The 56,174-nt window shown below is 66.9% G+C and carries 51 protein-coding genes and 1 pseudogene (1 of these 52 running past the window's edge); 31 read left to right on the forward strand and 21 right to left on the reverse strand.

Annotated features, from left to right (window positions below; genetic code table 11):
* Together P2PM1_RS18580 and fliP are read left to right on the forward strand one after the other, a co-directional pair.
* Window positions 1-694, forward strand: a pseudogene (locus tag P2PM1_RS18580) (hypothetical protein); the annotation flags it as partial.
* Window positions 695-707: 13 nt separating this feature from the next.
* Window positions 708-1,475, forward strand: a complete 768-nt coding sequence (gene fliP / locus P2PM1_RS18585) for a flagellar type III secretion system pore protein FliP (protein WP_186396858.1) — start codon at window positions 708-710, stop codon at window positions 1,473-1,475.
* Window positions 1,476-1,525: 50 nt separating this feature from the next.
* Here fliP and P2PM1_RS18590 read toward each other — a convergent pair whose 3' ends face one another.
* From P2PM1_RS18590 to P2PM1_RS18610, 5 genes are all read right to left on the reverse strand, one after another.
* On the reverse strand, window positions 1,526-5,413 hold the full coding sequence (locus P2PM1_RS18590) for a hypothetical protein (RefSeq protein WP_186400087.1): 3,888 nt from the start codon (window positions 5,411-5,413) through the stop codon (window positions 1,526-1,528).
* A 150-nt stretch (window positions 5,414-5,563) separates the two neighbouring features.
* Window positions 5,564-6,268: a MotE family protein gene (locus tag P2PM1_RS18595; RefSeq protein ID WP_186400088.1), complete on the reverse strand. Its 705-nt coding sequence runs from the start codon at window positions 6,266-6,268 to the stop codon at window positions 5,564-5,566.
* Entirely contained in the window at window positions 6,265-6,771 is a 507-nt protein-coding gene (locus tag P2PM1_RS18600; RefSeq protein ID WP_186388511.1) for a DUF6468 domain-containing protein, read from the reverse strand. Before P2PM1_RS18600 ends, P2PM1_RS18595 begins: the two co-directional genes overlap by 4 nt.
* Window positions 6,768-7,991, reverse strand: coding sequence for a flagellar motor switch protein FliM (gene fliM / locus P2PM1_RS18605; protein WP_186388512.1), 1,224 nt, complete (start codon window positions 7,989-7,991; stop codon window positions 6,768-6,770). The genes P2PM1_RS18600 and fliM overlap by 4 nt, the downstream gene beginning before the upstream one ends.
* 9 nt (window positions 7,992-8,000) lie before the next feature.
* Entirely contained in the window at window positions 8,001-8,507 is a 507-nt protein-coding gene (locus tag P2PM1_RS18610) for a flagellar basal body-associated FliL family protein (protein WP_186400089.1), read from the reverse strand.
* A 285-nt stretch (window positions 8,508-8,792) separates the two neighbouring features.
* On the opposite strand from P2PM1_RS18610, the gene flgF reads away from it, so the two are divergent.
* The 4 genes from flgF to flgH are packed head-to-tail and all read left to right on the forward strand — an operon-like array spanning window position 8,793 to window position 12,083.
* Window positions 8,793-9,530 (forward strand): flagellar basal-body rod protein FlgF, encoded by a 738-nt coding sequence (gene flgF, locus P2PM1_RS18615; RefSeq protein WP_186388514.1) that lies wholly within the window; start codon window positions 8,793-8,795, stop codon window positions 9,528-9,530.
* A 26-nt stretch (window positions 9,531-9,556) separates the two neighbouring features.
* Window positions 9,557-10,339 (forward strand): flagellar basal-body rod protein FlgG, encoded by a 783-nt coding sequence (gene flgG, locus P2PM1_RS18620; protein ID WP_186396863.1) that lies wholly within the window; start codon window positions 9,557-9,559, stop codon window positions 10,337-10,339.
* A 29-nt stretch (window positions 10,340-10,368) separates the two neighbouring features.
* The gene (flgA, locus tag P2PM1_RS18625; RefSeq protein WP_186400090.1) at window positions 10,369-11,331 is read left to right on the forward strand and encodes a flagellar basal body P-ring formation chaperone FlgA; all 963 of its coding nucleotides are present in this window, start codon (window positions 10,369-10,371) and stop codon (window positions 11,329-11,331) included.
* On the forward strand, window positions 11,331-12,083 hold the full coding sequence (flgH, locus tag P2PM1_RS18630) for a flagellar basal body L-ring protein FlgH (RefSeq protein WP_186388517.1): 753 nt from the start codon (window positions 11,331-11,333) through the stop codon (window positions 12,081-12,083). The genes flgA and flgH overlap by 1 nt, the downstream gene beginning before the upstream one ends.
* 199 nt (window positions 12,084-12,282) lie before the next feature.
* Here the strand turns inward: flgH and P2PM1_RS18635 are convergent, their stop codons facing one another.
* The 3 genes from P2PM1_RS18635 to P2PM1_RS18645 form a co-directional block, all read right to left on the reverse strand.
* Window positions 12,283-13,452 (reverse strand): HD-GYP domain-containing protein, encoded by a 1,170-nt coding sequence (locus tag P2PM1_RS18635; protein ID WP_186400091.1) that lies wholly within the window; start codon window positions 13,450-13,452, stop codon window positions 12,283-12,285.
* Window positions 13,453-13,662: 210 nt separating this feature from the next.
* The gene (gene dksA / locus P2PM1_RS18640) at window positions 13,663-14,079 is read right to left on the reverse strand and encodes an RNA polymerase-binding protein DksA (protein WP_186388519.1); all 417 of its coding nucleotides are present in this window, start codon (window positions 14,077-14,079) and stop codon (window positions 13,663-13,665) included.
* Window positions 14,080-14,252: 173 nt separating this feature from the next.
* Window positions 14,253-14,675: a flagellar assembly protein FliX gene (locus tag P2PM1_RS18645; protein WP_208985336.1), complete on the reverse strand. Its 423-nt coding sequence runs from the start codon at window positions 14,673-14,675 to the stop codon at window positions 14,253-14,255.
* A gap of 324 nt (window positions 14,676-14,999) precedes the next feature.
* Here P2PM1_RS18645 and P2PM1_RS18650 point away from each other — a divergent pair, with 324 nt between their 5' ends.
* The 5 genes from P2PM1_RS18650 to P2PM1_RS18670 all read left to right on the forward strand — a co-directional run bounded on the left by P2PM1_RS18650 (window position 15,000) and on the right by P2PM1_RS18670 (window position 19,616).
* Window positions 15,000-16,091, forward strand: a complete 1,092-nt coding sequence (locus P2PM1_RS18650; RefSeq protein WP_244293119.1) for a flagellar basal body P-ring protein FlgI — start codon at window positions 15,000-15,002, stop codon at window positions 16,089-16,091.
* Complete coding sequence (locus P2PM1_RS18655; RefSeq protein ID WP_186388521.1) at window positions 16,091-16,417, forward strand: rod-binding protein; 327 nt, start codon at window positions 16,091-16,093, stop codon at window positions 16,415-16,417. The genes P2PM1_RS18650 and P2PM1_RS18655 overlap by 1 nt, the downstream gene beginning before the upstream one ends.
* Window positions 16,414-16,911, forward strand: a complete 498-nt coding sequence (locus P2PM1_RS18660; protein WP_208985337.1) for a hypothetical protein — start codon at window positions 16,414-16,416, stop codon at window positions 16,909-16,911. Before P2PM1_RS18655 ends, P2PM1_RS18660 begins: the two co-directional genes overlap by 4 nt.
* Window positions 16,912-17,274: 363 nt before the next feature.
* Entirely contained in the window at window positions 17,275-17,640 is a 366-nt protein-coding gene (locus P2PM1_RS18665) for a hypothetical protein (RefSeq protein WP_186396868.1), read from the forward strand.
* Window positions 17,641-17,792: 152 nt separating this feature from the next.
* Window positions 17,793-19,616, forward strand: coding sequence for a tetratricopeptide repeat protein (locus tag P2PM1_RS18670; RefSeq protein WP_186400092.1), 1,824 nt, complete (start codon window positions 17,793-17,795; stop codon window positions 19,614-19,616).
* 19 nt (window positions 19,617-19,635) lie between these two features.
* Here the strand turns inward: P2PM1_RS18670 and P2PM1_RS18675 are convergent, their stop codons facing one another.
* Genes P2PM1_RS18675 through P2PM1_RS18690 form a run of 4 tightly spaced genes read right to left on the reverse strand, consistent with a single transcriptional unit; the run spans window position 19,636 to window position 23,167 of the window.
* Complete coding sequence (locus P2PM1_RS18675; RefSeq protein ID WP_186388524.1) at window positions 19,636-20,346, reverse strand: cytidylyltransferase domain-containing protein; 711 nt, start codon at window positions 20,344-20,346, stop codon at window positions 19,636-19,638.
* Window positions 20,343-21,092, reverse strand: a complete 750-nt coding sequence (locus tag P2PM1_RS18680) for a bifunctional 2-polyprenyl-6-hydroxyphenol methylase/3-demethylubiquinol 3-O-methyltransferase UbiG (protein WP_186400093.1) — start codon at window positions 21,090-21,092, stop codon at window positions 20,343-20,345. The genes P2PM1_RS18675 and P2PM1_RS18680 overlap by 4 nt, the downstream gene beginning before the upstream one ends.
* Window positions 21,089-22,258 carry a polysaccharide pyruvyl transferase family protein gene (locus P2PM1_RS18685; RefSeq protein WP_186400094.1) on the reverse strand — a complete coding sequence of 390 codons (1,170 nt, stop codon included), beginning with the start codon at window positions 22,256-22,258 and terminating at the stop codon, window positions 21,089-21,091. The genes P2PM1_RS18680 and P2PM1_RS18685 overlap by 4 nt, the downstream gene beginning before the upstream one ends.
* A gap of 39 nt (window positions 22,259-22,297) precedes the next feature.
* Window positions 22,298-23,167 (reverse strand): N-acetylneuraminate synthase family protein, encoded by an 870-nt coding sequence (locus tag P2PM1_RS18690; protein ID WP_186400095.1) that lies wholly within the window; start codon window positions 23,165-23,167, stop codon window positions 22,298-22,300.
* A gap of 363 nt (window positions 23,168-23,530) precedes the next feature.
* On the opposite strand from P2PM1_RS18690, the gene P2PM1_RS18695 reads away from it, so the two are divergent.
* The 5 genes from P2PM1_RS18695 to flaF all read left to right on the forward strand — a co-directional run bounded on the left by P2PM1_RS18695 (window position 23,531) and on the right by flaF (window position 28,989).
* A complete protein-coding gene (locus P2PM1_RS18695) occupies window positions 23,531-24,916 on the forward strand; it encodes a flagellin (RefSeq protein WP_186400096.1) in 1,386 nt (461 codons plus the stop codon).
* 229 nt (window positions 24,917-25,145) lie between these two features.
* Window positions 25,146-26,534, forward strand: a complete 1,389-nt coding sequence (locus P2PM1_RS18700) for a flagellin (RefSeq protein ID WP_186400097.1) — start codon at window positions 25,146-25,148, stop codon at window positions 26,532-26,534.
* A 210-nt stretch (window positions 26,535-26,744) separates the two neighbouring features.
* Window positions 26,745-28,133 carry a flagellin gene (locus P2PM1_RS18705; protein ID WP_186400098.1) on the forward strand — a complete coding sequence of 463 codons (1,389 nt, stop codon included), beginning with the start codon at window positions 26,745-26,747 and terminating at the stop codon, window positions 28,131-28,133.
* A 108-nt stretch (window positions 28,134-28,241) separates the two neighbouring features.
* Window positions 28,242-28,736, forward strand: coding sequence for a flagellar biosynthesis repressor FlbT (gene flbT / locus P2PM1_RS18710; protein ID WP_186400099.1), 495 nt, complete (start codon window positions 28,242-28,244; stop codon window positions 28,734-28,736).
* Window positions 28,666-28,989, forward strand: coding sequence for a flagellar biosynthesis regulator FlaF (gene flaF / locus P2PM1_RS18715; RefSeq protein ID WP_244292915.1), 324 nt, complete (start codon window positions 28,666-28,668; stop codon window positions 28,987-28,989). Before flbT ends, flaF begins: the two co-directional genes overlap by 71 nt.
* Before the next feature lie 299 nt (window positions 28,990-29,288).
* On the opposite strand, the gene P2PM1_RS18720 is transcribed toward flaF, so the two are convergent.
* The 3 genes from P2PM1_RS18720 to P2PM1_RS18730 all read right to left on the reverse strand — a co-directional run bounded on the left by P2PM1_RS18720 (window position 29,289) and on the right by P2PM1_RS18730 (window position 34,194).
* On the reverse strand, window positions 29,289-30,818 hold the full coding sequence (locus tag P2PM1_RS18720; RefSeq protein ID WP_186400100.1) for a flagellar protein: 1,530 nt from the start codon (window positions 30,816-30,818) through the stop codon (window positions 29,289-29,291).
* Between the two features lie 8 nt (window positions 30,819-30,826).
* Window positions 30,827-32,710 (reverse strand): flagellar hook-associated protein FlgK, encoded by a 1,884-nt coding sequence (gene flgK / locus P2PM1_RS18725; protein ID WP_186386140.1) that lies wholly within the window; start codon window positions 32,708-32,710, stop codon window positions 30,827-30,829.
* An 80-nt stretch (window positions 32,711-32,790) separates the two neighbouring features.
* Complete coding sequence (locus P2PM1_RS18730) at window positions 32,791-34,194, reverse strand: flagellar hook protein FlgE (protein WP_186386141.1); 1,404 nt, start codon at window positions 34,192-34,194, stop codon at window positions 32,791-32,793.
* 286 nt (window positions 34,195-34,480) lie between these two features.
* Here P2PM1_RS18730 and P2PM1_RS18735 point away from each other — a divergent pair, with 286 nt between their 5' ends.
* A complete protein-coding gene (locus P2PM1_RS18735) occupies window positions 34,481-35,326 on the forward strand; it encodes a MoxR family ATPase (protein ID WP_186400101.1) in 846 nt (281 codons plus the stop codon).
* 4 nt (window positions 35,327-35,330) lie between these two features.
* The gene (locus P2PM1_RS18740; RefSeq protein WP_186400102.1) at window positions 35,331-35,870 is read left to right on the forward strand and encodes a hypothetical protein; all 540 of its coding nucleotides are present in this window, start codon (window positions 35,331-35,333) and stop codon (window positions 35,868-35,870) included.
* Between the two features lie 87 nt (window positions 35,871-35,957).
* Here the strand turns inward: P2PM1_RS18740 and P2PM1_RS18745 are convergent, their stop codons facing one another.
* Window positions 35,958-36,611: a hypothetical protein gene (locus P2PM1_RS18745; protein WP_186400103.1), complete on the reverse strand. Its 654-nt coding sequence runs from the start codon at window positions 36,609-36,611 to the stop codon at window positions 35,958-35,960.
* Window positions 36,612-36,705: 94 nt separating this feature from the next.
* On the opposite strand from P2PM1_RS18745, the gene P2PM1_RS18750 reads away from it, so the two are divergent.
* The 7 genes from P2PM1_RS18750 (at window position 36,706) to P2PM1_RS18780 (ending at window position 42,588) form a co-directional block, all read left to right on the forward strand.
* Entirely contained in the window at window positions 36,706-37,275 is a 570-nt protein-coding gene (locus P2PM1_RS18750) for a DUF2975 domain-containing protein (RefSeq protein ID WP_186400104.1), read from the forward strand.
* 12 nt (window positions 37,276-37,287) lie between these two features.
* A complete protein-coding gene (locus P2PM1_RS18755) occupies window positions 37,288-37,506 on the forward strand; it encodes a helix-turn-helix transcriptional regulator (protein WP_186400105.1) in 219 nt (72 codons plus the stop codon).
* A gap of 76 nt (window positions 37,507-37,582) precedes the next feature.
* A complete protein-coding gene (locus P2PM1_RS18760) occupies window positions 37,583-38,182 on the forward strand; it encodes a histidine phosphatase family protein (RefSeq protein ID WP_244301566.1) in 600 nt (199 codons plus the stop codon).
* Between the two features lie 60 nt (window positions 38,183-38,242).
* On the forward strand, window positions 38,243-39,709 hold the full coding sequence (locus tag P2PM1_RS18765) for a YcjX family protein (RefSeq protein ID WP_244301567.1): 1,467 nt from the start codon (window positions 38,243-38,245) through the stop codon (window positions 39,707-39,709).
* Window positions 39,706-40,782: a YcjF family protein gene (locus tag P2PM1_RS18770; RefSeq protein WP_186400107.1), complete on the forward strand. Its 1,077-nt coding sequence runs from the start codon at window positions 39,706-39,708 to the stop codon at window positions 40,780-40,782. The genes P2PM1_RS18765 and P2PM1_RS18770 overlap by 4 nt, the downstream gene beginning before the upstream one ends.
* A 272-nt stretch (window positions 40,783-41,054) precedes the next feature.
* Complete coding sequence (locus P2PM1_RS18775; RefSeq protein ID WP_186396883.1) at window positions 41,055-41,261, forward strand: hypothetical protein; 207 nt, start codon at window positions 41,055-41,057, stop codon at window positions 41,259-41,261.
* A gap of 142 nt (window positions 41,262-41,403) precedes the next feature.
* Window positions 41,404-42,588: a VWA domain-containing protein gene (locus tag P2PM1_RS18780; RefSeq protein ID WP_186400108.1), complete on the forward strand. Its 1,185-nt coding sequence runs from the start codon at window positions 41,404-41,406 to the stop codon at window positions 42,586-42,588.
* A gap of 389 nt (window positions 42,589-42,977) precedes the next feature.
* Here P2PM1_RS18780 and P2PM1_RS18785 read toward each other — a convergent pair whose 3' ends face one another.
* Complete coding sequence (locus tag P2PM1_RS18785) at window positions 42,978-43,751, reverse strand: helix-turn-helix domain-containing protein (RefSeq protein WP_186400109.1); 774 nt, start codon at window positions 43,749-43,751, stop codon at window positions 42,978-42,980.
* A gap of 731 nt (window positions 43,752-44,482) precedes the next feature.
* Between P2PM1_RS18785 and P2PM1_RS18790 the strand changes: the two genes are divergently transcribed.
* Both P2PM1_RS18790 and P2PM1_RS18795 read left to right on the forward strand, forming a co-directional pair.
* On the forward strand, window positions 44,483-44,779 hold the full coding sequence (locus P2PM1_RS18790; RefSeq protein ID WP_186400110.1) for a hypothetical protein: 297 nt from the start codon (window positions 44,483-44,485) through the stop codon (window positions 44,777-44,779).
* Window positions 44,779-44,922: a hypothetical protein gene (locus P2PM1_RS18795; protein ID WP_186400111.1), complete on the forward strand. Its 144-nt coding sequence runs from the start codon at window positions 44,779-44,781 to the stop codon at window positions 44,920-44,922. The genes P2PM1_RS18790 and P2PM1_RS18795 overlap by 1 nt, the downstream gene beginning before the upstream one ends.
* Before the next feature lie 1,121 nt (window positions 44,923-46,043).
* On the opposite strand, the gene P2PM1_RS18800 is transcribed toward P2PM1_RS18795, so the two are convergent.
* Window positions 46,044-47,009: an AraC family transcriptional regulator gene (locus P2PM1_RS18800; RefSeq protein ID WP_186400112.1), complete on the reverse strand. Its 966-nt coding sequence runs from the start codon at window positions 47,007-47,009 to the stop codon at window positions 46,044-46,046.
* Window positions 47,010-47,088: 79 nt separating this feature from the next.
* On the opposite strand from P2PM1_RS18800, the gene P2PM1_RS18805 reads away from it, so the two are divergent.
* The 3 genes from P2PM1_RS18805 to P2PM1_RS18815 all read left to right on the forward strand — a co-directional run bounded on the left by P2PM1_RS18805 (window position 47,089) and on the right by P2PM1_RS18815 (window position 50,890).
* Window positions 47,089-48,291, forward strand: coding sequence for an MFS transporter (locus P2PM1_RS18805; protein ID WP_186400113.1), 1,203 nt, complete (start codon window positions 47,089-47,091; stop codon window positions 48,289-48,291).
* Window positions 48,292-48,521: 230 nt separating this feature from the next.
* Entirely contained in the window at window positions 48,522-49,820 is a 1,299-nt protein-coding gene (locus tag P2PM1_RS18810; RefSeq protein WP_208985338.1) for an MFS transporter, read from the forward strand.
* A 200-nt stretch (window positions 49,821-50,020) separates the two neighbouring features.
* Window positions 50,021-50,890, forward strand: a complete 870-nt coding sequence (locus P2PM1_RS18815; RefSeq protein ID WP_186400114.1) for a GyrI-like domain-containing protein — start codon at window positions 50,021-50,023, stop codon at window positions 50,888-50,890.
* Window positions 50,891-50,945: 55 nt separating this feature from the next.
* Here the strand turns inward: P2PM1_RS18815 and P2PM1_RS18820 are convergent, their stop codons facing one another.
* From P2PM1_RS18820 to P2PM1_RS18830, 3 genes are all read right to left on the reverse strand, one after another.
* Window positions 50,946-51,266, reverse strand: a complete 321-nt coding sequence (locus P2PM1_RS18820) for a 2Fe-2S iron-sulfur cluster-binding protein (protein ID WP_186386154.1) — start codon at window positions 51,264-51,266, stop codon at window positions 50,946-50,948.
* A gap of 107 nt (window positions 51,267-51,373) precedes the next feature.
* Window positions 51,374-51,817, reverse strand: a complete 444-nt coding sequence (locus P2PM1_RS18825; RefSeq protein ID WP_186400115.1) for an Hpt domain-containing protein — start codon at window positions 51,815-51,817, stop codon at window positions 51,374-51,376.
* 285 nt (window positions 51,818-52,102) lie between these two features.
* Window positions 52,103-52,417 carry a hypothetical protein gene (locus P2PM1_RS18830; RefSeq protein WP_208985339.1) on the reverse strand — a complete coding sequence of 105 codons (315 nt, stop codon included), beginning with the start codon at window positions 52,415-52,417 and terminating at the stop codon, window positions 52,103-52,105.
* A 257-nt stretch (window positions 52,418-52,674) separates the two neighbouring features.
* On the opposite strand from P2PM1_RS18830, the gene P2PM1_RS18835 reads away from it, so the two are divergent.
* On the forward strand, window positions 52,675-56,174 hold the 5' portion of the coding sequence (locus P2PM1_RS18835; protein ID WP_186400116.1) for an apolipoprotein A1/A4/E family protein. The gene runs 1,960 nt beyond the window's last position; the window shows 3,500 of its 5,460 coding nt (coding positions 1-3,500); it begins with the start codon at window positions 52,675-52,677; its stop codon lies beyond the right edge, outside the window.

Genomic DNA, 56,174 nt, shown 5'->3' on the forward strand with positions numbered 1-56,174 from the left:
GGCGCAGCCGCGCCGCGAGCCGCCGCCCCCGCCGATCCGCCGCAACGTGACGCCGCCGTCGTCCGGCCCGGCCGCCAATGCGCGCACGGCTTTCCCACAGTTCACCGAGACCGCCGAGAAGCCGGCCGCCGACAAGCCGGCGCCGCGCGGCGACCTGTCCGGCGTTGTCGCCGGGGCGGTCGCCGATGCCGCCACCGCGGCCTCGTCCGCGAGCGCGCCCGCGGCGCCGAAGGTCGAGGTCAAGCAGCCCGAGCCGGAAGCGAAGGCCGAGATCAAGCCCGAAGCGCCGGCACCCGCCGCAAGCCGTGTCCAGCCGGATCTTGCCTCGCTGGAAGACGCGCTGCTCGCCGAACTCGGCCAGTCGCGCGGCAGCCCCGCCAGCGAACGCAGCGAGCCGCGCAGCGATGTCGGACCGCGCGCCGCCGCCCCCGCCGCCACCGCCCCCGTCGCAGCCGCTCCCAAGGCCGAACCGGCCGCACCGCCGGCCGTTGACGAGGCGCCGAAGCCGGCGACGGCCGCTCCCGAGATCAAGGTGGCTGCGCCGGCCGCAGCGGACGAGCCCGAGGCGGGGAGCGGCGACGACAGCCCGAAGGCGGAAAAGAAGGCCGACAAGGATGCCGGCTCGGTGACGATGGATGCCATCGAGGAAGAGATGGCGCGGCTCCTGAGCGAGATCGGCGGACCGCGCAAATGATGGTGCCGCGCACATGACGAAGGCCCGGCACGCCGTCCTGCCCCTCCGCAAGACGTCGGTCGCGGTCCTCGCCTGTCTCGCCATGCTCGCGCTGGTCACCGGCGCGAGCGCCCAGGACATCACCATCGGCTTTGGCGAAGGCGCCGGGCTGACCGAGCGTGCGGTCCAGTTGGTCGCGCTGCTGACGGTGCTGAGCCTGGCGCCGTCGATCCTCGTCATGGTGACGAGCTTTACCCGCATCGTCGTGGTGCTGTCGCTGCTGCGCTCGGCGATCGGCCTGCAGACGGCGCCGCCCAATGCGGTGATGACCTCGCTTGCCCTGTTCCTGACCCTGTTCATCATGGCGCCGACCTTCGAGGCCGCCTACAACGAGGGCGTCCAGCCGCTGGTCGAGGGCAATATCGAGCTCACGGAAGCCTATGAGCGCGGCGCCCGGCCGTTCCACGCCTTCATGCGTGCCAATGTGCGGGAGAAGGACCTGGCGCTGTTCACCGAACTGTCGGGACAGGAGGCGCCGGAGACGCCCGAGGACATCAGCATGCGGGTGCTGGTTCCGGCCTTCATGATCAGCGAGTTGCGCCGCGCCTTCGAGATCGGCTTCCTGCTCTACCTGCCGTTCCTGATCATCGACCTCGTCATCGCCTCGGTGCTGATGTCGATGGGCATGATGATGCTGCCGCCCGTGGTGATCTCGCTTCCCTTCAAGCTGATCTTTTTCGTCCTGGTCGACGGATGGAACCTGATCGCCGGCAGCCTGGTGCAGAGTTTCTCCAGCGGCTGACCCCATCCCGCCACCACACCGGGCCGGGCCGGGAAGGGAAGGCGCTGCCGCTAACCGGCGTCGCCGACCGCGCTCTCGGCCATTTCCGCCGCCGGCTCCGCGTCATCGCCGCGCGCGGCCGTGCGCTGTCTGTCCGGCGCGTCGTCAAGCTCCGACATCGGGAGCTCCGGCTCTTCGGTATCGGATGCCCCGTCCAGCGCCGGCTGCAGGTATTTGCGGCGATACTCGGCCAGGAAGATGTCGAGCGAGTCGACGCTCTGCAGGCTGTCGAGCACCGACATGAACTCGACCCCGCGGCTCCCCACCGGCCGGGTCACGATGTCGAAGGCGGCGGCGCTGGGGCTGTCGCTCATCTTGCCGGAGAACTTGGCCTTCAGCCGCGACAGGCTGAAATCGTCGTCGGCGAGCGAATAGCCCATCGCCGCGCGCAGAATGTCGGTGCGCTCCTGGTCGGCGAGCGGCACCGGGTCCGACCAGCGACCGCCCACCAGCGCCTCGAGCTGCTCGCCCGCCTCGCGCCAGCTCTGCGCCGCCCACAACGTGTCGGCCTTCAGCCGCTCGACATCCTCGCCGCGCATGTTGCGGACGATCTCCAGCGCCAGATCCGGGCGGCCGCTTTCGGTCAGCGCGCGCGCCTCGACCATGTTGCGCTGGCGCTCCAGCTCGCGCGGCAGCTTCGCCTGACGGGTGCGGGTGAGCACCCTGAGCGCCTGTTCCGGCTTGCGATCCATCAGGTAGACGACGCCGAGGTCGGCGGCGATCTGGGCGCGGGCGGCGCCCTTCAGGCGATGGTCCACCTGGTGGCGCAGCAGTTCCGATGCCTGGTCGAGCAGGTCCATATCGACGAGCCGGCCCGCCAGCCGGCGCACCATCTCGTCGCCGCGTCGGCCGACCGGCGTCATCTCGCGGAAATCGTAGAACAGCGCCAGCGCCCTCACCGGATCCATCCGGTCCGCCTCGCCATTGAGGAACAGGTTGGCGAAAACCGCCCCCATCTCGTCCTGCAACAGGCGCGTGGTCTCCGCGTCCGCATTGGCCTGGATCGCCGATTGCATCGCCTCGAAGGCGCCGCGATACTCGCCCGCCTGGGCCTGAAGCTGAGCCAGGAAGCGCAGGGTCTTCAACTCGGTCTCGTCGCCGCGCCAGGACGCGGCAAGCCCCGCCAACTGGTCGATCGCCTCCTCCGTGGTGACCTCGCCGTCGCGATGGCGAACCCGCAAGGCGCGATAGGCGGCTTCTGCCGCCAGCGGGCGTTCCATCGAGCGCTGAACCAGATCGAAGGCGGTCAGCGCCTCGCGGGAGCGCCCGGAAGCGTCGGCGATCTGGCCGCGGATGATGTCATAGCGCGCCGCCTGCCGGGCCGAGGCAAGGCTCGGGTCGATCTCGGAGAGGATCGCCGCCGCCTGCCCGTAATCGCTGACCTCGACCAGGGTCTCGGCCGCAGCCAGATGAAAGGCGATCTGCACCGCCGCCGGATAGCCGCCGACAACCGCCTGGCCGCGCGGCTGGTTGTCGCGCGCCTCGCTCCAGTTGCGCCGTTCGGCAAAGGCAATGGTGCGCCAGACGGCCGCATGCGGATTGTTGAGAAGCTCCGTCCGTCCGAGATAGTCGAGCGCCTCCCGCGGCCGGGCCGCAAGGGTCTGGGCCGCTCCCATCATCAGGTTGAAGGCCGGATCGCGGGCCAGGGCTGGATCGTCGAGCGAGGCAAGCCGCATCAAGCCCAGCGCCTCATGGGCGAAACCATGGGCGAGATAGAAGCGCGACAGCTCCATCCGCGGTCCCCGCCGCTCCTCCTCCGGCGTGTTGGCGATGGTGTATTCCATGCCCTTGATCTTCTGGAGAAAGTCCCTCGTTCCGCTGCTCATCAGATTGCCGAGGTCGACCTGCCCCGGCGTCGAGGGATCGATCACCGGCGGCAGGATCGTCGATCCCCTCGTCAGGTTGCCGTTGGACACCGCCAGGCCCCGCGGCCGCTGCAGCAGGATCGCATCGCCAAGCAGCTTGATCTCAAGGTCGTCCGCCTTGCCGAGCACGGCAACGCCATGGGCCGACATCAACGCGTCGAATTCGGCGAAGCTCTGCGGCTTCAACAGACCGCGCGCCGGCGCGAAGCCGGTGACCACCGTCATCTTGTCGCCGGCGAAGGGATCGACCACTTCGCGAACATTGGCCGGCCCCTGGAAGGGGATGGTGATGACCGTGCCGCCATCGCTGCTCTGGCTGCGTTGCAGCGTCAGGGGCCGGGACGGTTCGAGGATCATCTCGCCGATGGTCATGACCCAGGCGCTGCCGTCGATGCCGATACTGGCCAGCGCGTCGCGCATCAGATCGATGCGGATCACCTGCCAGTCGGCATGGGCGATCACCTCCACCGCTTCCACCCGGTCCGCAAGCACCGAGCGCATGCCGCGAATGTCCACCGGATCGGCGGTGTCGAAGACGAGATAAAGGCTGCGGTAGCGGCGGAACACGGACGAGGCGACCGGGGTGGAGAAGGGAAACACCACGCGCACCGCCTCGCCGATACGGCGCGCCTCGGCGACGACGAAGCGGCGGGTCTCATCGCCATAGCCGGCCGGCGGCATTTCCGGAGAGGCGACCTCGTCGGCCGAACCGGACGGCCGGTCGACGGCAAGACCGCTGAGATCGATCTCCGCCGGCAGTCCGTCCTGCGTCGCCGGTCCCCCGGCGGCCTCGGGCCGAGGCGCCACGGCAGCCGTCGATGCGGCTGCGGCCGGCGGCTCCGGCGAAGCGGGCACGGCCTCGGCGGGCCGGGTCGGGGCGGATGCCGGCGCGTCGGTCGGCGCCTCATCGCTCGCCTGAACGGCCGGTGTCGTTTGGGGCAATGCCTGCGGAGCCGCCTCATCCGATCCCGGCTTGGCACGCGGAAGCGGTGTGCCCGGCTCATCCGGCTCCGCCGGCGACGCCGACGCCTGCTCTACCGGCACTTGCGCCGGCGCGGCGCTTTCCGGAGAGATGGCTTCGGGGCTCGGCTGCGCCGCACCGGAAACGCCGGACGCCATCACCAATTCCCTGGCGGTGGCCGGAATGTCGTCCCCCGCCGTCAGAGCCTCGCCGATGGCGGCATTGACGGGGTCCTGTGCCATGCTGCGCGGCGTGACGTCGACGATGTAGAAATTGTCCTCGCGAAAGGCCCGGATATCCACGTCCGGCTGTATCCGCAGCAGGAATTTCAGCCGCCCCTCGTCGCTGAAGGCCGTTGCATCCACCACGCCGGGGGGCAGATCGGCGCGCAGCATCGACAGGTCGAGCGGCACATCGTAGCTGAACGTCACCTTGATCATGTCGCCTTCGCGCACGAAGGCCGAATCGAAGTTCAGGTTCCACTCGAAGGCGAGCCGGGTGAAGGTCGGATGGGTGCCGACGAAGAGCTCGACCTTGGGTTCTTCCTGTCCCTTCAGGCGTGCCTGTTCCAGGGCCCGGGCGCGGCGGATCGCCTCCTCGGCACGACGGGCCAGGTCCTGCACCACCTCGTCGGGCAGGCCCGGCGGCATGCCTTGCCAGTTCTGCGGCAGAAGATCGATGAAGAGCTTCTCTCCCGCCTCCATCGTGTTGATCCGGAAGTCGCCCATCAGCGCGAAGCGCAGCGCCGAACCGTCCGGATCCCGGCGGGCGATGGAGATGAAGTTCGGCATGTCGATCGGGACGCTGTCGACACTGGTCATCACCTCCTCGCGGAAGCGGATGCGCAGAACGCCGTTGGAGGCGATCGCATCATATTCGGGCAGCAGCGTGAGATCGCGGAAGGTCAGGACGATCCGGCCATAGCCATCCTGCTGAGAGGCCCGCAGATCCGCCTGCAGCGGCTCGGCATGGGCGGACGGGGCGACGACGGCAAGAGCGGCGAAAACGCCAGAAAACAGCAGGGCAAACGCAAGAAACGCCGCCGTGATCCGCGCGGCGGCGACCTGAAGCATGCGTCTTTTCGAGCCGTCCTGCCTCACCGGGCTCCCCTGAACCTTTCGACCAAGCATCCAGTCTAGCGGCCGCCGCTTAACGCTGCGTTTAACCGACCTCCCGGATTCCCTGGCATTCCCGCCGGGGAACGACGGGACGCCCGCTCCGCATCAATTGCCCATGATCTTCGGCAGGTCCGGCGCGACGACGGCGGCGGCCTCTTCCGGTTTCCGTCCGGTCACGAGGGCCACCGTCAGCCGCTCGCTCGCCTCCGGCGACATGCGCCCCATGATGTCGGCCATCTTGCGCGGGTTCATCTGGCGGGCGACACGCACGAGGATGTCGAGGTCGAGTCGATCGAAGATGCGCGCCGCATCCTTCGCCTTCATCGACTCGTACATGACCACTAGGTCCTTCATTTCCTCCTCGCGCTTCTTCTCCTCCTTCTCCTGCAAGCCGCGGATCCGCTCCTCGATCGCCGAGATCTCCTCGACCTTTTGCTGCAGGCGATCCTCGGTCGCCTTCATGAGCTGCTGGCGCAACTCGAACTGCTTCTCGCGGTTGTCCAACTCGCGGCGGCGATCGCTGAGCGACTCCAGCACCTTGCGTTCGGCAATGGAGCCGCCGAGCTCGAGGCCGCCGACACCGGGCGGCGGCGGTGCCTCCTCATTGCCCTCGGTGGAGGGCCGGTCGGAAGCGCCTGCATCCCCTGTCCCGGCGGTGCCAGTTGCAGGATCGGTGGGCTGCTGCGCCATCGCCACGCTCACGCCGGCGGTGACGGACGTGCCGCCCTCGATGGCGAGCCCCAGCAGCTTCAGCGCGAGAAGCGCGCTGGCCGCCAGGACGAGAACGGGGATCAGGCGCAGGTTTGTCACGCAGCCTGCTCCGCGGCACGCTTGCGGAACAGTTCAAGCCGGGCGGTCGCCTCCATCGCGGCGGACCGGATGTCGCTGGCACGCATGGCCGACGGACGGGCCGCGGCCGCCGGCGCCGGTTCGGCGACCGGAGCAGCCATGGCGGCGGCCGGAGCCGGCGCCTGCGGAACCGCACGGGCGGCCTCGGTGATCTGGGTGATGCGCTCCAGCACGGTGTTCCCGCGCGAGACATGCGCGGCGAGTTCCTGCGACAGGCGCTCGGCGTCGACAAGGCGCTGGCCGAGGGTGCGGTCGGCCTCGCCCGCCGTCGCCTTCAGCCCGAGAATGGCACGCTCGGCGATCTCCGAGGCGGTGATCAGCTCGGAAATGGTCGCGCGCAGCGCCTCCTCGTCGGCCCGCAGCCGCTTCAGCCGCTTGTTGAGCACCACGCAATATCCGATCGTCACCACCAGCAGCAGGGCAACGAGGCTCTCGATCATCAGTCCGACAGGGAGCGTGCTCATGTTGGGTCCATTTCCTTCTGCATGGCCCGCTCGAAAGCGGCCAAGGTCATCTTGGGCTTCTGCAGCCCGCGCTCGACGCGGATCGCGATGGAATCCTCGTCCTTGCCCATCGTTCCTTGCGTCAGCGGAATGCCGCCGCACTTGATCGAGACCGGGTCGTTCGGAGAAATGTCGAACAGCAGCGTCTCGCCGACCTTGAGATCCAGCACCCGTCCGAGCGGGATGTGGGTCTCGTAGAGGACCGCGTCGACATCCACCTCCGCCGCGTAGATCTCGGTGGCCAGGTGGCCTTCCCAGATCTGGTCCCGGCCGAACTTCTCGCCCATGAACATCTGCAGGAGCAGATCGCGGATCGGCTCCAGAGTGGCATAGGGCATCATGATTTCGATCTTGCCGCCCCGGTCCTCCATGTCGATCCGCAGTTCGACGAGGATGGCCGCATTGGCCGGGCGCGAGATCGCGGCGAAGCGCGGATTGGTCTCCAGGCGCTCCAGGTTGAAATGGACCGGCGAGAGCGGCGAGAAGGCCTGCTCCATGTCGTGCATGATGATCTCGATCATCCGCCGCACCAGATTGCTCTCGATCGTCGTGTAGGGCCGCCCCTCGACGCGCACCGCCGACATGCCGCGGCCGCCGCCGAGCAGCACGTCGATGATCGAGTAGATCAGGCTCGATTCGACCGTGCACAGGCCGAAGCCGTCCCATTCCTCGGCCTTGAACACACCCAGAATCGCCGGCAGCGGGATCGAGTTCAGATAGTCGCCGAAGCGCACCGAGGAAATGCTGTCGAGCGACACCTCGACATTGTCGGAGGTGAAGTTGCGCAAGGAGGTGGTCGTCAGCCGGACCAGCCGGTCGAAGACGATCTCCAGCATCGGCAGACGCTCGTAGGAGACCATCGCCGAGTTGATGAGCGCGCGAATGCCACTCTGGTCGGCGGCGATCGTGTCCTCGATGTTGAAGCCGAGGAGGTTGTCGATCTCTTCCTGGTTGAGAATGCGGTCGGCGCCGCGGGTGGCGCTTTCCAGCTCCGGCTCGCTGTCGTCGATCATCGCCGCCCATTGGGCGGCCATGTCGTCGCCGCCGGCGACGCCCTGCTCCTCGAGCGCAGCGCCCCAGGCAGCGGCCAGATCCTCTTCCTCGCCGTCACCTTCCATCTGCTCGGCCAGGGCTTCGCCCCATGCCTCGTCGAGATTGCCGAGATCGTCGTCGTCAGCCATCGGATGACCTTACTGGACCAGGATTTCCTTGAAGAGAACGCCTTCGACGCGCGCCGGATAGACCGCCGTGTTGATGCGTCGCAACAACTCTTCCTTGAGTCGGAACAAACCGGAAGACCCTTCGAGATCCGCCGGCCGCAGCTCGCGCAGATAGACCTGGAAGGCATCCAGGATGCGCGGCAGATAGGGCTCGATCCGCTGCACCATTTCGCGGTTCGTCACCTCCAGCGAGATGCGCACGCGCAGATAGGTGGCCCGGCCCTCGCTCGACAGGTTGACGGTCATCTCCGGCAGATCGAAGAACACCGCGGGCCGCTGCTCGGACACCGGCCGCTGCGCGCCTCCCGAGACCGCAGCCTCCTCCCCGCCGCCAGAGAGCAGAAAGTAGTAGACCCCGCCGCCGATGGCCGCCAGCAGGACGAGACCCGCGAGACCGAAGATCAGCAGTTTCTTCCTGGACCGGCCGGCCCCGTCTTCCGGGGTGCCGGTTTCGGCTGCATCCGCATCCGCCGTCATTGTGACTCAACCTCGCTGCGCTGCCCTCCCGCGCGTGGAGTTAATTTCTAAAGTCACAATGGTTAACGAGTGGTTACCGAACCGTTAACGCCTCGCAAAATGCGGCAATTTTTGCCGGGCGGTAACCATTGGCCGGAACGAAGCTGCCTCCCACCCTGCCGCCCCGAACCAAAAAGCCCAATGAAATCAGAGGTACGAAAACTGGCACGATGTCTGCAACAAGGTTAACGGGTATCCACTCTGGGGAGGGTGGATGCTCGCTGGGGAGCATAGGAACGGTACGCCATGGAGAATTCTCTGCTGATCGGGCTGTCACGCCAGACAGCCCTTCGCAACCAGTTGAACGTGGTGGCCAACAATCTGGCCAACATGAACACGACGGGCTTCAAGTCCCAGCGGCTGCACTTCGAGGAATATCTGATGCCCGTCGCGGAGGCCACGGCTTTCCAGCGCGGCGACCGGACGTATTCCTATGTCCTCGACTATGCAGCCTCCTCCGATTTCGGAGCCGGCGCCATCTCGCTGACGCAGAACGCCTTCGACGTGGCGATCGAGGGCGAAGGCTTCTTCGTCATCGGCGGCCCCGAAGGCGAGCGCTTCACCCGCAGCGGCGCCTTCCACCTCGATGCGACCGGGCAGATGGTGACGGCCGACGGCCGGCCTGTCCTGGGCGAGGGCGGCCCCTTCGTCTTCACGGCCGAAGACGGCGACGTGACCATCGCCGAGGACGGCACGGTTTCCACCGAACTCGGCGTCAAGGGCCGGCTGCGCGTCGTCACCTTCGAGGATCCGCAGGCCCTGGAACGCATCGGCGACAACCTGTTCGCCGGCGAGGCGCCGCAGGCCGCCGAGCGCATCCGCGTCCTGCAGGGCGCCGTCGAGAAATCCAACGTCTCCGGCGTCGTCGAAATGACCCGGATGATCGAGATCACCCGCAACTACACGACCGTGTCGAAGATGCTGTCTGACGGCGACGACTTGCTGCGCAAGGCAATCGAGCGCCTCGGCTCCGTCCAGGCCTGAGCGAAGCGGAAGAAGGAACAGTCACCATGAAGGCACTTCACATCGCCGCGACCGGCATGCGCGCCCAGGAACTGAACGTCGAGGTCATCTCGAACAACGTCGCCAACATGCGCACCACCGGCTACAAGCGCCAGCGCGCCGACTTCCAGGACCTGCTCTACCAGAACCTGCGCCGCATGGGCACCAACTCCTCGGCCACCGGCACGATCGTGCCGACCGGCGTGCAGATCGGCTCGGGCGTCAAGACCGCCTCGACCGCCCGCATCATGAGCCAGGGCAACCTGAGCCAGACCAACAAGGAACTGGATGTCGCCGTGCGCGGCGAAGGCTTCTTCCAGATCCAGATGCCGGACGGCGGCACCGCCTATACCCGCGACGGCTCCTTCGAGCGCGACCCGAACGGCCAGATCGTCACCATCGACGGCTATGCGGTGCTGCCGGGCATCGTCATTCCCGAAGACGCCCGCGACATCACCATCTCCACCGACGGCCAGGTGCAGGTGCTCGACGCCAACAACGCCGTGCAGGTGCTCGGCCAGATCCAGATCGCCCGCTTCATCAACAAGTCGGGCCTGGAAGCGATCGGCGACAACCTGTTCCTGGAGACCGAGTCGAGCGGCGCCGCCATCGTCGCCAACCCGGGCGATCCCGGCTTCGGCGACGTGCTGCAGAAGCATCTCGAAATGGCCAATGTGGAAGCCGTCAGCGAGATCTCCGATCTCATCGCCGCCCAGCGCGCCTACGAGATGAACTCGCGCATCATCAAGGCGGCCGACGAAATGTCCGCCACCACCTCGAACCTGCGCTGATGCGCCGGCTGACCGGAAGGCCCCTCGCGATGTTCGCCAAGCTCCTCCTCGCCGCCGCTCTTGCCCTGGCCTCGGCCCTGCCGGCCGCTGCCGGTGCTCTGCGCTCGGAAGTCGCCGTCACCGGCCCGATCGTCACCATCGGCGACTTCTATCCCCATGCCGGCGCCCTCGCCGCGACGCCGCTGTTCCGGGCGCCCGATCCGGGCACCCGTGGCACGGTGCGGGCGAGCCTGGTGGCCGAGCGTGCCCGCACGGCGGGCTTTGCCCTCGCCGGCACCGACGGCCTGTTCGAGGTCGTCGTCGAGCGCCTCGCCCTGACCATCGGCGAGGCCGAGGTCGCCGAGGCCGTGCGGAACGAACTGCTCGCCCGCGAGCCCGAACTCGATGCCGACACGCTGGAAGTGGCCGTGTCGGGGCTGCGTGCCCCGCTCCTGGCCGACGCCGGCCGGATCGAGCCGATCACCGTCTCGGAACTGGCCTGGGACCGCCACTCCGGCCGCCTCGCCGCGACCTTGCGCGTGCGCGCCGTCGATGGTCCCGTCACCCTCCGCCTGACCGGCCTTGCCCGGGAAATGGTCGAAGTCTATGTCGCCGCCCGGCCGATCGATCGCGGCACGGTCATCACCGCCGCCGATATCGAGCCGCAGCGCGTCGCCCGCAACCGCCTCACCGCCCGCCAGATCACCGACCCGTCGCAGGTGATCGGCCAGGCGGCACGCCAGGCGCTCCAGGTCGGCCGGCCGCTGCGCGCCGCCGATGTCGAGCCGCCCCTCCTGGTGCGGCGCGGCGCCAAGGTGACGCTGGTCTACCACACCGGCGGCATGACGCTGACCACCATCGGCCAGGCCATGGCGAACGGCGCCGCCGGCGACTTGATCGACGTCCTCAACCTGCAGTCCCGCCGCACCGTGACCGGGATCGTCCGCTCCCGCGACCAGATCGAGGTCAGTGTCGCGCGGCAGCACCTTGCACAGCTCCAGGAGACGAACTGATGGCTCCGCGCATGTCCCTCTTGAAGCCGGCCCTGACCCTGTCGCTGGCTCTTGCCACCGCCGCCTGCGGCACTGCCGACAAGCTCTCGCAGGTCGGCCAGACCCCGGCGCTCTCCGCCATCCAGGATCCGACGACCACCGCCGGCTACCGGCCGGTGCAGATGCCGATGCCGGCTCCCCAGTCGGTCCACTACAATTCCAATTCGCTCTGGCGGTCCGGCGCCCGCGCCTTCTTCAAGGACCAGCGCGCCGCCCGGATCGGCGACATTCTCACCGTGCTGGTGACGATTTCCGACAAGGCGGAGTTCGACAACAAGACCCAGCGCAGCCGCACCGGCTCCTCCTCCTCCGGCACCGGCGGTGCCGTGGGCGCGGCGATCAACACCTTCCTGCTGCCCGGCGGCTCGAGCTCGGACAACCTGGCCTCGGCCCAGGGCGCCTCGACCTTCCAGGGCAGCGGCAAGGTCGACCGCGAGGAGAAGCTGCGCACGCGGGTCGCCGCCGTCGTCACCCAGATCCTGCCCAACGGCAACATGGTGATCGAAGGCCGCCAGGAAGTGCGGGTAAATTTCGAGGTGCGCGAGTTGATCGTCGCCGGCGTGGTGCGGCCCGAGGACATCGCGGCCAACAATACGATCGAAAGCGAGAAGATCGCCGAGGCCCGCATCGGCTATGGCGGCCGCGGTCAGATCACCGACGTCCAGCAGCCGCGCTACGGCGCCCAGGTGCTCGATATCGTCCTGCCGTTCTGATCCTGCCTCTTCGGTTCGCGGCGCGGCTCCCCAAAGAGCGCCGCGAACCCCTCCCCTCCCCAAGCCGCTCCACGCTCCCCAGGCACCGGACGGCAGGCGGGCACGGGATCCCCCCGCTCCCCAGCGGACCCGTGCCCGCCGCACCTTGTCCCTTCCCGCCAACACAGGAGGATGCCGCAAGAAAGAGCCGGCCGACCGATCAGGCCGCGTGTTCGCGTCCGCCCGGGTCGAGCGGATGCCGTCCCGCCCGCAGGCACGGCATCATCACGCCGCCCTCCTCGCCCTCTCCGCCGCGCTTGGTCGTGAACACCGGCGCCAGCACCATGGAGCGGAACGCGGTGAACAGGCGGGCATCCAGCTTGCCTTTCATCTCGCCCATGATCGCCAGGGCCTGACGCGGCGACATCGCCGCCTTGTAGGCCCGCTCCTCGGTCAGCGCACTGTAGATATCCGCAAGGGTGACGATGCGCGTCAGCGGGCGGATGCAACTTGCGCCGAGCCCGTTGGGATAGCCGGTGCCGTCGAGAAACTCGTGGTGATCTCGCACTGCGTGGATCACCTCCATATCGTCGCGCCCGCTCCGCTGCAGCGCGAAGGCGCCGCGTGCCGGATGGGTGTTGATCACCCGTCGCTCGGCATCGCTCAGCGGCCCGTCCTTCTCCAGCACCGAGATCGGGATGAACAGCTTGCCGACGTCATGCAGCAGACACGCTTCTGCGATCAGCACGATATCGCTCTCATGCAGTCCGAGATGCTGGCCGAAGGCGCTGCCATTGCCGGCGACGCTGAGCATGTGGCGACAGGTGCGGCTGTGGTGGAACTGGACGGCATCCAGCCAGCCGCCGAGCCCGTCGCGCCGCGTCGCCTCGCAGATCGCCCGCGCCGTGGCGCCGATCACTTCCGGCGGCAGCGGCCGGTCGGCCCGCATGGCCCTGCCGAGTTCGCGATGCAGCCTCTCGCCGCACTCGATCGCCTTGGCGATATAGGGCGAGCGTCCGGCAAGATGGGTCGACAGATTGCGCCAGAGGATGGCCTTGACCACTGCCCGGATGTCGTCGGGCGTGCGGAAGCTCGGCAGCACCCGCTCGATGCCCAGCGCCTCGGCCTGGACCTGACAGGCCCGGTCGCTGCCCGTCGCAACGAAAATCGTGTCGTTCTTGCGCCGGTCTTCGCCGATCAGCCCGGCAAGGCGTGCAATGTCGGCGGACCGGCGCAAGCTGCAGTGAAGAACGATCACCCGCGCCGACGCAACGTTCTCGACAGTAAGCGATTCACGCGAGACGCGCTCGACCTTGAGAGCCATGGCGAGCGCATTTCCGAAAGCGGGAAAGGGCTTTTCCTGATCCATAACCAGAAGGACGTCGAGCATGGGACACCGAGGATCTGTAGCGCGAGGATGAATTTCCTCTACGTCATCGATACTCGACGCCGCTTGTCGAAGTCTTAATCAAGACGGATAGAAACTATTAACAGGGCATGAAACCGGACCATGCCGGGCGGATAACCGGGCCGCCGCCCATACGAAAAAGGCCCGGACGGATCCGGGCCTGAAAGGTTGTCTGTGCCGGCCGAGAACCGGTCAGTCGTCGCGATACACCTTCTCGCGGCGCTCGTGCGCTTCCTGCGCCTCCAGCGACAGGGTGGCGATCGGGCGGGCCTCCAACCGCTTGATGGAGATCGGCTCCCCCGTCTCGACACAATAGCCGTAGGACCCGTCGGCGATCCGCTCCAGGGCCGCGTCGATCTTGGCGATCAGCTTGCGCTGACGGTCACGGGCCCTCAGTTCGATCGATCGGTCGGTCTCGGAAGACGCCCGGTCGGCGATGTCAGGATGGTTCTGGCTTTCCTCCTGGAGGTTTGCGAGCGTTTCGCGGCTTTCCTTGAGGAGCTCTTCCTTCCACCGCAAAAGCTTGTTCCGGAAATACTCGCGCTGACGCTCGTTCATGAAAGTCTCGTCCTCGCTGGGACGATACTCGGCATCCAGCTCAACCGTCATGTCCTACTCCGGCTCCCGTTAGGCCGCGCGGAATATAGCGATCCTGCGACCGATGGACAATGTCGCCGACGTCGAAAATAGCGCCAAATTTCCGTGAAGCATTTCATGGACTTAAGCCGGCTGCCCGCGGTTTTGGCAGAACTCCGGCCTGTTCCGGCGGCACCGCCCGCGGTTTACGTGCCGTAGAGTCCGAGCTTCGCCAGCTCCACTTTCGCGCGAAGCTCGATCTCGTCGACCACCTTCTCCAGCGCCGGATTGCCGCTGTCGATCCGCCGTTCCAGCAACATGGCCAGCCGGGTGAGTCGCTCCGGGGAGATGCGCCCGGCGAGCAGGTCGACCTTGATCTCCTCCAGCATGTCCAGCATGTCGTGGCCGCGCGCCATCGCCCGGCGCCGGCCGGTCAACGGATCGTCCACCTCCTGGAGCGCGAGCAGCGCATCGATGCCGGCAATGCCGCCGGCCGAACCGGCGGAGGCGGCACTTTCCGACCGCCCCGAACTGCCGAGGTCGAACTGGCTGCCGGACCCGTCGGTGCGCTTCTTCTGGTTGCGTCCGGCGATGCCCGTCAGGGGCGTGTAGCCTGAGATTCTCATCATCGAAAACCGGATCCCGCTGGAGGCAACTTCGACACTACACAATTTTCCGAGTTGGTAAACGAAGCGTTAACGACCCGGCAATTCCTGCCGAGCGACAGGTCGCATCCGTGGACGGAGTTTGGCCGAGCCCCCTGCCGTTTTCAACATTTAGCTTTTAAAACAATTGATTAGAGAATTTCAGTCGCCACACCGAATTCTGGCACGCTGCTCGCATAACGGAACGCGGACACACCATCGTCGTCGCCCGTTGCGCAATCGAGTCAAACCAGAATGACCCTGATCGGCCTCTTCTCCCGCCTCACTGCCATTCTGCAGGTTCTCTGCATGGCGTGGACGCTCGCCCTCGTGGTGATGCTGGCGGGGCCCGCCAGCGCCGCCTCGCGGATCAAGGACATCGCCGACTTCGAAGGCATCCGCGACAACCAGTTGATCGGCTACGGTCTCGTGGTCGGCCTGCGCGGCACCGGCGACAGCCTGCGCAATGCCCCGTTCACCCGCCAGAGCCTGGAAGCCATGCTGGAGCGCCTCGGCGTCAACACCCGCGGCTTCAACCTCAACACCCAGAACGTGGCCGCGGTGATGGTCACCGCCAACCTGCCGGCCTTCGCCACCCAGGGCACCCGCATCGACGTCTCGGTCAGCGCCCTCGGCGACGCCGACAGCCTGCAGGGCGGCACGTTGCTGGTGACGCCGCTGCTGGGCGCCGACGGCGAGGTCTACGCCATCGCGCAAGGGCCGCTGGCCATCGGCGGCTTCGCTGCCCAGGGCGACGCCGCCTCCATCGTTCGCGGCGTGCCGACCTCCGGCCGCATCGCCAACGGCGCGCTGGTGGAGCGCGAGATCGACTTCAAGCTGGCCTCCCTCACCAGCCTGCGGCTCGCCCTGCGCAATCCGGACCTGACCACCGCCCGGCGCATGGCGCTCGCCGTCAACGAGTTGATCGGCCTGCCGACCGCCGAGCCGCTCGACCCGGCGACCGTCCGCATCGACCTGCCGCGCCAGTTCAACGGCAATATCGTCGACCTGCTGACCGATATCGAGCAACTGGTCATCCAGCCCGACCTGCCGGCCCGCATCGTCATCGACGAGAATTCCGGCATCATCGTCATGGGGCAGAACGTCAAGGTCTCGACGGTGGCCATCGCCCAGGGCAACCTGACCATCACCGTCGCCGAAAGCCCGACAGTGGTGCAGCCCCTGCCCTTCGCCAACGGCGAGACTGCGGTCGAACCGCGGACGGACATCCTCGTCGACGATGCCAGCGACAACAAGCTCGCCGTCGTCCGCGAATCCGTGACGCTGCAGCAGCTCGTCGACGGTCTCAACGCCCTTGGCATCGGCCCCCGCGACATGATCTCCATCCTCCAGGCGATCAAGGCGGCAGGGGCACTGCAGGCCGAAATCGAGGTGATGTGATGAGCCTGCCCGGCATCGACACCGTCCTCGCCTCGGCCCAGGGCCGCTTCGCGTCGCGCACCTCCACGCCCGACCCGGCAAATTCTGCCGCCGTGATGCGCGAGAATGCCGAGCAGTTCGAGGCGGTCTTTCTCAACACGATGTTCCAGACGATGTTCGCCGGCCTGGAGGAAGGTGGCGCCTGGGGCAACGAGACCGGCTCCGAGGCCTGGAGCGGGATGCTGGTCGAACAATACGCCAACACCATCGCAAAGGCCGGCGGCATCGGCATCGCCGACGCGGTCCAGCGTGAACTTCTTGCCCTTCAGGAGATGGCCGGACAATGAGCCTCGACACCAAGCAACTCGCCGAGATTGCCCCCGAATTCTTTTCCGGCGCCATTGCCGATCCCCAGGCCGCCGAGGCAACCTGCATCCGCCTGGAGGCCGCCATGGGCGACCTGCTGGCCGTGATCGAGCGGGAGACGGAACTGGTCCGCCTCGGCAAGCTGGACGCGGCCGGCGACCTGCAGCCGGAAAAGGCCAAGCTGGTCAGCATCTACATGCGCGGCATGACCTTCGTGCGCGACCAGACCGTCGCGCTCGGCAATCTCGCGCCCGAAGCCGTCGACCGGCTGAAGCGCCGCCATGCCGAGTTCCAGCCGGTGCTGCGCATCAACCTGGCGGTGCTGGCGACCGCTCGCGAGGTTGCCGACACCCTGCTGCGCAAGGTGGCGGAGAGCGCCGCCAGCACCCGCGGACCGTCAACCTACGGCCCGGGAGGCAGCGCCCCGCGCGCCCCCGCTCTCGCCGACGGCATCGCCGTCAACCGCGCGCTGTAGGGCCGTTTCCGGGCCGGGCCAAGCGACTCACCGCAAAAGAGACAGGTCTCGACGCCGCCCGCCTCCCAAGGCCGGGCGGCATTGCCGTTGCGTCCTCTGCGCTTCCCCGGTTAACCACACTGGAACGAATCGGGATCAGATCGGTTCAGCCGCAAATCCTAACGATTTCATTAAGAGTGGATTCACAGTTTTCCGATAAGCTTCTTGCCATATTCTGCAAGTCGTTCTCCCTGAGCACGACGAGCGAAGTTGCATATCGGAAGACCCGCGAAGGGTTAACGAGCGAAAGACGTGATGGTCGAAAAGCAACAGTGATCCCGGGCGCGTGGCCTTCACGGGTCTGTCCGGTGAAGGAGTAAGGCAATGGAAGCAACACCGATCAGGACCGCGGCCTATACGCCGCAGCCGGCAACTCCCAGACCGACCGAGGCCGGATCGCCTCCGGCTGCGACCACGGACCTGCCTCCCGAGAAGTCCGTCCAGCCGACCAGCGAGACGACAGCCCCGCGCCCTGCTGCCGAGAACGATTTCGCCAAGGCCGAGAGCAACATCAAGCGCGAGGAATATCGCGACAAGATCACCGCCTCCATCGTCTTCCGCGCCGTCGACATGGACACCGGCGAGGTGGTGCAGCAGATCCCGGAGGAATCCCTCCTGCGGTTGCGCCGCGCCTTTGCCGAGACCACCCAGAAGGACATGACCGGCCTCGCGTTCAGCCGCAGCCTCTGATCGCGGACGGGGTGCCGTTGGCGCGTCCCGTCCACATTGCGATCATCGGGGCCCTTGCCGGGGACATGGGCCATGGTCGGGCCGCTCCGCCCCACCCGATTCCGAATCGGCTATAGTCCGGGCTCCGTTCACCCTCGACCCGGACCCTGCGGATGCCGCCCTCTCCCCAGAGCCACCTGGACCAGATGCGCAAGGCGCTGCTGCTGCAGCGCGACGGCAAGCCCGCGCGCGCCCGCCCGATCTACGAGAAGATTCTCAAACAGGACCCGACCAACGTCGAGGCGACCAACCTCCTCGGCCTGTGCTTCCTGGAACAGGGCTATCCGAAGCGGGCCGCGGCGCTTCTGGAACGCGCGGTGGCTCTCGCCCCTGCGGAGCCGCGCTACCGGGTCAACCTGCTCGACTGCCTGGAACGGCTTGGCGACACCGCGCGCCTGCTGGCCCTGGCCGAACAGACGCAGGCCGGCGGGGCGACCGATCCCGACCTGCTCCATCGCCGGGCCCAGGTGTTGCGCAATGCCGGCCGCCTGCCGGAAGCGCTGGCCGCCTATGATGCGGCCCTGCGGGCAGCGCCCGAGCGCATCGATATGCTGGTGGAGTTCGGCCAGACGCTGATCCTCGCCGCCCGGCATGAAGACGCCGTGCGTGTCTTCCAGTTTGTCCTGTCCTCGGATCCCGCCCACCGCATCGCGCTGCTCAGCCTTGCGGACGCGCTGAACCAGGTGCATCGCGCCGGCGAGGCCCTCGCCCTGCTCCAGGAGCGCGCCGAAGCCTTCGATGCCGAGACGGATGCCACCTACAGGCTGAGCCTTGCCAATGCCTTCTGGGGCATCGGCGCCTATGCCCAGGCACTGGTGGAAACGGACCTTGCGCTCGCCCTCGGCGGCGTCGCCGGCAGCGATGCCCGTCTGTTGCGCGGCAAGACGCTCTACCATCTCGGCCGCTTTGGCGAGGCCGTCGAGGAGTTGGAGCGGGCGCTGGCCATCGACCCCGCCCGCCACGAGACGGCGATGACGCTCGGCCTCGCCTGCCTCGCCAGCGGCGATCTCGCGCGCGGCTGGAAGCTTGCCGAGCGCCGCGTCGAAGCCAACCTCAAGGGGCTGATCCAGCGCCGCTTCTCGCGCCCGACCTGGCAGGGCGAGCCGCTTGCCGGCAAGACCCTGATGATCTGGGACGACCAGGGCATCGGCGACGTGCTGCGCTCCGCCTCGATGTTCGAGGAGTTGGCCGCGCAGGCCGGGAGGCTGATCGTCGAGTGCCACCCCAAACTAGTGCCGCTGCTGGCCCGCAATTTCCCGCAAGTGGAGATACGCCCGCGCAGCAACGAGGGGCTGAACGCCTTTGCGCGGCCGCGTGAGGATTTCGACGTTCAATGCGCCTTTGGCGGGCTGCCCGCCCTGCTGCGGCCGGACATCGCCGCCTTTCCCGGCACGCGCGCGGCGCTCGCCGCCGATCCGGACCGCGTCGCCGCCCTGCGCGAGCGGCCACCGCTCGGCGGGCCGCGGCCGAAAGTCGGCCTGTCCTGGACCAGCGCCAACCGCGTCGGCCAGCGCGGGCGCTCCTACCTGGAGCTTGCCGACCTGCTGCCGCTGCTCGGCGCCGACGGCGTCGACTTCGTGCTGCTCGACTATACCGACCGCAGCGCCGAGATCGCGGCACTGTCGGAGCGCGCCTCGTTCACCCTGCATCGCTGGGACGATCTCGACCTCTTCGACGATCTGGAAACCGTGGCGGCGCTGACCTCCTGCATGGACCTCGTCATCTCGGCCAATACGTCGGTCGCCGACATGTCGGGCGCGCTCGGCGTGCCGACCTGGCGCTTCGGCCCGGTGACCGGCACGATCCTGCTCGGTCAGGACAACCCGCCCTGGGCCCCGGCGACGCGCTACCTGCGGCTCGACCCGGAACGGCCGGCGGCCGACATCGTGCCCCGGCTGGCGGCGGATCTGCAGGCCTGGCTGGCGGAGCGCAAGTAGCGCGACGCCCCGACGGGCGTCACATCTGGATCGGATGGATCTCGAGATTGCGCTCAAGCCGCTCGAGCATCAGTTCCGCAACGGCGATGTCGTCGCGCTCGTCGATTTCCACGACTTCCTCGTCGCTGGTCTCCCAGAAGCCGATACGTCCCGTCAGCCGGCATCCGGTCCGCTCGAAACTGTCCGTGCGGAACAGGTAGAAGTTGCCGGTCTCGCGATAATAGCGGTCCTCGGCCGGGATCTGCTGGCGCATCAGCCGGTTGTGCGGATCGTAAAGCGGCTGCGGCTCGGGCAGGTTGCGCCAGATGTAGTTGCGGATGAGCCTGGCGGAGAAGAGCGAGTCGTAGCCCCCGTCCGTGAAATGCCGGAAGGCATCGGCCAGCGTGTCCCTGCGCCGCACCGGCGAAGTGACCTGCGGGAACAGGATCGCATCCGGCTTGTCCGCCCGGCACATATGCTGGATCGCATGGCGCAGCGAGGCCTCCGCCGGCGAGGTGTCGGTCGCGAATTCGTCCGGCCGCAGCACCGGCACGCGCGCCCCGTAAGCCCTTGCCGTCTCCGCGATTTCCTCGCTGTCGGTCGAGACGACGACGTCGCGCACGAAGCCTGCGGCCTGCGCCGCCTCGATGGTCCAGGCAATCAACGGCTTGCCGAAGACCGGCACGACATTCTTGCGCGGGATCCCTTTCGAACCGCCACGCGCCAGCACGATCGCATCACAGATCATCATGTCTTTTCCGCAAAAACCGTCACGAAGGAGCCCCAGAAGGCGGGCGACACGCCCGTTCCCGGGTCCTGCATCCGCTCGAAGGCCTCAAGGGTGGCAAAGCGCGTGCCGAAGAACGGATACTCCACCGAGGCGATGCGGAAGCCGCTGTCCCGCAGCAGTCGCATCAGCGAGTCGTCGGTGAAGAGGCTGACATGCGTCGGATCGTGGAGCAAGCGGTAGCGCTCGCCGAAAAGGCGCGCCGCGGCGCTGGCGAAATTGGGCGTGCCGACCACGAAAAGCCCGCCCGTGCGCAGCGCCTCGGCCACCAGCCGGACGAAGGCAACCGGCTCGTCGACATGCTCGATGACATGATGGGCGACGATCACATCGCAGGACGCAGGCTGGAAACGGCCGGGCTCCAGCACGCCGCGAAGGGTAGCGGCGCCGCTGCGCTGCGCCGCCATCTCCACCGCCTTTGCGGACGGATCGAGGCCGATCCGCTCGTGGCGTGGGTCGATCTGCTCGAGCAACTCGCCGAGACCGCAGCCGATATCGACCACCCGGCCGGGGGTCCGCGCATTCACCGCCTCGGCGATATAGGCAAGGTCGGCCTTGCGCATCTCCCGCTCGGCGGCGATGTCGCGCAGACGGCCGTCCGGATCGCGCTTGTCGTCCCAGTACTCGTCCGCCGACACCCGCGCCGGGTAGCGCACGAAGTAGTCGTCCGATCCGTAGAGTGCCAGGCAGCGGTCGATGATCGAACTCACGCAAACCCCTCCACCCGCGCCGCCAGCCAGCCGGCGAGATCATCATGGTGGGTCCTGAGCACCTGCCGCTCGCGGGCACGCACCTCCGCAAGGCGCCGGACGCTTGCGGCGGGATCGGCAAGATCGCGCGCCACATCGGCGAAAAGAGGCGCGAGATCGCTGTCCGCGGTCCAGGCATGACAGCGGTCTGCAAGCCCGAGCGCGCCGAACTGGCCGGCGATCTTGTGGTGTGTGGAGAGGCCGAAGACCGGCGTGCCGAAACCGATGGAGGCAAGGTTCGCATGATAGCGCATGGCGATGACGGCGGCGGCGCGACGATAGAGGTCGAAACTGGCCGACCAGCCGCCCTCCCCTTGCGCCAGTGCGGCAACGACGATGCGCTCGCGCCGCAACCTGTCGTCCAGCGCGGCGAGCACCGCGCCGATCGGCCCGAAATCGCTGTAGATATGGGGCACGAAGACACAGGTGAGCGTCTCGTCGGCGCCGAGCAACGTCTCTATCCCGGCGGCAATTCCGGCCGCGAAGCGGTCGGTCAGATCTTCGCCGCGGTCTCCGGCATAGCGCTTGTCCGGCATGTCGCCGGCAAGGTTGACGGCGACAAAGCGCTGCCCCTCCGGCAGGCCGGGATGGGCCCAGGGCGACGGCTCGGCGAACAGGCCGCCATCCGGGATCACCGGCATGGCATCGGCATAAGCGCTGCCCAGATGATCGCGGATCAGGTCGCTCGACCCGTCATTGCGCAGCGAGAACCGGCAATGATCGAAGCCGAGCATATCGTCGAGAAACGCCCGCGTCCGTGCCATCGCCACCGGACTGACGCCGCGCGTCGCGTCGACGCCGAGGCCATGGAACACGATCGGCCGCCGGATCGCGGCAAAGAGCTCGGGGCCCGCATCCAGATAGGTGCCGGAGGAGGTGGTCTCGCGCCAGAGCTGAAACAGGCTGAACCCGCCGATGACAACCAGATCCGCGCTGTTTGCCTCGTCCACGAACGCCCCGTCAAACGCGCGCCGGCGCCAGTGGATGAAGTCCCGCACCTCGATGGGGCGATGGTTCAGAGGAACCGGAAGATCGGCGGCGCGCGTCCGGTATTCGCCGTCATGCATGGCATTGTCGCCGAGATTGCCGACGAAGGAGGCCAGGTGCAGGACGGAGAGCGGGCGCATGCGGGCGGGGATCACGGAGCGGGGGTCACGATGGGACGGTCACAGCGCGGCCAGCGTATCCTTGCGCCGCAGCTTCTCCATCACGGGGCGCTCGCGGGCGTAGATATCGATGACGCCGTCGCCGCGAACCTTCTCGGCCAAGCGAATGCCGGCAATCATCTCCTTCATCTGCGCCACGTCGATGGAGGCCGACTGGTCGGAGCCCCACATGGTGCGGTCGAGAGTGAAGTGGCGCTCCACCGACACCGCGCCGAAGGCGATCGACAGGATGCTCGGCAGGATGCCCTCCTCATGTCCGGAATAGCCGATCTTGAGATGGGGAAAGCGCTCGCGCAGGGTGGAGATGCCGGCGAGATTGATCTCCTCGGGAAGCGCCGGATAGGTCGAGGTGCAGTGATAGAGGCAGGAGATCTGGCCGCCGGCCTCCTCGATGACTTCGACCGCCGCCTCGACCATCTTCAGATTGCACATGCCGGTGGAGATCAGCAGCGGCACCCCGCTGCGGGCGGCATGGACAAGCAGTTCCCGGTCGGTCACCGACGCCGACGCGATCTTCAGATAGGGAACGTCCAGCGCCACGAGAAAGTCGACCGCCGCCTCGTCCCAGGGCGAGGCATACCAGACGATCCCCAGGTCGGCGCAGAGCGCGGCAATCCGCTCATACTCAGCCCGGCCGAATTCGAGCCCCCGCTTCAGGTCGCCATTGGTCTCGCCCAAGGGCGACTTGCGCGGCCGCGACAGTTCCTCGGCGGAGTAGACGACATCGACGGTGCGCTTCTGAAACTTGACCGCATCGCAGCCGACACGGTGCGCGGCGCGGATCATCTCCAGCGCCAGGTCGATACTGCCATTGTGATTGATGCCGATCTCGGCGACCACCGTGCACTTGTCAAATGTGAAGAGGCTCATCTCGCGATCTTTTCGGGCTCGCGGCAAACGCGGGTTCCGATCAGGCCGGTCCGGCGCGTTCGCGGGTTTCACTGTCCTTACCCCCGCCAGGCGGCAGTTTCTTAACCGCTGCGAGGCAGCGGACGGCACCGGATCCTCGGCGGTGGCTGTTCGAGCACCTTCGCAGTATCTCCGTTTCGGGATGATTCGGCGAGCAGTTTTAAGCTCCTGCCGCAGGATGCGAGCCTCCGGCGGACCTGGTAACCGGCTGTTTACCCTAAGATACGTTAACCAATTGTTTTTACACTTGATTCCGGAACGACGGGGTACTTTCGCCTGGCAACGAGGATGCGTTGCTCGACCTGTTACCAGAAAGGTACACCAATGAGCGTTACTCTCTCCGCTGGCGTGCGCCAGAACCTTCTGTCGCTGCAGAAGACGGCCGACATGATGGCCCAGACCCAGAACCGTCTTGCCACCGGCAAGAAGGTCAACTCGGCCCTCGACAACCCGACCAACTTCTTCACCTCGCAGAATCTGAATTCGCGCGCCAACGAGCTGTCCAGCCTGCTCGACGGCATCTCCAACGCGACGAAGACCCTTGAAGCCGCCGACAACGGTATCAAGGCCATCACCAAGCTGGTGGAAAGCGCCCAGTCGACCGCCCGTCAGGCGCTGCAGGCTGGTTCCGCCGGCTCCGGCACCGTGGTGGAAAGCTCGTCCTCGATCTCGACCAACGGCCTGACGCCGGTTGCGGGCGAATCGATCCAGGACCAGGCCAAGCGCCAGACCCTGTCCAACCTCGGCTTCTCCAACGGCGACACGATCACCCTGCAGTCGACCGATACCAGGACCGGTGCGGTCTCCCAGATCGAAGTCACCGTCGGCACGACGCAGAAGGCGGACGGTTCGGGCGCGGTCTCGACCGTTCAGGACGTCCTCGACGTGATCAACGCCTCCGGCGTTGCCACCGCAGAGGTCACCGATGCCGGCAAGCTCAAGATTTCCGGTTCGGACACCGACACCCTGAGCCTGTCGATCGTCGACGTCGGCGGCGACGGCTCGACCGCGACCACCCAGCAGACCTCGCTGGCCGCCTCGCTCGGCTTCGGCACCAACACCTCGATCGATCTGTCCAGCCCGGCCGACGGCGACTACACGGATCCGGGCGAGACCCAGGTGACCTTCACCAATGGCGCCAGCGCCGGTGATGCCGACAGCTTCTCGATCACCACCCAGGCCAACCCGGCTGCGAACTCGACCACCCGCCAGAAGCTGGTGTCGCAGTTCAACGGCATCCTCGGTGAGATCGACAAGCTCGCGCAGGACACCTCCTTCAACGGCACCAACCTGATCAACTCGTCGACCTCGAAGCTCACCGTCTCCTTCAACGAGAAGCGCGACGCGGCCGGCAAGTCGGAGTTGACCATCCAGGGCAAGGACCTGACCTCCTCGGGTCTCAACCTGTCCAAGGTGTCGAGCCTCAGCGACACGGAAGCCAACCAGGCTCTCGACAAGCTGAGCAACGCCCTGACGACGCTGCGCGAGACGGCCTCGACCTTCGGCTCGAACCTCAACACGGTCACGATCCGCAAGGACTTCACCAAGGACCTGATCAACACCCTGCAGACGGGTGCCGACAACCTGGTGCTGGCCGACACCAACGAGGAAGGTGCCAACCTCCTCGCCCTGCAGACCCGCCAGTCGCTGTCCACCACGGCGCTGTCGCTGTCCTCGCAGGCCGACCAGGCCGTGCTGCGTCTCCTCTAAGACGCAGCTCGCCGAAAGGCGCAAAACGCTCTCGAAGGGCGGCGGGTCTCGACTCGCCGCCCTTTTTCGCGCCCCTTTCGATATGGTTAACAAACCATCTGTAATTGCATGCGAATTCGGATTTCGAGCCAGGTCTCGTTAACCTTAATTTAGCGTTTCCGGGTCAATTTGGCTGCGAGCCTCAGGACGAGGCCATGCGTAAATTTGGGCAGCCAGAAAGGATTTCCGAATGTCCGACATCACTCTCTCCGCCGGTGTGCGCCAGAACCTGCTGACGCTGCAGAGCACCGCCGACATGATGGCCACCACCCAGAACCGCCTTGCCACCGGCAAGAAGGTCAACTCGGCCCTCGACAACCCGACCAATTTCTTCACCTCGCAGTCGCTGTCGGCCCGCGCCAAGGACCTGACCAACCTGCTCGACGGTATCGGCAACGCGATCAAGACGATCGAGGCCGCCGACAACGGTATCACCGCCATCACCAAGCTGGTGCAGAGCGCCCAGTCGACCGCCCGCCAGGCGCTGCAGGATGGCTCCGCCGGCTCCGGCACCGTGGTGGAAAGCTCCTCCTCGATCTCGACCAACGGCCTGACCCCGATCTCGGGCGAATCGATCCAGGACCAGGCGCGCCGCCAGACCCTGTCCAACCTCGGCTTCTCCAACGGCGACACGATCACCCTGCAGACCACCAACACCACGAACGGTGCGGTGGCCCAGATCCAGATCGAGGTCGGCACGACGCAGAAGGTGGACGGTTCGGGCGTGGTGTCGACCGTTCAGGACGTCCTCGACGTGATCAACGCCTCCGGCGTTGCCACCGCAGAGGTCACCGATGCCGGCAAGTTCAAGATCACCGGTTCGGACGCCGAGACGATCAACCTGTCGATCGTCGACGTCGGCGGCGACGGCTCGACCGCGACCACCCAGCAGACCTCGCTGGCCGCCTCGCTCGGCTTCGGCACCAACACCTCGATCGATCTGTCCAGCCCGGCCGACGGTGACTATACGGATCCGGGCGAGACCCAGGTGACCTTCACCAATGGCGCCACCGCCGGTGATGCCGACAGCTTCTCGATCACCACCCAGGCCAATCCGGCGTCGAACTCGACCACCCGCCAGAAGCTGGTGTCGCAGTTCAACGGCATCCTCGGTGAGATCGACAAGCTCGCGCAGGACACCTCGTTCAACGGCATCAACCTGATCAACTCCTCGTCCGCGAAGCTCACCGTCGCCTTCAACGAGAAGCGCGATGCCGCCAGCAAGTCGGAGCTGATCATCCAGGGCGAGGATCTGACCTCCTCGGGCCTCAACCTCACCAAGACGACCAGCCTCAACGACACCGAGGCCAACAACGCCCTCGACGAGCTCTCCAAGGCGCTGATCACCCTGCGTGAGGCCGGATCCAAGTTCGGCTCCAGCCTGTCCACGGTGCAGATCCGCAAGGACTACACCAAGGCCTCGATCAACACCCTGCAGACCGGTGCCGACAACCTGGTGCTGGCCGACACCAACGAGGAAGGCGCCAACCTCCTCGCCCTGCAGACCCGCCAGCAGTTGTCCACCACGGCGCTGTCGCTGTCCTCGCAGGCCGACCAGGCCGTGCTGCGTCTCTTCTAAGAACGCAGCTCGCCGAAAGGCGCAAAACGCTCTCGAAGGGCGGCGGGTTTCGACCCGCCGCCCTTTCCTTTTGGGTTTCTTTCAAATTTCTAAAGCGCCGGTCGCGATTTGCGACATGGTTAACCTGTCGTTAGGAATTTCAGCTCAATTATTAACGCGTTCTCAGAATGAGATGCGCCCGGGACAAGGGCGGCGCGAAAGGATTTCCGAATGTCCGACATCACTCTCTCCGCCGGTGTACGCCAGAACCTGCTGACGCTGCAGAGCACCGCCGACATGATGGCCACCACCCAGAACCGCCTTGCCACCGGCAAGAAGGTCAACTCGGCCCTCGACAACCCGACCAATTTCTTCACCTCGCAGTCGCTGTCGGCCCGCGCCAAGGACCTGACCAACCTGCTCGACGGTATCGGCAACGCGATCAAGACGATCGAGGCCGCCGACAACGGTATCACCGCCATCACCAAGCTGGTGCAGAGCGCCCAGTCGACCGCCCGCCAGGCGCTGCAGGATGGCTCCGCCGGCTCCGGCACCGTGGTGGAAAGCTCCTCCTCGATCTCGACCAACGGCCTGACCCCGATCTCGGGCGAATCGATCCAGGACCAGGCGCGCCGCCAGACCCTGTCCAACCTCGGCTTCTCCAACGGCGACACGATCACCCTGCAGACCACCAACACCACGAATGGTGTGGTCTCCCAGATCCAGGTCACCGTCGGCACGACGCAGAAGGTGGACGGTTCGGGCGTGGTGTCGACCGTTCAGGACGTCCTCGACGTGATCAACGCCTCCGGCGTTGCCACCGCAGAGGTCACCGATGCCGGCAAGTTCAAGATCACCGGTTCGGACGCCGAGACGATCAACCTGTCGATCGTCGACGTCGGTGGCGACGGCTCGACCGCGACCACCCAGCAGACCTCGCTGGCCGCCTCGCTCGGCTTCGGCACCAACACCTCGATCGATCTGTCCAGCCCGGCCGACGGTGACTACACGGATCCGGGCGAGACCCAGGTGACCTTCACCAATGGCGCCACCGCCGGTGATGCCGACAGCTTCTCGATCACCACCCAGGCCAATCCGGCGTCGAACTCGACCACCCGCCAGAAGCTGGTGTCGCAGTTCAACGGCATCCTCAGCGAGATCGACAAGCTCGCGCAGGACACCTCGTTCAACGGCATCAACCTGATCAACTCCTCGTCTTCGAAGCTCACCGTCGCCTTCAACGAGAAGCGCGATGCCGCCAGCAAGTCGGAGCTGATCATCCAGGGTGAGAACCTCACCTCCTCGGGCCTCAACATCACCAAGACCGTCAGCCTCAACGACACTGAGGCGAACCAGGCTCTCGACGAGCTCTCCAAGGCGCTGATCACCCTGCGCGAGGCCGGATCCAAGTTCGGCTCCAGCCTGTCCACGGTGCAGATCCGCAAGGACTTCACCAAGGCCTCGATCAACACCCTGCAGACCGGCGCCGACAATCTGGTGCTGGCCGACACCAACGAGGAAGGTGCCAACCTCCTCGCCCTGCAGACCCGCCAGCAGTTGTCTACCACGGCGCTGTCGCTGTCCTCGCAGGCCGACCAGGCCGTGCTGCGTCTCTTCTAAGGTAAATACTAGGCAAACATTTCCTGGCGGCGGGATTCCCGCCGCCTTTTTTGCTTCAGGACACCTTAAAATCTTGCCTGAATCACTTCGTTGTGCGAGTATTCGAACATGGCACTGAAGATCGAACTGCGGCCAAGGGAAAGGTTTATCGTCGGGTCCACCGTGATCACGAACGGGGATCACCGGACGCATATCTTCATCGAGGGCAGCGAACCGATCCTTCGCGAGAAAGACATCTATACGGCGGAAACGGCAAACACCCCCGCCAAACGGATCTATCTTGCTGTGCAGCTCATGTATCTCAACCAGGATATCGAGCGACACAGGAAGGTCTATTTCGACCTGGTGAACGACTTCATTCAGGCGGCACCGAGCACCATCGGCCTGATCGACGCCGTCAACAATGAGATCTTAACCGGTTCTCTCTACGCTGCCTTGCGACGGGCGAAGGAACTGGTCGAGTACGAACGGGAACTGATCGCACATGCACAATCTGGCCACCGCAGCATATCAGCAGACGACGCAATCGACCGTGAGCCCGCGCGAACTGGAAGCCACGCTGCTTCTCAAGGCGGCAGCCAGGCTTCAGGCGGTCAAGGATGACTGGGGCACCGAGGGCGGCCCCGTCTCTCTGGACGAGGCGCTGTCCTACAACCGCCGTCTCTGGACGATCCTGGCGACCTCGGTGACGAGCAACGACAACCCGATGCCGCTGGAGATCAAACAGAATCTCGGTTCGCTCGGCGCCTTCATCCTCAAGCACACGCTCGATGTGATGACAAATCCGAGCCCGGAGCGGCTGACGACGCTGATCCAGATCAACCGGAACATCGCCCAGGGCCTGCGCGGCACCTGACCGGCGCCGCCTTTGCAAGATCCCTTCGAACGCCGGCCTTGGGCCGGCGTTTTTCGTACTGGGCAGGCGGGTGGCCGTATGGCCCGCATCGGACCAAGGCGCCGAGATGCTGACCCATCGCGCCTTGAAATTGCTCAGGCGCCGCACGGGCTTGACTAGAGCCAAGCACACCGACAGTTGGTATCAGACGTCAGGCCACGAGCAGAAACCCCGGCGAACCGTGTTCGCCGGGGTTTCTGCAGGTAGGTTGAAGCGACGCCCCAGAAAAGCGCCGCCGACCCGATCAGCCGGCGGTCCCGTTACAGGTACTTCGACAGCGACAGTTGCAGCATGATGCTGGTTGCCTGGTAGCTCACTTCCAGATTGGTCCGCAAGGTCAGGAGCTTGGCTGCCACCTCCTCCCGATTGACCCCTTCGATCCCGTCGACGATCAACTGGAGCGCGCCCTCTTCGACCCGGTGCCGCTCCTTGGCATCCGCCACCGTCCGCTGGACCGCCGCGAATTCCATATGGTTCTTGCGGATGCCCGACGCATCCGCGCCACTCGGCGTCAGCACCGCGTTGGAGCGATCGGCCATCGCCTGATAGAAGCGCTGGTTCTCGGGCTGGGACGGCGAGAAGTCGGAGGCGACAAAGGCCGCGAGAGCTTGCACCACCTGGCGATAGCCGTCTTCGTTGGCGCGGGCGCCGTACCCGACCGTCAGATTCTCGTCGATCGTCGCCTTCATGTCCGCCCGCGGACTGCCGGGGGAATTGTCGCCGACATACCAGGCGACCGTATCGGGCGTGCCGTCGCGCAGGGACGTTGCCGTCGCGAAGTCGCCCGCATTCGGAACCACCCGCGCCTGCGGCAGGTAGCCGGGCGGCACCGGAGACTTCGGCGCGGTGTCGAAGAACGCATCGGAGGCACGCATGGTCGAAGCCGCCTTGAGTTCCGTGCCGGCCAGCGTCTGCAACGCAGTGTCCAGCGCGGCCTTGAAGTTCTCCGCCGTGTCGGCGGGGGTCGCCCCGCGCTGGAAGGTGAACTCCGGGTCCTGGGATGCGCCCTGGACGCCGATCGTGATTTCCGTCTGTGTCCCATCGGGCAGATTGACGAAAACCCGGATACCCTCGCCGGGTTCCGGCTGTCCGGTGAAGTCGACCTCCAGCGACGCCGGCGGTCCCGCCGTCTGTGTGACGGAGGCATTGCTGAGGCCGGACGAGACGTTGTCGATCTTGAAACCGAACGGGTGGTCACCGTCCTCGGCAAAGGTCACCTGGCTGCCGACCACCGCAGTCGTGGTCCGCCCGTTGCCGAGCGCACCGAGATCCGCCTGATTGTACTCGCTGATCACCGTCTGCAAGCCGGCATAGTTGCCGTTGCCCGCGAGAATGAAGTCGAGACTCTGTACCGGCAGCGTGTCGGCCGTCTTGCCGGAGAACAGGTAGCGGCCGCCCACATCGGTGTTGAGATGCGCCATGAACTCGCGCAACGCGATCTCCGCCGACGTCTGGCTGGAGGTGCGGCCGTTGGAGAACAGCTCGAAATTGTTGCGATCTGTCGTGGCCTTGGCTTCGATGCGGATCGCCTCCAGGCGCCCGCTGGTCTTGTCGAGAGCATCCAGCCGCAAGCCGGCGATCTGGATGGTCTGCCGATAGACCCCGACGGACGAGAGCTGCTGGCGGATCGACAGGTTGAGCACCCGCTCGGATCCCAGCCCGCCATAGGTTTCCGCCTTGAGGCCGGTGCCGAGCTGGCGCTGCAGGTCATCCATCTGCGAGCGCAGGGCCGTCAGGTAACTGACCTGCCGAGGCAGCGTGAAGCTGTTGCTGTACGGATTGATCGCCATGGCTCTCGCTAGCTCCGCATCAGGATATCGAAGAGTTCTCTCACCACCTGCATCACCCGCGCATTGGCCGCATAGGCATTCTGCAGGGTGACGAGATGCGCCAGTTCCTGGTCGACATCGACCTTGGAACTGTCGTCAAGACGTGTCTTCAGGTTCTGGGTTACCACCTGCTGGCCGGCCAGAGCCGCTTTCGCCTGGGCGGAACGCCCGCTTTGATGCGAGACGCTGGCGGTGACGAAGTCGGCGATGGAGCCCTTGAAGACGGAGCTGCTGCCGCCGATCCGGGTGCCCGGCGAGAAGGCCGTCGACGTCCCCTTCAGCTTGTCGAGGATCGCCTGCGGCCGTGTCGCATCGCCGGTGGCGACCCCGGGCGCATACTCGACGAGCAGCGCCGGGTCGTTCAGGATCTCCTGCGACACACGGATGCGCGAGGCGAAGCCGGTGGTGTTGGGTCGCCCGTCCGCAATCCCCGTGAACGCGCTGCCATTGTCGTCGACGAAGAGCGAGAACGCATCGCCAAAGGCCGAGGAACTCCCGGCGGTTTCCAGGGCGCTGAGCCGCTCGATACGAACGCTTCCCGGTGCCGTGCTTTCCAGCCGAAGGGTCGAGCCGCCCGGAGCGGAGGCTGCGAAGGTGCCCGCACCGATCCGCGGATCGGCGTCGAGGGCCGCCTGGATATTGGCGGCGATGGTGGTGTAGTCGCCGCTGGAGAAATCGACAGCCAGGAAGATGTCGTTGGAATCGTTGGTTGCCGTCAGGGCCGGCGGGGTCGGACCATCGCTGCGATAGATGGTGACCGACTTGGTTCGCCCGGTGGCGAGATCCTTGTACTCGAAGCTGAGACTGTCGCCCGGCTGCAGGTTGGCAAGATCGACCTCGTAGCCGGTCTGAACGCCGGCATCGATATGAGGCGTTCCCTGCTGCTCGTGCGTGGAGAAGGCGCGGGCGACGGCTGCGGCGATCTCGTCGAGCTGGGTCTGGGCATGCACCAGCGCCTCGTCGCGCATGTTGATGAGGCCGGCAATCGACCCGCTGCGCAACGTCCGTGTCGAAAGCAGGTCGATCTGACTGCCCTCGGAATTCTCCAGGACCAGCGTTCCAACGCCCCGCAGGTCGCCATCCATCGAATAGAGCGCGTTGGAATTGACGCTGCCGCGGGCATCGAACTTCAGCTTCATCACGTCGACATCGTAGAGCAGCGTGCCGCCACCCATGTGGATGCGGACGCCGCCCTGTTCCGTCGGCTTGACCGTGATGTCGATATATCCCGCAAGTTCCTCCAGCATCGTGTCGCGCTTGTCCATCAAGCCGACGGGGGCAGACCCGTCCTGCGAGGAGGCGACGATCTGGCGGTCGAGCTGCTGAATGTCCGCTAGAAGCGCATTGACCCGGTCGACCTGGTCGGCGATCTGATACTCGACCTCCTGCCGCATCGACTGGATGTCGTTGGACATCGAGTTCAGCTTGCCCGCCAGTTGCTCCGCCATGCGCAGGACTTCGAGCCGGTTGGAATAGTCCTCCGGCCCCGAGACAAGGTTCGACATCGATGCCAGGAAGGCATTGTAGGAGTTCGACAGCGAGCCGGCATCGCCGATCGTCCCGAACAGGGTGTCGATCCGCGCCAGATATTGCTGCGAGACCGAGGCGTAGTTGTATTCCGCCAGCGAGGTGCGGTACTGGCTCTGGACCGCCACATCCAGGTATCGGCGCATGCTGTCGACATTGAGGCCGGTGATCCGGCCGTTGCCGTCATAGGCCGCCGAGGCGCTGATCGACTTGCGCGTGTAGCCGACAGTGTCGGCATTGGCGATGTTGCTCGCTGTCACATCGAGCTGGCGCTGGTTGTAGCCAAGCCCGATCAAAGCGGTATTGAGAGCGCTGCTCAGTCCCATGGCCTCACCCGGCGTTGGCCTCTCGGCGTCGCAAGGACCGGCTGGCGCAAAGACGCCAGCCGGCCGAATTCAGGCCCGCGTCAGCGGATCATGTTGATCGCTTCCTTCAGCATCTGGTCGCTGGAGCTGACGATGCGGGTATTGGCCGAATAGGCCTGCTGCGTGATGATCAGCTTGGAGAATTCGTCGGCGATGTCGGTATTGGACGCCTCCAGCCGCTTGCCGATGATCTTGCCGTTCGCCCCGGCGATCGGCTCGCCCGATTCCGGCGTCACCTCGAAGGCGCCGCCGCTGACGCGCTCCAGCCAGGCCTCGCCCGAGAACGTGACCAGCGAGATCTCGTAGAGTTCGCGGGTCCGGCCGTTGGAGTAGGAGGCGACCAGGCGGCCGGCTTCGGAAACCGTGACGCCGGTCAGGTCGCCGGCGGGATAGCCGTTCTGGATCAGCTTGGAGATCTTCGCGCTGCCGTTGCTGTCGGCGAACTGGGTCAGCGCATTGGTGCCGAAGCTGAGCGTGACATTGCCGACCGGCTGCCCGTCGACATTGAGGCCGGTCATCGTCATCGTATCGTTGGCCGGCAGCGTCATGCGGCCGTTGGCGCCGAACTGGGCATCGGAGACCTTGACCCACTTGTCATCGGTGCCGGTCGCCTGGGAATCCGCGAGATAGTAGAGCGACCAGGTGTCCGGCTGGGTGCCATCGTCCTCGAACGTCTTGGCCCAGCGCATCTGCACGTTCACCGGCGTGCCGTTGGCGTTGTAGACGGTGATGGCCTCGCCGGCGATCGAACTGTTGAGGAACGTGACCTCGTCATCGGCAGAAATGGAGTTGGCGCCGACCACATGGGTGGCGGGCGCGCCGTCCGGCGCCACGCCGGTGGAGGCCTTGGTCAGGGAGCTGTCGAGCGTATCCGATCCGCCGGCCAGCTTGGTGCTGGTCTGCGGCGTGGTCGGCAGGTTGCCCTCGTAGTTGATGCGGTCGGTCACCACCGCCGGGATCACCGAGGTATCGATGGTGATGATCGAGGGAACCGAACCGGAGACGTTCTTGGTCACCGGATCGATCGGCTGCCCCATCAGGTAGTAGCCGGCGCCGTTGACCAGGCGCCCCTCCTTGTCGACCTCGAAGTCGCCGCGGCGGGTGTAAAGGTCGTTGCCGGTGAAAATGGAGCGGCCGTCGACTTCGCCGGCCCGGCTCTGCACGACGAAATAGCCGCTGCCGTTGATGCCCATATAGGTGTCGACCTGGCTCTGCTGCAGGTCGCCCTGAATGCCGTTGGTCGCCCGCGACGTCGCCGAGACCGTGCCGGCCAACTGGTTGGGCTGCGCGCCCTTGCCGCCGCCGACCAGATCGGAGAACGACGTATCGAGCCGCTTGTATCCGACGGTCGCCGAGTTGGCGATGTTACCCGAGATGTTCTCCAGCGCACGAGCCTGCGCGGAAAGGCCGGACACGGCCGCGTTCAATGCACCAAAAACACCCATGTGAACCTCCAGAACGGATCGGATGGCGTGGCGAGGCCCGTCGAACGGACCACGCTCTTGCCTCCCGAGTTCGCAAGTGTCGTGCCAGTTCCGGAAAACTCCGCAACTCATTGAAAGAAAAGGAAACAAGGATTTGAAGAGGACAGGCGCCAGGGTCTGGCCGGCAGCTTTGTCCTCCCTGCCCGGCAAGTCCTGCCGGGCAGGGCCGACAACCGGGCAGCTCTTGCGCAGCACCGTCCCGCCCCATACTGTGCCGCGCATTGGGATCGTTCTGACGGGAAGACACATGCGTTTTGAAGGCACGTCCGGCTATGTCGCCACCGAGGATCTGCGGATTGCCGTCAATGCGGCGATCGCACTGCAGAGGCCGCTGCTGGTGAAAGGCGAGCCGGGCACCGGAAAAACCGTGCTGGCACAGGAGATCGCCGCAGCGCTCGGGGCGAACCTCATCGAATGGCACATCAAGTCGACGACCAAGGCCCAGCAGGGTCTTTACGAGTACGATGCCGTCTCACGCCTGCGCGACAGCCAGCTCGGCGATGACCGGGTCCACGACATCGCCAACTACATCCGCAAGGGACGGCTGTGGGAGGCCTTCACCGCCGACACCCGTCCGGTGCTGCTGATCGACGAGATCGACAAGGCGGATATCGAGTTCCCCAACGACCTTCTGCGCGAACTCGACCGCATGGAGTTCCACGTCTACGAGACCGGCGAGACCATCAGCGCCCGCCAGCGTCCGGTGGTCATCATCACCTCGAACAACGAGAAGGAACTGCCCGACGCGTTCCTGCGGCGCTGCTTCTTCCACTACATCACCTTCCCCGACGCCCAGACCATGTCGGACATCGTCGATGTGCACTTCCCCGGCCTGAAGCAGGAGCTGCTGCGCGAGGCGCTGAAAGTGTTCTATGACCTGCGCGAAACGCCGGGCCTGAAGAAGAAGCCCTCCACCTCGGAACTGCTCGACTGGATCAAGCTGCTGCTCAACGAGGACATCGACGCGGCAACGCTGCGCGAGCGCGACGGGCGCAAGCTGATCCCGCCGCTGCACGGCGCCCTGCTGAAGAACGAACAGGACGTGCAACTGTTCGAGAAGCTCGCCTTTCTCAGCCGGCGCGACGGACGCTGACGCGATGGCGCGCCGGCAGGTCCCGCTTGCCGCTTCGCTCTTCGCCCTGCTGCTCCTGACGGCGGCTTGGGCGGTCCCGGCCATGGCCCAGGACAAGGGCACGGATGCGGGCTGGACCAATGTCATCAACGGCATGCGGCACTTCACCGGCCTCGTCTGTCCGGACAAGCTGGCATCGCTCAACCGCACCCGCGTGCTCTCCGGTTCGGCCGACCGGCACGCCGGCTGCGTCTATCAGAATGCCGAAGGCATCTCGGCGGTGCTGCGGACCCATCCCTCCGGCGCCGGCGAGCAGGCGGCGCGCGCATTCCGCGACCGCTTCCACGCCGCCGGTTTCAAAACGGCGGAGATGACCGGCGCGGCCGCCAGCGGCATCTCCTTCCTGACCGGCGCGCGCGGCGGCAAGGAGCGATGCGAGACGCTGTGGCGCTTGCGCAACGGCAGCGCCGATTTCACCCTGTGGATCGCCTACTCGCTCCCGGACGAAAGCGGCGAAATCGGCGCGCTGGTGGCAGCCTTCGCCCGGCTGCTCGCCTCGCGCTAGTGTGGTGAATGTGGAGTACGCCTCGTTTTCGCAGCGTGCCGGCGAGCGTATTTCCGCTTCGAAAACCGCACTAGAAACATATGCTTGCTAGTTCGCTCCTTCGCCTCCGGCCTCCGGGCAGGGACCGATCGGACCGGCCTCGGGGGCACCTGCCTCGATCATTGCCTTGCCGAGGTCGAAGTCGCGCAGCAGAGGCACGAAACCGTCGGTCTCTTTCGCGGCGAGATAGGTCGAGACGAGCGCCGGACCCGGCGGCACGGCCGGCAACCGGCAGCCGGCGACCGCGACGCTGAGGCTCCCCTCCAGCGCGGCCCGTTCCTCCGGAGACTGCCGGCGCAGGATCGCTTGCGTGTCGGCGAACCGCTGCACATCCTCGGCGGCAACGCGATAGACGCGCAGCTCGGTTCCTCTCCGGCGTTCCCTGCCAAGCGACACGAGGTCTTCAGCCGCCGCGCTCTCGCGAAAGCGCACCTCCTCCCGCAGGACCGTGCGTCCGTCCGACTTGCGCTTCTGCTCGACAACCATGCGCGCGCCGCCCGGGATCACCCGGATCCAGTCGGGATGGCGGACGGCAATCCTCAGCCGCTCGGGATCGGTCGTCTCCAGGTCGAAGTTGCGCAGGCTGATCAGGCTTCCCAGCGGCACATGACCGCAGGAGGCGGCAAGCGCCGCGGCGATCAGGATGCCCGCGAGATAGGCGATCTGCCGGACGGAGAGAGGAAGGAAACGCGGCTTTCGCATGGAGGCCTCCAGGGGGTCGAACTCAAATCGCCGTTGACGAGATTTTTTTATCGTATAACAGTAAAAAATATAAATTCAAGAATGAGGATCACAAATGGCGTACAGCGCGACTGCCCTTGCCGGCGACAACCCGCGCCTGGCCCGGATCGTCCGGGTCAGCCGCACCATGGCGACGATCACCCTGATTGCCGCGGCAGCGGTTCCTGCCATCCTGCTCGCCGTGCTCGTCTTCGATCCCCCCGGCCTCGATGAATGGCTCATCGAGGCGCTGAAGGCGTCGAGCCGGACGGTGCTGACAACCGAGACACGCATCGCAGCCATGGTCATTGCCGCCGTGCCCGTCGCTCTGGGCGTGACCGTCCTGCTGCTGCTCCACCGTCTCTTCCTGGGCTTTGCCCGTGCCCAGATCCTGGTCCCGGACAGCGGCCGCATCCTGCGGCGCATCGGCATCGTGATCGTGACCCTCGGACCGCTCGAGATCCTGCTGCGCGCCCTTGCCAGCGTTGTTCTCAGCCTGCCGAACCCTCCCGGCGAGCGGGAGATCGTCATCGGCATCTCCAGCGACGACATCACCACGATCATCTCGGGCATCCTGCTGATCGTGCTCGGCTGGACCCTGGAAGAGGCTGCAAGAATTGCGGACGAAAACCGTCAATTCGTGTAGGAGGATCGGACCATGCCGATCATCATCAACCTCGACGTCATGCTGGCGCGCCGGAAGATGCGCTCGCGCGAACTGGCCGAGCGCATCGGCATCACCGAGCAGAACGTCTCACTGCTGAAGTCCGGCAAGGTGAAGGGCGTGCGGTTCGAGACGCTGGAGCGGATCTGCGAGGTTCTCGAATGCCAACCCGGCGATATCCTGGAATACCGCACGTCCAATGGCGACGATTGAGCGGCGGCACGCTGCCGATGCCCGATTTGACCGGACACCTGCCGGCTGCCTGTGATTAAATCGATCTCCACTGCCAATGCCGGGAGCCACTGCCGCCATGCTGCGCCTGCTGTTGCTGAGACATGCGAAATCGGACTGGGGCCAGCCGGGCCTGTCCGACTTCCAGCGCCCGCTCAACGAGCGGGGACGGCAGGCCGCCCCGGAGGTCGGGGCCCATATGGCCCGGCACGGGCTGCAGCCGGCGCGCATCCTGTGTTCCAGCGCGCAGCGCACCCGCGAGACGCTGGCCGCCCTGCTGCCCGCCTTCACCGGCGAGGCGGACATCCACGTCACCCGGGCTCTCTATGACCAGTCCGAGTTCGGCTATCTCGGGCTCATCCGCAGCCTCGGCGGCGCCGCCCGCAGCCTGCTCGTCGTCGGCCACAATCCGGCGACCCAGGACACCGCCCTGTCGCTGATCGGCGCCGGCAACCCGGCCCTGCGCGAGGCGATCGGCGCGAAATATCCGACCGCGGCGCTCGCCGTGATCGACTTCGACGCCTCGGCCTGGTCCGCCGTCGAACCGGGCTCCGGCCGGGTCGTCGCCTATTGCCTGCCGCGACACCTGTCCGGGACCAGCTCTCTGTCCGCGCTGCCGGAGGCAGCCAATGACGGTGTGCCGGCCACAGACCGCTGAACCGGCCTTGCGCTTGCAACGCAGGGGCCGCTTCCCCACATGGGCTGGCGGAGACACACCGTGACGCGACGCAGCTTCCTCACCCGCGTGACCGACGAGGTCCGCTATTCCATCGAGAACATCGCCGAGACCGCGTCGACGCTGGGAACGCCGACGCTGCGGCTCGGGGTGACCGGCCTGTCGCGCGCCGGCAAGACGGTGTTCATCACCGCGCTGGTGCACAACCTGATCCATGGCGGCCGGCTGCCGCTGTTCGAGGCCGCTGCCGGCGGACGGATCGCCCGCGCCTATCTGGAGCCGCAGCCGGACGACAACGTGCCGCGCTTCGATGTCGAGGCGCATGTCGACACGCTGTTGAAGGAGCGGATCTGGCCGCAATCGACGCGGCAGGTCTCGGAACTGCGGCTGACCATCGAATTCGACTCTGCGCATTTCCTGTCGCGGGCGCTCGGACGCGGCAAGCTGCATCTCGACATCGTCGACTATCCGGGCGAATGGCTGCTCGACCTGCCGCTGCTGGAAAAGGACTTCCGCACGTTTTCCGCTGAGGCCCTGGCCCGTGCGAGGGAGCCGGGGCGCGAGACGGTCGCCGCCGCCTATCTCGAAATCCTTGCCGAGACCGATCCGGGCGCGGAGGCCGACGAGCCGCAGGCCCGGCGCCTTGCCGCCGCCTATACCGACTATCTGCGCGCCTGCCGCGAGGACGAGCGGGCGCTCTCCATGCTGCCGCCCGGCCGCTTCCTGATGCCGGGCGACCTGGAGGGCTCGCCCGCCCTCACCTTCGCCCCGCTCGATCTTGCCGGCCACGACGGCCCGCTCAAGCCCGGCTCGCTGGCGGCGATGATGGAGCGCCGCTATGAGGCCTACAAGAAGCATGTGGTGCGGCCGTTCTTCCGCGACCACTTCGCCCGCCTCGACCGCCAGATCGTGCTGGTCGACGCGCTCAACGCGCTGAATGCCGGGCCCGCCGCGCTGGCCGACCTGGAGGCCGCGCTGGCCGAGATCCTCTCGGCCTTCCGGCCCGGCAAGGTGGCGCGGATCTTCTCGATCTTCGCCCGGCGCATCGACCGCATCCTGTTCGCCGCGACCAAGGCCGACCATCTCAACCGCGCCGATCACGACCGGCTGGAAGCGATCCTGCGCCGCCTCGTCGGGCGGGCGATCGAGCGCGCCGAATATGGCGGCGCCGAGGTCGATGTGCTGGCGCTCGCCGCGATCCGGGCAACGCGCGAGGCGAGCCTCACCCATCACGGCGAGACCATGCCGGCGATCCTCGGCACGCCGCTCACCGGCGAGCGCGTCAACGGCGAGACCTATGACGGGCGCACGGAAATCGCGCTGTTCCCCGGCGATCTGCCCGACGATCCGGAGGTGCTGTTCGCCGCCGATGCCCCGGCCTCCTCGGTGCGCTTCGTGCGGTTCCGCCCGCCCGAGCTGCAGGTGACCGCCGAGGGCGTCAAGCTGTCGCTGCCGCATATCCGTCTCGACCGCGCCCTGCAGTTCCTCATCGGAGACCGGCTGGCATGACCTCGAGAGACGACAGCCTGCGGCGGGACCGCAAACCGGCTGCCTTCCGCCTGGACGACGCCCGCGTGCGCATGAGCGCGGAGGACGACGTGCAGCCGACCCTGTCCGGCGAGGCGCGGATCGTGCCGACCCGCGAGGGCGAGATCGCCGGGCTGCCGGCGCCCGAGCGCAAGGCCGGCATCCGCTGGGGCCGCTGGTTCGCCATCGGCCTCGGTGGGCTGGTGTCGCTGGCGGTGGGGCTGTCGGTCGACGCGCTGATCCGCGACCTGTTCTCGCGCACCGACTGGCTCGGCTGGCTCGGCATCGGCCTTGCCGCGCTGGCGGCGCTCGGCGCCCTCGGCCTGATCCTGCGCGAAATCGTCGGGCTCCTGCGCCTGCGCCGCATCGATGCCCTGCGGCAGACCTTCGCCCTGGCGGCGGAGACCGACGACCAGGACAAGGCCCGCGCGGGCCTGCGCGAGCTCGTCGCGCTCTATGGCGAGCGCCCGGAAACCGCCCGCGGGCGCAATGCCTTGAGCGGCCACATGCGCGAGATCATCGACGGCCGTGACCTCGTCGTCCTGGCCGAGCGGGACCTGCTGAAGGAGCTGGACGCGCGCGCCGTGCGCATCGTCAAGGACAGCGTCAAGCGGGTGTCCGTCGTCACCGCGATCTCGCCGCGCGCCGCCCTCGACCTTGCCATCGTGCTGATCGAGAACCTGCGGATCATGCGCCGCCTCGCCGCGCTCTATGGCGGCCGCCCCGGCCTTCTCGGCTTCCTGCGGCTCGCCCGCCATGTCGGTGCGCATCTGGCGATGACCGGCGGCATGGCGGCCGGGGACAGTCTCGTCTCGCAACTGCTCGGCCACGGCCTTGCCGCGCGGCTCTCCGCCCGCCTCGGCGAGGGTGTCGTCAACGGGCTGCTGACCGCCCGCGTCGGCATCGCCGCCATCGAGGTCTGCCGCCCCGTCCCCTTCATCGGCAAGCCGGGGCCGGGCGTCTCCGACGTGATGGGCGAGCTGTTCCGCGCCGACCCGGAAGCCAAGGCCTTGCTGGAAAAGGCGGAAGCGCAGGCGAAGGACGCCCGCCCCTGACCGACGTCCGCCGCATCATGAAATTTTGACTAGAATATATTTTCAAATGCATCTTCAGGATGTATTCTTTCTACCGACGCCGTTTTTTGCGGATCATTCCGCACTGGTGTCTGTTTTTCCTGCGATTTTCAAAAAGGCGTTCACGCAAGGGGGGGTCTGAAATGGCTACATGCGATGCCGGACACGGCTGCTCAATCACCTGCTCGAATGGTTGTGGCGCCGTCTACAACCACACCACTGGAGCCTGCACCACGTGGTGCGAGCCGAGTGCCATGAGCGTCAGCCCGGATACGTTCGACGGCAAGTTCTCGATCGAGATCAACGATATGTCCGTTGCGGCACTTTCCACCGCACTCGGCGAGAAGCACCTCGACGGCGGCTTCAAGCAACTTGCGGGGTCGGGCGGCCGGGTCTCGTTCAAGATGGAATCGACCGACGTCGGTGGCGTGATCGAACAGATCCGGAAGCAGGCAGGCTAGCACTACTTTGGCAGATTTTTAGCCGAGAGGGTCTGCGGCAGTGGGGACACCTGCACGCCCCGCGCCACGGCGCGGGGTGCAATGGCGCGGGACAGCGGCTCGGCATCTCGACAAGCGCCCGCGTTCTCCCTAACCTTCGCCCATGTTCCTGACCTTCCTGACCAACCTGCGCGCCGCCGGCCTGCCCGTCTCCTTGCGGGAATATCTGACGCTGCTGGAAGCGCTGAAGGCCGACCTCGCCGACAAGAGCGTGGAGGATTTCTATTACCTCTCGCGCACCTGCCTGGTGAAGGACGAGGCCAATCTCGACCGCTTCGACAAGGTGTTCGGCCAGACCTTCAACGGCCTGGAGCTCGGCGGCGGCGGCGACGGCACGCAGGCGCGCGAGCTGCCGGAGGAGTGGCTGCGCAAGCTCGCCGAAAAGCACCTGACGGAGGAGGAAAAGGCGCAGATCGAGGCGCTCGGCGGCTTCGACAAGCTGATGGAGACGCTGCGCGAGCGCCTCAAGGAGCAGCAGGGGCGGCATCAGGGCGGCAGCAAGTGGATCGGCACGGCCGGCACCTCGCCCTTCGGCGCCTATGGCTACAACCCGGAAGGCGTGCGCATCGGCCAGGCGGAAAGCCGCCATCGGCGGGCGGTGAAAGTGTGGGACAAGCGCGCCTTCCGCGACCTCGACGGCACGGTGGAACTGGGCACCCGCAACATCAAGGTCGCCCTCAAGCGGCTGCGCCGCTTCGCCCGCCAGGGCGCCCATGACGAGCTCGATCTCGACGACACGATCCGCGCCACCGCCCATCGCGGCCTGCTCGACATCCGGATGCGGCCCGAGCGACGCAACGCCGTGAAAGTGCTGCTGTTTTTCGACATCGGCGGGTCGATGGACGACCATATCCGGGTCTGCGAGGAACTGTTCTCGGCCGCGCGCTCCGAGTTCAAGGTGATGGAGTATTTCTACTTCCACAATTGCCCGTATGAATTCGTCTGGAAAAACAACGCGCGCCGCCATTCCGAGCGCATCCCGACCTTCGATGTGCTGCACAAGTACGGCCCCGACTACAAGCTGATCTTCGTCGGCGATGCCTCGATGAGCCCCTACGAGATCGCCTATGCCGGCGGCTCGGTGGAGCACTGGAACGAGGAGGCCGGCTCGGTCTGGGTCGAGAGGCTCGCCGGCCACTACGCCCGCAGCGTCTGGCTCAACCCGGTCGCCGAACGGCACTGGGGCTACACCCATTCGATCCAGATGATCCGGGAACTGATGGGCGGGCGCCACTATCCGCTGACGCTGAACGGGCTCGAAGCGGCGATGAAGGAACTGTCGCGCTAGCGAAGCGGGGATAGGCGCCGAACTCTCCCCGGCTGAGCCGCGCAAGGCGGCCGGCTTGTCCCCGTTTTGGCGTTGGAAGCGGCCGAAACGGGTAATCCCCGGCCCGAAGCGCTCTCCCCGCACCGTCCCCGCCGGGATCCGTCAGGCGCCGCCGGTCGGCGCGATCCTCTCCCCCGCCTGTCCCCGCGCGAGAGAGAGTGCGAAATTGCGCGAGATTGCGAAAATCGTCGCAAATTTCGAGACTCGGACATCAAATCCGTCTCAATTCGCCGCAAACCGGCGCAAATTTCGAGAAATCGGCGATTCTTGCCAAGGCACGCCGGGGATAGGCTTCGCCGCCACCGGAACCAGCATCGGCAAGACGCGGAAGCGGCTCGCCGGACGCACCCTCAGTCGCCGAAGTAACGGCCGGGCGTGACGCCGAAGGACTTCTTGAACGAGGCGACGAAGGCGCTCGGCCCCTCATAGCCGAGCCGGTCGGCGACCTCGCCGACGGAGAGGCCCTGCGACAGCCACTCGACCGCCTTCATCAGCTTGGCCTGCCGCCGCCAGGCGCGGAAGGAGAGGCCCGTCTCAGCCGGAAAATGCCGCTCGAAGGAGCGCAGCGACAGGTTGGCCCGCGCCGCAAGGTCGCTGGCCGACAGATCGGCGGCCGGATCGTCGATCAGCGGGCGGATCGCCTCGCGCAGGCGCGGCTCCTCCGGGATCGGCAGATGCAGCGGCGCGACGCGCGAGGCGGCGATCTGGTCGACCAGCACGGCCGTCAGCCGCCCGGTCGGGCTGTCCGGGTCATAATCCGGCGGAGAAGACATGAAGGCGAGGATCAGCTCCTTGAGCAAGGGCGTCACCTGCACCACGAAGGGCGTTTCCGGCATCGCCGGCAGGCCGTCGGGCCGCATGTAGAGAAAGCGGACGTCGGTCTCAGTGTGATAGGTGGAATGGTGGACGATGCCGGGCGGGATGAAGATCGCCCGCTCCGGCGGCACGACGAAGCTGCCGCCCTGCGTCACCACGGTCACCGACCCGCGCAGGATATGGAAGAGCTGGGCCCGCTCGTGCATGTGCGGCCTGGTCACGGCGCCGGGCCGTTCGGTGCCGATGAAGGAGATGATCGGGTCCGGATGGTCCTCCGGAAACTTGTTGAGGCGCAGCGGATGGATCACGGGATCACCGATATCGGAAGGCCAGGCCCCAGCATACAGAGCGCGCACCGCCCGCGCCACGCCTGAGAGGGCGAACGGCACCGGCGTTTTCGGTCCCGGCCAGTGGAAATGCAAAAATAAAACCCGGAATGATCTGCAAAAATATTTCAGATAATAAAATAGAAACCCGGAAAAACGTGCTACAGTACGATCATCATCATGATTGGAACTCAATTCGGCGTCATGATGAATTCCGCAATTCAAGAGATATCCGAATTCAAGAGCTGCCCGAATTCAAGAGATGCGGGCAGAAATCGATAGCCATCGGGCTGGCCGCGGCGGCACCACCAGACAACAGCACGACGACCGTCCCCGGATCTCCTGGCCCCGGATCTCTTGGCCCCGGATCTCCTGGCCCCGGATCGTCTGGCCCGACCCGGAAGATGCCGGGACTCCATTCCAGGCCGTGAAGGTCGACACCATGACCACGCGCACACGGACCACGCGCACACGCCAACCGGCGTCCACTTCCAGGGCTCCTTATCTGTTGTCCGGCGTCGTCGAGCCGCAGCCACCGGGCGACGACCAGGTCGACCGGGAAGAGGCGTTGATCGGGGGCCTGTCCTGGACCGTCCGGAGACGGGTGGGATCTTCATTCACCTGCCGGCAATCGGCGTGCGGGCAGCGATCCGGCAGTTGGTGCCGATCGACCCGGCCGAGACAGATGCCGTGACCGAAAAGGAAACTCGGAGATGACAGCAACACTCTTCACCCGGCGCAGAGCCGGTCCGCCCGCCGCCGAACAGGGGCCGCACCTGCTAAGGGTCGGACAGGACGTCCGCCTGAGGACCATACGGGGCAGGCAGGCGAGCAAGGGCGATATCTACCGCATCACCGGCGTCATGCCCGTGGAGGCCGGCGCTCCCCAATACCGCATCCGCAATGCCGAAGAGAACCACGAGCGGGTGGCGATGCAGGACGAACTGGAGCCGATCGACACGTCCGGTTCCGGCGCCCAGGCAAGCTTGATGAAAAGGACGTTTGGATAATGGCCAAGGGACAAAAGCGTAGCAACCGGGAAATCCGCAAGCCCAAGCAGGCGAAGACGGAGGCGAAACCGGAGATCCCCTTCGCCAACCGGGTCAAGCTCTCCGCCATGGAGGCCGCCCCGCGCCAGAAGGGCAAGGGCTGACGATCGGGCGGCCTGCTTGCGGAAAGCGGCACTCTCAAAGGCTGCCGAAGAAGGCGCGGCGGAATGCCTCTCCTTGCGTCTTCCCGCGTCTTCCCGGACAAGCATCGCGAGATCCGGGAACCATTGGCACCCTCGGCAGGCGTGAGGTGTGAAAGCCCCTCCCCGGCGTCGTCCCGGACGAGGCCGAAGGCCGATGATCCGGGAGCCGTTGGCACCCTCAGCCGGCGTGGGACGGGAGCGGCGGCCGTCGTGCCGTCCTCTTCGCGCCTACCTCTCTCTTCGTCATTCCGGCCAAGCGAAGCGCGAGCCGGAACCGGGGAGGCACAGTGCGCGCTTTTTTCTTGAGCGTTTCCGTGTGTTCTTGAGCGTTTCCGTGGCCGCCCTCGGCTCTCCGATCCCGCATCTCCGCTTCGCTGCGTGCGGGATGACGCTGGGAGAGAGCAGTGCGGGAGGACGCGGGGAGGGGGTGCATCGCCACCTCCCCGGCTGTCACGCCTGCGCAGGCAGGCGTCCAGTATCCGCTGGGGCGGATAGTGGCGCGAAGCTAGCCGCCACCGGCGTTCCGGCGGCGGCGCCGAGGCTCGACTCGAACCGCTCGTGGTTACTGGTTCCCGGTCTCCGGCTGCGCCGGAACCGGGATGACATCCTGCGGGTGGGGCTCGCGCGGACGTGTCCTCGCCGCCGCTCTGGGAACGAATGGCCCCCGGCGCGCGGCTTCGCCTTGGCCGGGGTGACCTCGGAGGGTGGGGTGACGCGACGGGGATGACCTCGGAAGGGATGCGAGGCGGCTCCTCCTCCCCGGCGTCTTCCCGGACGAGGCCGAAGGCCGATGATCCGGGAGCCATTGGCACCCTCAGCCGGCGTGGGACGGGAGGGGCGGCCGTCGTGCCGTCCTCTTCGCGCCTACCTCTCTCTTCGTCATTCCGGCCAAGCGAAGCGCGAGCCGGAACCGGGGAGCCAGAAGCGGTCGTGGAGTCCGGCGGGAGCGCGCCAATAAGCTCTCGGCTCGCCGATCCCGCATCTGCGCTTCGCTCCGTGCGGGATGACGCTGGGAGGGGGCGGGGCGAAGCTAGCCGCCACCGGCGTTTGTGGTGGGATTGGGGAGCGCCGTCGAGAGGTCCTCAGCGCGCCTTTCTGGCCTGACCGGGAGGCGTTCCGACAACGCGCTTGTAGGCGCGGCTGAAGGCGGCCTGCGACTGATAGCCGAGGCGGTGGGCGACCTCCTCGACCGGCAGCCGGTCGCGGGTCAGCCACTGCGCGGCAAGGCGCATTCGCAAGGAGGCGACATAGCGCAGCGGCGTGGTGCCGGTGGCGGCGGCAAAGCGCTCGGCGAAGACCGAGCGCGAACTGCCCATCGTCGCGGCCATGTCCACAAGGGTCCAGTTGCGCCCCGGATCGCGGTGCAGCGCCGCCAGCACCCGGCCGAGGCGCGCATCGCGCAAGGCCGCGACCCAACCGGTGGCATCGCCGCAGCCGCACTCGACCCAGGTGCGGATGACCGAGACGGCAACGACCTCGGCGAGCCGCGCCAGGATGCTGGCCGACCCCGCCCGGTCCCCCGTCATCTCGCGCTCCATCGCATCGAGCAGCGGCCGCACCTCCGCCTGCTGGCCCGTCGGCGCGCTGACGAGGAGAAACTCCGGCATCAGCTCGATCAGGGGATGCAGCGTGTCGAGCTCCAGTTGCATCCGGGCGGTGAAGATCAGCACGTCGCGGGAGCGGCATTGCTCCTCCTCCAGCGCGTCGACCCGGCAGATGCCCGGGCATAGCGGGACGGCCTCATAACTGTCGAACGGCCGGATATCGACCCCCGGCCCCGAGACGATGGCATGCGCGCCGCCGCGCGGCAGCAGCACCGCATCGCCGCAGGAAATCGGCATCCTCTCGCCGGACGGCGTCCTGAGCACCGCGGCGCCATGCGCGACGAAGTGGAACCAGGCTTCCCGCGCCTCGGCAAAGCCGATGCCAAAGGGCGCGGAGAAGCGCAGCCTGCTGTAGCTGGCGCCGCGCAGCCGCATGCCCATCAGCAGTTCGCTGACGGGATCGGGGAGCGGCGATTGCTGAATTCCGGACGATCGGTCAAGCATGGCGGAAATTCTGGCATGGATCGTCTGGGAAATCCAGCCATCTTAGGGACAACTCTCTGACCACGGGTGGATCCCACAGATGACTGACAGACCTATCGCTGCCGGCGCGCCGGCCGCCTCCATGGCGCCCGCCTGGGCCGCCGTCTTTTCCATGAGCCTCGGCGTCTTCGGCCTGGTCGGCGCCGAATTCCTGCCCGCCAGCCTGCTGACCCCGATGGCCGCCGATCTCGGCATCACCGAAGGTCTTGCCGGCCAGGCGGTCACCGCGACCGCCGCGATGGGCGTGGTCGCCAGCCTGACCGTCGCCGCCCTCACCCACCGCATCGACCGGAAGCTGGTGCTGATCGGCTTCTCCCTGCTGCTGATCGTCTCCAACCTGATCGTTGCCTTTGCCGGCAGTGTCGAGGTGCTGCTGGCGGGCCGGCTGCTGCTCGGCGCCGCGCTCGGCGGCTTCTGGTCGCTCTCAACTGCCGTCGTCATGCGCCTGGTGCCGGAAGCGAGCGTGCCCAAGGCCCTGTCGATCATGGTTTCCGGCGTCTCGGCGGCGACGATCTTCGCCGCCCCGGTCGGCAGCTATCTCGGCGATCTGATCGGCTGGCGCCTGGTCTTCGCCGGGGCCGCCGGACTGGCGGTCGTGGTGCTGGCGGTGCAACTGGCGACCCTCCCCGCCCTGCCGCCGCGCGGCCGCTCGCGGCTCTCGACCCTGGCCGTGCTGATGTCGCGCCGGCACATCGCCCTCGCCATGCTGGCCGTGCTGATGGTCTTCGCCGGGCATATGTCGCTGTTCACCTATATCCGGCCGTTCCTCGAGACCATCACCGGGATCGGCGTCACCGCCATCTCCGCGACGCTGCTGGCCTTCGGCATCGCCTGCTTCGCCGGCAACTATCTCGGCAGCCTGCTGGTCGCCCGTTCGCTGCGCCTGACGCTGGCGCTCGCGCCGCTCGCCATTGCCACCCTGGCCTTCCTGCTCACCAATCTCGGCGCCAGCTTCCCCTCCACGCTCGCGATCATCACGCTGTGGGGCCTGGCCTTCGGCACGGTGCCGGTCGCCTGGTCGGCCTGGATCTCGCGGGCCGTCGCGGACGAGGCGGAAAGCGCCGGCGGGCTGCTGGTCGCGGCGATCAACCTCGCCATTGCCGCCGGCGCCGCCATTGGCGGCCTGGTGCTGGACCTCAGCGGCGTCACCAGCGTGTTTCTGACCAGCGGTTCGGTGCTGGTGCTGGCGAGCCTGACCGTGCTTGCCGGGGTCCAGACCGGCCGGGCGCCGGCGCGAGCCTGAGCCCCCCGCTTCCCCGCTCCGCTCACCCCCGCTCCCGCCGCATACCCTTGCGGCGGGAGCCTTCTGGCGTCTCGGAAACATAAATTGACAAAATAGCGATAACACGCAACGCGCGGCTCGGGTTAGAGAAGACCAACGAGGCTGGGCGGTTCCAGCCCCTTCCTTCCGGAGCGGCCCGCGCCCTTGCGACGCGCCGCCCCGTCCCCCACCCCCTGTTGCGGATCCAGGCAATGTCCGAGCGTGTTTCCTCAAGACCGGCCGAGCCGGTTCCCGCCTTCGCCGCCGCCGAGGCCGGCGCTGCCCTGCCCGGCTCGCGCCCCGCCGGCGGTGCGCCGACCGGCACCGGCTGGCGCTCCCCCCTCGTGCTGCTGATGATCATGGCGGCGGCGATGCAACTGTCCTTCGCCGCCTGGTGGAACCTCATGAACAATTTCGCCGTTCATGAACTCGGCTTCACCGGGCGCGAGATCGGCATCCAGCAGTCGATCCGCGAGATTCCCGGCCTGCTCGCCTTCACCGCGATCTACCTGCTGCTGTTCATGCGCGAACAGACGCTGGCCTATCTGTCGCTGGCGCTGCTCGGCATCGGCGTCGCCGCCACCGGCTATTTCCCGACGATCTGGGGCTTCTACCTGACCACGCTCGTGATGTCGGTGGGCTTCCACTACTACGAGACGATGAACCAGTCGCTGTCGCTGCAATGGCTGCCCAAGGAACGGGCCGCCGCCGGCATGGGCAAGATCCTGTCGATCGGCGCCGCCGCCCAGCTCGTCGCCTACGGCCTGATCTTCTTCGCCTGGCAGTCCCTCGAACTCAGCTTCACCACGGTGTTCCTCGTCGCCGGCCTGCTGACGCTGGTGGTCCTCGCCTTCCTCGTCATCGCCTTCCCGCAGTTTCGCGAAGGCGTGCCGCAGCGCAAGAAGATCGTCCTGCGCAAGCGCTACTGGCTGTATTACGCCCTGACCTTCATGGGCGGCGCGCGGCGGCAGATCTTCACCGTCTTCGCCGGCTTCCTGATGGTCGAGCGCTTCGGCTACGACGTCCACGAGGTCGCGGCGCTCTTCCTGGTCAACGGCGCGGTGAACATGCTGCTGGCGCCGAAGATCGGCGCCTGGATCGGCAAGGTCGGCGAGAAGACGGCCCTGACGGTGGAATATATCGGGCTGATCGGCGTCTTCGCGACCTATGCCTTCGTCACCAACGCCTATCTGGCCGGCGCGCTCTATGTGATCGATCACGCCTTCTTCGCGATCGCCATCGCCATGAAGACCTATTTCCAGAAGATCGCCGACCCGGCCGACATCGCCCCGACCGCCGGCGTCGCCTTCACCATCAACCACATCGCGGCGGTGTTCATTCCGGCGCTGTTCGGCCTGGTCTGGCTGATCTCGCCGGCCGCCGTGTTCCTGACCGGCGCGGCCATGGCCTGCGTCAGCCTGACCCTGTCGCGGCTGGTGCCCGACGCCCCGCGCGAGGGCAACGAGGTGGTGTTCTTCTGGCGCAAGCCGGTGGCCGCTGCCGCGGAATAAGGCGGGGACCGCCGATCGACACTCTCGACGGCCGGGCCAGGTGCCCGGCCGTTTCGTTTCGCAAGAGGGGTTTGCCCGGACGTTTTGTTGCAAAGGCGCCGCCGCCTGCGACAGGGTGATCTGGCGGCCGGCAAATGCGCAAGTTCTGTCAGGCGGCATCCTGTAGCACTCGTCCCTGCACCAACCGGGATCGGACAGACATGCAACGCCCCTCGACCGGCCTCGACTATGCCCAGCGCATCGCCCGCGTGGTCGACCACATCGCCCGTCATCTCGATGCGCCGCTGGATGTGGCGAGACTGGCGGAGATCGCCTGCTTCTCTCCCTTCCACTTCCACCGGATCTACCGGACCCAGACCGGCGAGACCATCGCCCAGACGGTCAGGCGCTATCGCCTGCACCGGGCAGCGGCGGACCTGGTGGGGGAAGCGTTGCCCGTGCCCCGCATCGCGCGGCGCGCCGGCTACGCCAGCACGGAGGCCTTCACACGGGCATTCGCCGCCCATTACGGCACTCCGCCGGCGGCCTTCCGCGCCCTGCCCCGCGACCCGGTGCTGTGCTACCAGAGGCAACAGGGAGACGAGACAATCATGGAAAATCTTCAGGTCCGGATCGAGGACATGGACACGCTGCGCCTTGCCGGCATCCCCCACAAGGGACCCTATATCGAGATCGGCAGCACCTTCGAGAAGACCTTCGCCTTCGCCGGCGGGGCGGGCCTGCTCGGCCCCTCGATGCGAATGATCGGGCTGTATTACGACGATCCGAATTCAGTGCCCGCGCGGGACATGAGGTCGTTTGCCGCCGTCACCCTGCCGGATGGTTTTGCGGGCGATCTGCCCGCGGGCCTGGAGCTGCGGGAGATGCCGGCCGGACGCTACGCCGTGACCCTTCACAAGGGCCCCTATGCGGACCTGCATGTGACCTGGGACAGGCTGTTCTCGGCCTGGCTGCCGCAGAGCGGCGAGGAACCGGACGACAGGCCGACGATGGAGGAATATCTCAACAATCCCCGCGAGACGGCGCAGGCGGACCTGCTCACGGCCGTCTGCCTGCCGCTGAAGGGCTGAACCGGGAAGATCGCAGGGCGGAACGGGCCGGGCGCGAAAGCCCCCGGCCCTTTCGTCAGGCCTGGCGTTCGGGAATGCGGACGACGAGGCCGTCCATCGCCTCGCTCACCTTGATCTGGCAGGACAGGCGCGAGGTCGGCTGGACGTCATAGGCGAAGTCCAGCATGTCCTCTTCCATCGGCTCGGGCGAGCCGGTGACCCCGGTCCAGCTCTCGTCGACATAGACATGGCAGGTGGCGCAGGCGCAGGCGCCGCCGCATTCGGCCTCGATGCCGGAGACCATGTTCTTGATGGCGTTCTCCATCACGGTCGAACCGACAGGGGCATCCACGACGGTTTCGGCACCGTCGGCGGCGATATAGGTGATCTTCGGCATGGGCGGCAGGTCTCGGCGCTGGAACGGCACGGGAAGTCTCTCGCTCCCGACATAACCAATCGCGCCGAAACGTCAAGCATCCTGCCGCAGATGCGCGGGGCGCGGGCTCAGCCGCGCAGGATGTCCTCGATGAAGACGCCCGCCGCCGCAACCGCCGCGCCGACATCGGCAAGGTCGGCGGACAGGCCGGCATCCAGCGCTTCCTGCTGGCGCTCGACCGAACGGGCGACCTGCCAGGCGCCGATCCCGCGCGCCGAGCCGAGCAGGGTGTGCAGCAGCCGTGCGAGCGCCGCCTCGTCGCCCGCCTCGCCGCCCGTCTCGCTCATGCGCTCCAGCAGCATGCGCGACTGCAGCACGAAGAGGCGCAGCACCTCGCGCTCGAGATCGCGATTGCCGAGCGTGTGGCGCGCGAGATGGACCAGATCGACCGGAGCGTCGAGAGCGGCGTCTGGGGAGACGTTGGGGGAGGCGCCGGTTTCGGCGCTCCCGGCGGCGGTTACCCTCTTCGCGCCGCCTCCGGCGGTGTCAACGCGTCGTGCTGTTGCCTGCATGGCGGACCCTCTCGTTGGAGCCCCCCTTTTGGAGCCCCGTTCCTCGGCCGCGAGACCGGACGCGGTCGCGCGGTGCCCGTCTGGCAGGATCGTTAAAACTGACGAAAACGAAGTTAAGCATGCCGGAGATTTCCACCGCCCCGGCCAACAAAGTGAATCTTTGGTTAACGCAGTGAAACGCTTTTTCCCCAGGCGGCGAAACTCATCGGCCGATGAGGCCCGCCGCGCCCCTGCCTGCCGACAGGCCGCCGCCGGCGGCGAGCCGGCGCGCGAGGCGGGCGAGAGCTAGCCGGAGCGGCCCGCCAGCACGGCGGCGCGGCCGGCCTCCGTCAGCCGGCAAACCAGCCAGTCGGGCTTGATCGGGTTGGAAAACCAAGGCTCTGCCCATCCCGCCGCAAGGCAGGCGCGGATGGTCGCCTCCGGCACCCGGCGCCCGTCCTGATCGAACAGCGGCAGCTTGCCGCCGGCCTGACCCAGCCCGCGCGCGAGCCAGGCGGCCTGCACGGCGGAGGGCCCGCGCGCGGTCTTGCGCGCCCCCTGTTTGCCCCTCGCGCCGCCCTTGGAAGAGGCGCCGCCGTTCCCGTTCGATGCACCGCTCATGCCCCTCATCTCCTTGTCATGACTCTGCAAATTGTTGTTCGCCTCGGCAGATTGTGTCATTAGCTTTAGATGTGCGGCAAGTTTGGGAGAGCTGCGCCAGACGACCAGAGGCCGGTCGCAGGCGCAAATGCAATGCCTCCCTTCGACGCGATTCCGGCTGATCGCCGAATCCGTCATGCCGTACAAGGTCTTGCGGCGCCGCGTTTAGCGCCGCGGCACCCGATGTGTAACGAGTACGGACGCGAGGCAAACGAGATATGGCAAATCCCCCGAAGGCGAAGGATCCCGCCGAGGCTGCCCTGTCGGCTGTCGAGGAAGCGCTGAAGATCGATTTCGGCGACCTGGACGACGGCGGCAAGGCGAGCGGGTCCGAGACCGCGAGCGCGGGACCGGCAAGCAGCGAACGCATCAGCGAGCGCATCAGCGAGCGTTCCGGCGACATCGCCGCGACATCGGCCGCCTCCGACAGTCAGCGCGCGTCGGGCCGGCGCGGGCGCGGCGGCGGACGGCCGACCTCGGCCGCCAATGACGACCGCCGCACCATCGGCAATCTCATCTATGCCCTGCAGCGCCGGCCGAGCTCGGCGCCCTTCTGGTTCGCCCTCGCCCTCAGCATCGTCTGGGTGGCGGTCGGCTGGTGGCTCGCCTCGGCCACCTTCAGCACCGAACTGTCCAGCCTCCAGAGCGCCGGCGACATCGCGTCCTCGCCCTCGCTCATCCTGCTGGCCGTCGCGGTCGCCGTGCCCGTGCTGTTCTTCTGGGCGATGGCGCTGATGATCTTCCGCGCGCAGGAAATGCGCATCGTCGCCCGCGGCATGACCGAGGTCGCCCTGCGCCTCGCCGAGCCGGAGGACGTCGCCAAGGAGTCCATTCTCAGCGTCGGCCAGGCGATCCGCCGCGAAGTCGCCGCGATGGGCGACGGCATCGAACGCGCGATCGCCCGCGCCAGCGAGCTGGAAGTCCTCGTCCACAACGAGGTTTCCTCGCTGGAGCGCTCCTATAATGACAATGAACTGAAGATCCGCGCGCTGATCGACGAACTGGTCATCCAGCGCGAGGCCGTCGTCTCCAACGCCGACCGGGTGCGCGACAGCATCACCGGCGCGCATGAGAGCCTGGCGGCGCAGTTGCAGGCGACCTCCGAGAGGATCGGCGAGATCACAGACACGGCGACCGACCGCCTCTCCGGCGCCATCGAGGCGCGCGTCAGCGAGTTCAACGCCACCGTCGACGGCCGCGTGCGCGAGATCACCGACACGTTCAGCACCGCCGGCGGCGAGCTGATCGACAACCTCGCCGCGCATGGCGAGAGCTATGTCGCCCGCCTCACCGGCACCGGCGAGATGCTGGTCGACAGCATGAGCCGCACGGGCCGCGAATTCGCCGAAACGCTGGAATCGCGCGGCACGGAGATCAACGACCGCTTCGCGACGACCGCGAACGAGTTCGTCGAGACGCTGTCGCTGCGCGGCGGCGAGATCAACGACCGTCTGGCCGAAACCTCGGCCAACCTGTTCGAGACGCTGGAGAGCCGCGGCACCGAGATCAACGACACGCTGGCGACCACCGGCGCCTCGATCGTCGACACCCTGTCGCTGCGCGGCCACGAGATCACCGAGGCCCTGACCAGCACCGGCCAGACCGTCGGCGAGACGATCACCCAGCGCGGCGAGGAGATCACCGCCAGCCTGTCGCTGACCAGCGGCAAGCTGATCGACACGATCACCACCCGCACCGAGGACCTGCTGTCGACCCTCGACAGCCGCGTCACCGGCCTCGACGCCTCGCTCGCCGAGACCGGCGACCGGGTGGTGGAGAGCATCTCGCTGCGCGGCCAGGAGGTCACCGACACGATCTCCGTCAAGGGCGCCGAGATCGTCGAGACCCTGTCCTCGCGCACCAACGAAGTGGCGGAGATCCTGCGCGGCACCGGCGAGTCCATCGTCGTCGACCTGTCCCTGCGCGGCGGCGAGATCGCCTCCAAGCTGGACGAGACGGCCGGCAGCCTGACCGAGACCATCACCGTGCGCGGCACCGAACTGGCCGACCGCCTCGGCTCCGTCGGCGACAAGATCCACGAGGCGATCTCCGTCAACGGCGAGGCCCTGGACCAGCGGCTGGAGACCCGCAGCCAGGAGATGGCCCGGCTCATCGACGGGCAGACCCGCGCCTTCCGCGCGGCGCTGGACGAGGCCTCCGGCACGCTCGGCACCTCGCTGTCGATGCATACCAGCGACTTCGCCCGCACCCTGTCGGAGACCGGCACGGAACTGGCCCATCTCATCGGCTCGCGCGGCGAGCGCGTCGCCGGCGAGCTGACCGCCATCGGCGACCGCCTCAGCCATATCCTGGACGAGCGCGGCACCAGCCTGCAGAGCGGCCTCGGCAGCCATCTCGACCAGATGGAGCACCTGATCGGCGAGCGCGGCAGCCAGTTGGTCGCCTCCTTCGACCAGCGCACCAGCGAGCTCGGCGAGACCCTCGACGGGCGTATCGAATCGCTCAATTCGACGCTCGACCTGCGCGCCGCCGCCATGGCGGATGCGCTCGACAGCCGCATCCAGGGCTTCGACGAAACCCTGTCGGGCGGCATCGAGCGCCTGTCGACGACGCTGGACGCCCGCACCGGCCAGTTCGAGACCACCCTCAACGAGCGCACCGTCGCCCTGTCGGACCTTCTGGAGGACCGCTCGCAGGCGATCACCCTGCAGCTCTCCGACAAGGTCGACCAGGTCGGCGCGACGCTGGGCGCCCGCGCCGAGGAGATCGGCACCAGCCTGTCGGAGCGCTCGCGCCTGATCGGTGAGGCGATCGAGCAGCATCTCGTCACCTTCGAGGGCTCGATCGGCTCGAAGGTCGAGCAGGCGGCGAACGCCATGTCCGACAAGGCCGAGCACCTGGCCAGCACCATGTCGCTGGGCACCGAGCGCATCGACCAGGCGCTGGATGCGCGGGCCCGCCAGATCAGCGAGACGCTGATCGCCCGCACCCGCGAGATCGCCGCCGCCTTTGTCGACGGCCAGACCGAGATGTCGAAGTCGCTGGACCAGCGCCTCACCGACGCCGGCGCGGTGCTGTCGCGCCAGAGCCAGGAACTCACCGACACGCTGTCCGACCGGATCGCCGAGATCAACGTCTCGCTCGGCTCCAAGGTGTTCGAGGTCGCCGAGACGCTCGACAGCCGCTCGGCCGAACTGGAGCGGATGCTGGCGGAGCGGCTTGCCGCGATCACCGGCACGCTGACCAGCGAGACCGAACGCGCCCGCGAGACCCTGTCCGAGGTGGTCATCGAGGCCGGCGGCACGGTCGACCGCCTGAGCGGCACGCTGTCGGGCGAAAGCAGCAAGCTCAAGGAGATCATCGAGACGACGCTCGATGAGGCGACCACCAAGCTGGAGGGCGAAGGCGCCCGCCTGCGCCAGATCGTGCTCGGCTCCATCGGCGAGGCGCGCGGCGCCCTGCAGAGCGAGAGCGAGAAGGCGGCCGGCGCCATCGTCGCCTCGATGACCGGCGCCACCGACACGCTGTCGGGCGAGGGCGACCGGCTGCGCGACCTGCTGCTCTCGGCGGTCGGCGAAGCCGCCCGCTCGCTGGCGGCGGAAAGCGAGAAGGCCCGCACCCTGTTCGTCGGCACGCTCGGCGAGATGAGCGGCGCGCTTGGCGGCGAAAGCGAGAAGGTCCGCGAGGACCTCACCCGCACGGTCGCCGATGTCGCCAGCACCCTGTCGGCGGAAAGCGAGCAGGCCCGCATGGTGCT

Origin of the sequence: Stappia sp. P2PMeth1, from assembly GCF_900185735.1 — a bacterium.
In the GTDB taxonomy this organism is placed as follows: domain Bacteria; phylum Pseudomonadota; class Alphaproteobacteria; order Rhizobiales; family Stappiaceae; genus Stappia.

Bases quoted from the DNA above. Each gene is read 5' to 3' on its own strand.
- fliP (WP_186396858.1), top strand. From the start codon at position 708: ATGACGAAGGCCCGGCACGCCGTCCTGCCCCTCCGCAAGACGTCGGTC.
- P2PM1_RS18590 (WP_186400087.1), bottom strand. From the start codon at position 5,413: ATGCTTCAGGTCGCCGCCGCGCGGATCACGGCGGCGTTTCTTGCGTTT.
- P2PM1_RS18600 (WP_186388511.1), bottom strand. From the start codon at position 6,771: ATGAGCACGCTCCCTGTCGGACTGATGATCGAGAGCCTCGTTGCCCTG.
- fliM (WP_186388512.1), bottom strand. From the start codon at position 7,991: ATGGCTGACGACGACGATCTCGGCAATCTCGACGAGGCATGGGGCGAA.
- P2PM1_RS18610 (WP_186400089.1), bottom strand. From the start codon at position 8,507: ATGACGGCGGATGCGGATGCAGCCGAAACCGGCACCCCGGAAGACGGG.
- flgF (WP_186388514.1), top strand. From the start codon at position 8,793: ATGGAGAATTCTCTGCTGATCGGGCTGTCACGCCAGACAGCCCTTCGC.
- flgG (WP_186396863.1), top strand. From the start codon at position 9,557: ATGAAGGCACTTCACATCGCCGCGACCGGCATGCGCGCCCAGGAACTG.
- flgA (WP_186400090.1), top strand. From the start codon at position 10,369: ATGTTCGCCAAGCTCCTCCTCGCCGCCGCTCTTGCCCTGGCCTCGGCC.
- flgH (WP_186388517.1), top strand. From the start codon at position 11,331: ATGGCTCCGCGCATGTCCCTCTTGAAGCCGGCCCTGACCCTGTCGCTG.
- P2PM1_RS18635 (WP_186400091.1), bottom strand. From the start codon at position 13,452: ATGCTCGACGTCCTTCTGGTTATGGATCAGGAAAAGCCCTTTCCCGCT.
- dksA (WP_186388519.1), bottom strand. From the start codon at position 14,079: ATGACGGTTGAGCTGGATGCCGAGTATCGTCCCAGCGAGGACGAGACT.
- P2PM1_RS18645 (WP_208985336.1), bottom strand. From the start codon at position 14,675: ATGATGAGAATCTCAGGCTACACGCCCCTGACGGGCATCGCCGGACGC.
- P2PM1_RS18650 (WP_244293119.1), top strand. From the start codon at position 15,000: ATGGCGTGGACGCTCGCCCTCGTGGTGATGCTGGCGGGGCCCGCCAGC.
- P2PM1_RS18655 (WP_186388521.1), top strand. From the start codon at position 16,091: ATGAGCCTGCCCGGCATCGACACCGTCCTCGCCTCGGCCCAGGGCCGC.
- P2PM1_RS18660 (WP_208985337.1), top strand. From the start codon at position 16,414: ATGAGCCTCGACACCAAGCAACTCGCCGAGATTGCCCCCGAATTCTTT.
- P2PM1_RS18665 (WP_186396868.1), top strand. From the start codon at position 17,275: ATGGAAGCAACACCGATCAGGACCGCGGCCTATACGCCGCAGCCGGCA.
- P2PM1_RS18670 (WP_186400092.1), top strand. From the start codon at position 17,793: ATGCCGCCCTCTCCCCAGAGCCACCTGGACCAGATGCGCAAGGCGCTG.
- P2PM1_RS18675 (WP_186388524.1), bottom strand. From the start codon at position 20,346: ATGATGATCTGTGATGCGATCGTGCTGGCGCGTGGCGGTTCGAAAGGG.
- P2PM1_RS18685 (WP_186400094.1), bottom strand. From the start codon at position 22,258: ATGCGCCCGCTCTCCGTCCTGCACCTGGCCTCCTTCGTCGGCAATCTC.
- P2PM1_RS18690 (WP_186400095.1), bottom strand. From the start codon at position 23,167: ATGAGCCTCTTCACATTTGACAAGTGCACGGTGGTCGCCGAGATCGGC.
- P2PM1_RS18695 (WP_186400096.1), top strand. From the start codon at position 23,531: ATGAGCGTTACTCTCTCCGCTGGCGTGCGCCAGAACCTTCTGTCGCTG.
- P2PM1_RS18700 (WP_186400097.1), top strand. From the start codon at position 25,146: ATGTCCGACATCACTCTCTCCGCCGGTGTGCGCCAGAACCTGCTGACG.
- P2PM1_RS18705 (WP_186400098.1), top strand. From the start codon at position 26,745: ATGTCCGACATCACTCTCTCCGCCGGTGTACGCCAGAACCTGCTGACG.
- flbT (WP_186400099.1), top strand. From the start codon at position 28,242: ATGGCACTGAAGATCGAACTGCGGCCAAGGGAAAGGTTTATCGTCGGG.
- P2PM1_RS18720 (WP_186400100.1), bottom strand. From the start codon at position 30,818: ATGGCGATCAATCCGTACAGCAACAGCTTCACGCTGCCTCGGCAGGTC.
- flgK (WP_186386140.1), bottom strand. From the start codon at position 32,710: ATGGGACTGAGCAGCGCTCTCAATACCGCTTTGATCGGGCTTGGCTAC.
- P2PM1_RS18730 (WP_186386141.1), bottom strand. From the start codon at position 34,194: ATGGGTGTTTTTGGTGCATTGAACGCGGCCGTGTCCGGCCTTTCCGCG.
- P2PM1_RS18735 (WP_186400101.1), top strand. From the start codon at position 34,481: ATGCGTTTTGAAGGCACGTCCGGCTATGTCGCCACCGAGGATCTGCGG.
- P2PM1_RS18740 (WP_186400102.1), top strand. From the start codon at position 35,331: ATGGCGCGCCGGCAGGTCCCGCTTGCCGCTTCGCTCTTCGCCCTGCTG.
- P2PM1_RS18745 (WP_186400103.1), bottom strand. From the start codon at position 36,611: ATGCGAAAGCCGCGTTTCCTTCCTCTCTCCGTCCGGCAGATCGCCTAT.
- P2PM1_RS18750 (WP_186400104.1), top strand. From the start codon at position 36,706: ATGGCGTACAGCGCGACTGCCCTTGCCGGCGACAACCCGCGCCTGGCC.
- P2PM1_RS18755 (WP_186400105.1), top strand. From the start codon at position 37,288: ATGCCGATCATCATCAACCTCGACGTCATGCTGGCGCGCCGGAAGATG.
- P2PM1_RS18760 (WP_244301566.1), top strand. From the start codon at position 37,583: ATGCCGGGAGCCACTGCCGCCATGCTGCGCCTGCTGTTGCTGAGACAT.
- P2PM1_RS18770 (WP_186400107.1), top strand. From the start codon at position 39,706: ATGACCTCGAGAGACGACAGCCTGCGGCGGGACCGCAAACCGGCTGCC.
- P2PM1_RS18775 (WP_186396883.1), top strand. From the start codon at position 41,055: ATGAGCGTCAGCCCGGATACGTTCGACGGCAAGTTCTCGATCGAGATC.
- P2PM1_RS18780 (WP_186400108.1), top strand. From the start codon at position 41,404: ATGTTCCTGACCTTCCTGACCAACCTGCGCGCCGCCGGCCTGCCCGTC.
- P2PM1_RS18790 (WP_186400110.1), top strand. From the start codon at position 44,483: ATGACAGCAACACTCTTCACCCGGCGCAGAGCCGGTCCGCCCGCCGCC.
- P2PM1_RS18795 (WP_186400111.1), top strand. From the start codon at position 44,779: ATGGCCAAGGGACAAAAGCGTAGCAACCGGGAAATCCGCAAGCCCAAG.
- P2PM1_RS18800 (WP_186400112.1), bottom strand. From the start codon at position 47,009: ATGCTTGACCGATCGTCCGGAATTCAGCAATCGCCGCTCCCCGATCCC.
- P2PM1_RS18805 (WP_186400113.1), top strand. From the start codon at position 47,089: ATGACTGACAGACCTATCGCTGCCGGCGCGCCGGCCGCCTCCATGGCG.
- P2PM1_RS18810 (WP_208985338.1), top strand. From the start codon at position 48,522: ATGTCCGAGCGTGTTTCCTCAAGACCGGCCGAGCCGGTTCCCGCCTTC.
- P2PM1_RS18815 (WP_186400114.1), top strand. From the start codon at position 50,021: ATGCAACGCCCCTCGACCGGCCTCGACTATGCCCAGCGCATCGCCCGC.
- P2PM1_RS18820 (WP_186386154.1), bottom strand. From the start codon at position 51,266: ATGCCGAAGATCACCTATATCGCCGCCGACGGTGCCGAAACCGTCGTG.
- P2PM1_RS18825 (WP_186400115.1), bottom strand. From the start codon at position 51,817: ATGCAGGCAACAGCACGACGCGTTGACACCGCCGGAGGCGGCGCGAAG.
- P2PM1_RS18830 (WP_208985339.1), bottom strand. From the start codon at position 52,417: ATGAGCGGTGCATCGAACGGGAACGGCGGCGCCTCTTCCAAGGGCGGC.